Raw genomic sequence first — 57,671 nt, forward strand, 5'->3', positions numbered from 1 at the left:
GGTGGCGAGTCTGTTCCACGGCCTCATGCTTGAACTCGGGACTGTACTTTCTACGCTTACTCATAAACACTCCTTTGGCATAGTGTGCCTCTTTTTAGAAGTGTCCGCAGTAACGGGGTAGAACCCGGGCTTGGGGCTTGGGGCTTGGGGATGAAATGAGAAATCGCCGACGAATACCTAAACAATAGGTGGCGACAAGGCAGCCTCCTAAATACAACCATAAGCCGGAGCGGCACTGGACCATCCAGCCTGCTGGGGAGGCTGGATGGTCCAGAGGTGATTGCAAGAGGGACCAGGGAAGATCTATCCAGAGCGGGGTCTACAGATAGATTGCCGTGGATTAAAAGGTATAAGTCAGTGCGGTAAATCCCTTCAGCACATAGTCGTCATCGACGATGGGACTGTCGGTAATTTCATCGTCGAGGCTTTCATAGGCGAAATCCAGTGCAATCCGCCAGTTCTCCGATAGCTCCCAGAGCCCACCCACGCCGGCCTCGAAGCTGACGCTGCTGCCCACGGAGTAAGCCGGCCTCAGCGGCAGTGCCGCCGCTACCGGTACGCCAAAGTCGTAGTCGGCCAGGCTGCTGCTGGTCCAGTTCACCCCCAGGGATGGGCTCAGGCGCAGGTTGCCAAGCTGAAAGCCACGGGACACCTTGGCGTCGACAATACTCCCGCCGCCATTGCGGTCCAGCACATCGTTTTCGTAGCTTAAGCCCAATTTAATCCCGTGTGGTGCATCGTAGACAACGCCCAGCCCCGCCATCAGGGTGCCGTCGCGGTCGCCGAGGCCAGCCAGCGCAGGGCTGTCGCTCTCCTCGTAGGCGCCAACTCGATAAGAAGCGGTCACCGCCAGACGCAGCTTGTCACTACCGGCGACACCGAAACGCAGGTTGGGACCGACCCACTGCAGCCTTTCGCCAAAGTAGGTGATCGCGGGAATCACCTGCACCACGCTGGAATCCGAATCCACATAGGGGCTGCTGCGGCCGACAGCGCCGAGGCCAAGGCCCCACTGGCCGGACTCACCCAGTACCTGATAGAACTCGATATCGGTTTCGTTGGCTTGCCCCGCCACGGCCATAAAGCTGGCACGCTGGAAGCTGGGAGGCCCCTTGGGGCGGTAGCGGTTGGAGAGCCCCACCGGTTCCCGCGGAATACCGATAAAGTTCTTGTCCAGCGCGCGGTTGTCGTTTTTATCCAGGTAGGCGAGCACAGCCACCTCACCCGCAGGGGCGTCGGTAATCACATAGTCCTGGCCCGGGGCAATGCTGTAGACCACCTCGGTAGCCGGATTGCGAAACCGGCCGAAGGCATCCGGATCATCATAGACCTGCAATATCAGGGTGCCTTCGGCGGGCAGGTTCTGCACCCTGACATTAATTTCAGCGGCGGTCGCTGGCGAAAGCCTGAAAAGCAAGGTCAGTAGCAAGGCGATGCCGAGTATCTTCATGATGCATGGTCCCCATATCCATTTGATGATGACTTTTTCAAGGTTACGATTTAAAGGTTGCTATTTAAGGGTTACTTTTTACGATCTTACTATTGCGAGGTTAGTCTACGTTTATTCCCTCATGGTAGATGACATGGACCAGCGCCCATAACCACTCGGGGCGTATTGATAATCGAGTTCAGCGTGTGCAGGCAGCCGCAAGGCGCCCCTCAAGTCGCGAACAGACAGCCTGAATAGCTGCCCAGCAAGCGCTTCAGAACCGGCCGCAGCCCTCAGTGTCCCCCTCTCGCCGCTTGGCATCCGCTAATAGGCCGCGCCCTAGCGTCTGGAAATATTCACTGAATGCGCTGTTGATACGCTGGCGCTGGCGGCCCGTCGGATAAAGCCCCATTTTAGCCTCCGCGCTGGCCTTGGTTCCTGCGACAAGGAAGTTATTGCCAGTGCCAGCGTCCTGCACGAAAGCCTCGAAAGCGCGGGCACACAGCTCCGCCGGGTCGCTGTAATACACGCAGCCATTGGCCTTGTCGACCCGGCTGGAAACACGAAACAGTTCACTGGGGTTTTCTCCATCCTCATCCAGCATGATGCTGCGAAAACAGGCATAGAGCCGGTCATTGAGTGGGTGTGCCACCGGCGTGGCGTCCCGCAGCCAGGCTTCCGAGGCGAACATCCGCCCCGGGGCATCGGTAAACGCCTTGCCGCCCAGGTAGTGGTCCAGCGCGTGGAACCATTCATGGGCGATGGACCCCGGGCCTGCGTTTTTCGCCAGCGAAAAGCTCCTCGCTGCGGGCTCGTAAAATGCCGAGACACCGGGCCGCCCGCCAATACCGTACTGGAACGACAGGGTTCCGCGCAGGGAAACCAGAAACTCGGGGCCACTCAGAATCGCCATCAGATCCGCCAGGGCGTCATAAAACAGCCCCGCGGCACGGTCGCGCTCTTGCCGGGTCACCCAGCGGCCAATACTGATGGAGCGGAAGCCGAATGTGCGCCGCACATCGGCGAAGCTCACGGGATGCTGGTCGCGGCGGCTGGGGCCACGGCGGTAAAACTGTCGGGATAACACGATAACCTGAGTAGCGTTAAGCCATTAGCTAATTGCGGGACAAATGAGTGCATGCCCCCATGAATAAACGGATGAATGTGTCAGCTGAACCAGTAAATCGCTGGATGGGCGCATAGCTAGGCCAATAGAGATCAATAGAAAGGTTAATAGAGCGATCAATCACTAAACCAACCGATCGCTACATCGATGCTCACCCAGCCTATCGTTACAGGCAGTCATTGTGCAGTAGCGGGAAAAGCGGGGCCAGTGGCGGCAGGCATTGAGTAATCGGCCACCTGCTCACCACCTCTTCTCCCGAGCCTCACCGTTGTTTTCATTCTTCACCCCGGCTCCTCAGGCCTTGCGCCTCCCCGCTCACTTATCCTCCATGGCCTGATGAGATACAGGAGGCTGCTGCCATTCCACGTGCAGGACCCGGTGGGGAATCCGCTGACGGCCAAAGAAGGCCAGCCAGCACTGCTGGTTCGGTTGCAGGCGATCGCCCGGCCCCTTGACCTCCACCAGCTCGTAACCTCCGCCGGCCGGAAAAAGAATCAGATCCGGCAGGCCATTGCGGTGGTGCTCAATGTCACTCAGCAGACGACCGAACAGCTGGCGCCAGTGGTCTGCGGGTATCCGCGTAGTGGCCAGTTCCAGCAAGGGTTCAGACAGAGCCTCCCAGGCCACCAGCGGGTTGGCGATGCCATACTTGTCTCGATAGTTGCGCCGCACCACCTCCCACAGGCTCGCGCTGTCGAGTTGCGCCAGGCGCTGCGCAAACGCCAGGCGCCGCAGTGGGTAGAAATCGGCTGTGTGGAAGTCGCTGGGGGCAAACTGGAAGGGATTGAAGAAAGCACCGGGGATGGGGGCAAATACAATGTCCCAGATATACAGCCCCAGTACCCCGTTAAACAGGGTGTTCTCGACGTAAAAACAGCGGTCGCTGTCCGTCATGGCGGTCGTGGTGTCAGCGGCAAAGGCCCTCTTCGCCATCGGGGCACCGCAACTCTGCTTATCACCCTGTCTTTGCTCGTACCTATCCTCGTACCTATCCTCGTACCTATCCTCGTGCCTCTCCCCCTGCCTATCCTCGAATATCCCCCCTTGGCTGTTGCCCTGCAGGTACGCCGCCGCGAGCAGTTCGACCCGCGCGGGAACATGAGGCAGGGTGATGGTTTCGCTGGGGGGCTGGTAGCGATGCGGGGCCGGCCAGCCCTCGGCACACTTTTCCCGCCTGGCGATGCGGTGGCCAAAACTCTCGGCGAATTCCCGCTCGGCCTCGTTGTGGGGGGCCGCCAGTATCTCGCGGCACAGGGCCAGGCCGGCAGCGATATCACCCCGCTGTACCGCCATTCTGGCACGGCGCTCCCGCGCCGGCGGGCGCTGGCACTTGCGATACAACTGCTCCGCCGCCTCCATGGCTTCGAGCCGCTCCAGCTGCCGGGCCAGAGTCAGGCGCAGGCGTTGCAGGCGCCGCTGCAAAGTGGCATCACCCTCGATCCCGGCAGGCAGGCGCCCGGCGAGGGCGAGAATGGATTCTGTCCCCTCTGCAAAGACACTATCCAGCTGCTGCAGGCACTCGTAGTAACGCAGGTACTGTTCGATCTGCGCTCGGCTCTGGAACGGCAGATTGCGTTGATCCAGGGGGTAGGCTTCATAACGATAGAGCCCAAGATCCCGCAGCACGAAGTCGGTCAGGTCCTGGCGAAGGTTACCGAAAAAACACAGCTTGAATGTTTCGAAGTGTGCCGCCCCCTGCACTGCCAGCAGTGACTCAGAGGCCAGCAGAGTCTCCAGCCAAGGTAAGGGGACCGTTTCCCCAGCGAGCAGCGCCTGCTCAAGCGCCTGCCGCTTTATTGCTCTGGGCAATGGTATGGGACTGCTTGCCAGCAGTTCTGCCTTGCTGAACAGGGGCAGGATTTCCACTGGCGACAGTGCCGGCTGGCGAAGTAACAGCCCAGCCTCGCACAGCTGCTCAACGGCATCGGACAGATCATCAATTTCCCCATAGCGGATCTTGCCCTGGCGAAACAGCGCACCGGCCGAAGATGGCACCCCCTTGCGAGACAGCAGCCGCACGTAGAGTCGCCGGCTGTTGAGCGCCAGCGCGTTAAATCTACGGTAAAAATCCAGCTCCTGCGTGGATAGCAGTGGCTCATAAGAGGCCGCGACGAAATCCACCAGCGTCTGGAAATTACTCAGATAATAATCGGCAGCGAGTTCGACTGGGGTTTCCATTTCTAAGAGTGGCCAGACTGGTTGGGTGGCTGGGCGGCCAGGAAACTGAGTGGCCAGGGTTGCGGAAAAGACTCAGGAAAGGCTCGGGTAAGCCCGCAGTGGTCGCCCCCACAAGAACACTGAACATTTATACAGCACACATCAATTGTGGACAAACCCTCGCGGCGACTGTCAGGACACAGCCGAAACCGCAGCAGCCCGTCAAGCCAGCGGGAATACGGTCCTTGGAAAGACCGGGATGGATACCGGAGGGCGCAGGAAAAGTGCAGAGAGAGCTAAGGTGGGAACTAAAGGGGAAGATGAAGGGAGGCACTGGCCGCAGCATTGCCCGCCCCTAAGCGACGGACCATGTTAACGATCAGCACAATGAATATAAGAGAGGGCGACCAGCAGCCGCCCTCTGCAATCACCAGGGATCGCAACCCAATGTGTTTCTCCGCCGAGGCAGCGAAACGCTTGCCACAGTCAGGTTATCTGCCCGCAGTCTGTACACCCGCCCGTTTCTCCGGGGTGTCAAAGCGGTCCAGATTCATCACCTTGTACCAGGCATCCACAAAGTCATTGACGAACCTGGCTTCGCTGCCCTCGGTGGCGTAGGCCTCGGAGACTGCGCGCAGCTCGGAGTTGGAGCCAAAGATCAGGTCCACGGTGGTGGCGGTCCATTTTGGCTTGCCGGTCTTGCGATCGCGCCCCTCGTAGAGTCCCTCACCCTTGGAGGATTTCTGCCAGTCTGTGGACATATCCAGCAGGTTGACGAAGAAATCGTTGCTGAGGGTGCCGGGTTTGTCGGTAAACACACCGTTCTTACTGCCATCGGTATTGGCCCCCAGTACGCGCATACCACCGACCAGCACTGTCATCTCCGGCACCGTCAGTGTCAGCAGGTCGGCCCTATCCACCAGTGCCTCCGCCGGAGGGTAGATGTTGTCCTTGCTGTAGTAGTTGCGAAAACCATCCGCTTCGGGCTTCAGCCATTCGAAGGACTCCACATCCGTCATTTCCAGGGTGGCGTCCGTGCGCCCCGGGTTGAATGGCACCTTGACGTCGTGCCCGGCTTTCTTGGCCGCTTCCTCTACCGCTGCCGAGCCACCCAGAACAATCACGTCCGCCAGCGAGACTTTCTTGCCGCCAGACAGAGACTTGTTGAAGTCCTGCTGGATGCTCTCCAGTTTGCTGAGTACTTTGGCAAGTTCCGCTGGATTGTTCACCGCCCAGTCTTTCTGCGGTTCGAAACGGATGCGCGCGCCATTTGCGCCGCCGCGCAGGTCGCTGCCGCGGAAGGTGGAAGCGGAGGCCCAGGCCGTGCGCACCAGTTCGGGAATGGTCAGGCCGGAGGAGAGTATCTTGTCTTTCAGTTGCTGTACTTCACCATCACTGATGAGCTTGTAATCCACCGGGGGCAGCGGGTCCTGCCAGATCAAATCCTCCTTGGGCACCTCGGCGCCGAGATAGCGGGACTTGGGCCCCATGTCGCGATGGGTCAGCTTGAACCAGGCCTTGGCGAAAGCCTCCTCCAGCTCTTGCGGGTTGTCCTTGAAACGCTCGGAAATCTTGCGGTAGGCGGGGTCCATTTTTAACGACAGGTCGGTGGTCAGCATCACCGGCGCATGGCGTTTTTTCGGATCGAAGGCATCCGGCACCAGGTTGGCGGCACTGGGGTCGGTGGGAATCCACTGGATGGCACCGGCGGGGCTCTTCACCTGCTTCCACTCGAAGTTATACAGGTTTTGCAGGTAATTATTGCTCCACTGCACGGGGCTTACGGTCCAGGCGCCTTCAAGGCCGCTGGTAAACGTGTCGGGGCCATTGCCTTTACCGCACTTGTTTTTCCAGCCGAAACCCTGCTGCTCGGTGGGCGCCGCCGCAGGCTCCGGACCGATACAGTCCGCCTTGACCGCGCCGTGAAGTTTGCCGAAGGCATGACCACCGGCGATCAGGGCCACAGTCTCTTCATCGTTCATGGCCATGCGACCAAATGAAAGGCGAATCCGCTCTGCGGCGGCTTTGGGGTCGCCACTGCCGTTGGGCCCCTCGGGGTTGACATAAATCAGCCCCATTACCGTGGCACCAAGGGGGTTCTCGAGTCTGTTAGCGCCCTCGAAACGCTCGTTGCCATCCAGCATCTTGGTCTCCGGCCCCCAGTAAACCAGGTCAGGCTCCCAGTCATCCACACGGCCGCCACCAAAGCCGAAGGTCTTGAAGCCCATGGATTCCAGAGCCACGTTGCCAGTGAGCACCATCAGGTCCGCCCACGAGAGGGCATCACCGTATTTCTGTTTTACCGGCCACAGCAGGCGCCGGGCCTTGTCGAGGTTGGCGTTGTCGGGCCAGCTGTTTAACGGGTCGAAGCGCTGCTGTCCGCCACCGGCACCGCCGCGGCCGTCACCAACGCGGTAGGTGCCCGCGCTGTGCCAGGCCATGCGAATCATCAAGGGGCCGTAGTGACCATAATCCGCCGGCCACCAGTCCTGCGAGGTTTTCAGGATCGTCTCGATATCCTGCTTGACCGCTTTCAGGTCCAGCTTGCTGAAGGCCTCGGCGTAATTGAAGTCCTCGCCCAGAGGGCTGGAGTCCTTGTCGTGATCTCGCAGTGGTGCGAGGTCCAATTGGTCTGGCCACCAGAACTGGTTGGACTTGGGCTGCCCCAGCATGCGGGTTTTCTCCGGGCCCTCGGCATTGCCTATTGCATCCAGTGGGGGCGGTTCCGGTGGCGGTGCGGAATTTACCGAAAGCGACACAGAGGCAGCCAGCGCCAGAACGGCGCAGGAAGTGAGGGTTTTCATCGTCATGGAGTACATCTCCCCGGGGTAAAAAAACACAGGCTAAGCAATACGATATATGAGATATGCGGGGGTGATGGTTGAAGTGGAAGAGCTGAGTGCCAGGGACGGCCAGTCTGGCGCCTTTGTGCAGTTTGCCGGTCAGTATGAAGACCCAGGTGACTTCTCGAACGCTCAAATACAAGGGGTAATCCCCCGCCATGCCCGCACGACATTGCTTTCACCAGGCCCGTTCTGGCGGCGCGCATATCCCGATCCTGCTAACATTGAACTCAGATCACCTGCCGACATCGCGGTATACTCTGGGTCAATGCGCTCCATTCTAAAGAAAACAACCGTCGCCCTGTTCCTGCTGGGTGCCTTCACAGCCCTGGCGTTCGTTCTCTTCCCCGGTTTGAAGTACGAGATCTATCGCCGCCTCTCCCCGGCCATACGCTGGGATATTTCCTATGCGGTTACCGACAAGTTCCTGGTGGGCATGATTTATTTTGTCGAGCGGGGAGACCAGCTGCTGCTGGTTCGGCATTCCTACCAGGATAAATGGGCCCTGCCAGGCGGCTGGCTGAACCGCTACGAATCATTCGAGGAGTCCGCGCAGCGGGAACTGCGCGAGGAAATGGGGGTTGAAATTGAGGATTTCGAGCTGCTCGAAGTCACCAAGGTGCCACGATCTGAAATCATCAATATTGCCATTCGCGGCCGTCTCAAGGATGGGAAAATTCGCATCCGCGATGCGGAAATTGCCGAGTTTCGCTTCTTCGACCTCAACGCCCTGCCCGACGATCTGCTTTACCCGCACAAGCCCTATATCCGACGCTACCTGAACCGGAAACCTGAAAGAGACCGCGCTGCGGAGCCGCAATAGCCCATAAAAATACCAGAGGATTTATGCCCAAACAGGCTCTTATCATCGGCGCCACCGGCCTGATCGGCTCCCACCTGTCCAATCTGCTCGCCGAGTCGGATGCTTTCAGCAAGGTGGTGACATTGACCCGCAGGGCGGCACCCCACGCCTCACCGAAAGTTGAAAATATAGTGGTGGACTTCGAGCGTCTGCAGGACCATGCCGCGCAGTTCCAAACGGAGGTGTTTTTTTCCTGCCTCGGCACCACGCGCCGCCAGGCCGGCTCGCTGGCGGCGCAACGCACAGTGGATGTGGACTATCAGCTGCAAGCCGCCAAACTGGCGGCGCAGGGGGGCGCGCAACATTACCTGCTGGTGTCATCGAGTGGCGCCGATGCCAACAGTCGCAGCGCCTACCTGAAAATGAAAGGTGAGCTGGAGCAGCAGGTGCTGCAGCTGCCCTTCCCGCGCATCAGTATCTTCCGCCCCTCGCTGCTGTTGGGTGAGCGCGACCATATGCGCCCCGCTGAAACATTTGCCAGCTGGTTCCTGCCGCTGCTCTGCACCCTGCCCGGGCTGCGCCGCTACCGCCCGATTCAGGGCGCCCAGGTCGCAGAGAAGATGTTACAGGTCAGCACGACTCCCGGGCCGGCAAGACAGGGTTTCACTCTCGACGAGATATTCCCCGACTGAGCGCTGGCCGCGGCGATACTGTTGCCGGCGGGCTTGACGACAACAGCGGTCACCTTTTTTAGCGGCTAAGGTAAGAAGATCGAAGGGTTGCCAGCCCTTCTTCCCGATCACATACCTTTGCAACGAGGCGATGCGATGTTTGTAGAGCCCATCAAGTCACCGGGACTCGCGCAGATCTCTTATCTGATTGGCGACGCCTGTGAGGCGGCGGTTATCGACCCACGCCGCGACTGCGAGATTTATATTGCGCTGGCGCGCCAGCGGGGCTGTCGCATTACCCATATCTTTGAAACCCACCGCAACGAGGATCTGCTCTCCGGGGCGCCGATACTGGCACAACTGACCGGTGCCAGCGTACATCACGGCCCCGATGCGGCGGGAGATGTCCGCTATGCGCAGACTGTGCGCGAGGGCGATGATTTCACCTTTGGCGCCATGCAACTGCGGGTTCTGGAAACACCCGGGCATACCGATGACAGCCTCTCCTTCGCCATTTACGAGCGGGGCCAAAACGAAGCGGGCACAGCCAACCGGGCCATCGGCGTTTTCAGCGGAGATGCCCTGTTTGTCGGCGATGTGGGGCGCACAGACTTTTACCCAGAGCGCAAAGAGGAAGTGGCGGGGCTGCTCTATGACAGTCTGGAGAAAATCCTCGCGCTGGGGGATCAGGTGATTCTCTACCCCGCCCATGGGGCGGGATCTACATGTGGCGGCAATATCGCCGACCGGGATTTTTCCACCCTCGGTTACGAACGGCTGCACAACCCGATGCTGCAAATTCGCGACAGGGAAAAATTCATTGCCAGCAAGTTGGCGGAACATCACGAAAAACCGCCCTATTTCCGCCATATGGAACAGCTGAATCTTGTGGGCTGCCGTGCACCGGCGCAGGAGATGACTCCAGCGCTGATCAGTGCCGCGGATTTCCAGCGCCTGAGTGCAAAGCCACCGGCTGAGAAGCCGCTGGTGGTGGATGTGCGCGGTGTAACCGCCTATCTGGGCGCCCACCTGCCCGGCAGTCTCGCCATCCCCTGCGGCATGATTCCAGCCTTCGCCGGCTGGTTTCTGCAGCCGGACGATGAATTTGTGCTGGTCGCGGACAGCCCAAGCCAGGCGGAGGCCGCCTGCCGTCATCTGGCCCGCATCGGTTTCGACCGGGTACTGGGCTTTTCGGATACCGCCCTGCCGGCCTGGGCCGCGGGGGCGCGGCCGTTCGACAGCATTGCGGCGGTCGATGCGGCTACGGTCAAGTCCCGCGCGGATGGCGGCCACGACAACTGGCGGATACTGGATGTGCGCGGCAGAAAGGAGATAGCGCAGGGCATCATTGCCGGCGCGGAAACGATTTTCCTGGGGAACCTGCCCAAGCAGCTGGAACAATTGTCGAAGGAGCGCCACTACACCGTGATGTGTGCCAGTGGCGCCCGCGCCACGATTGCCGCCTCCATACTGCGCCGCTCCGGGTTCCAGAAAGTGGATGTTTTTCTCGGCTCCATGGGCGCCTGGCGCAACTCCGGCAACGCCGTCACCAGCCCGGGTGATGAGTGACGGTTACACCATGAGATGTCTCTAGGTGCCACTAGGTGCTACTGCGGCACTCGTGCAGTGGTTCCGCCCGCCCTCTTTGCCCCCTCGGCTGGGCCCGCCACTCGGGCTGCCTGGCCTCAGCGGGATTGGATATCAAGGCGCGGCAACCGAGGGTTGCCCCCCTCGCGCCCCCGCACAGTAGAATGACCATTCAATGGCCAACCAGAACCCCCCATGCCCCCGGAATTCACCAGCCTGCAGCAGATGCTGGAACATATCCGCCAGGAATCCGCCGCCCAGAAACGGGTCACCCTGGATCTGGTTATCCGGGCTATCGGCCGGCGCTCATTTGCGCCACTGCTGTTACTGGTGGGGCTGATTCTGTTCTCGCCCCTCAGCGGGATTCCCGGTGTGCCCACCAGTATGGCCACTCTGGTCCTGCTGGTAGCCGTGCAGCTATTGCTGGGACGGAAGTATTTCTGGCTGCCACAGTGGCTGCTCCGGCGCTCAATTTCCGAGAAAAGCCTGCGCCGGGCGCTGCGCTTTCTGCAGCGCCCGGCGCGGGAATGCGACCGCTGGCTGCGACCGCGATTCCGCCTGCTGGTAAAGCGCACAGGCACCGATGTCATCGCCGTTATCTGCGTGGCCATCGCGCTGGCGCTGCCACTGATGGAGATAGTGCCGTTTTCCGCTTCGCTGGCAGGAGTGGCCCTCACCGCCTTTGGCCTCGCCCTGGTAGCCCACGACGGATTGCTGGCTATTGTGGCCTTCGCGCTCACCGGGCTCACCGCCGCGCTGATTCTGTTCAGCCTGTCTTCTTGATCCCTTTGGTATTTTTGGCCCTTTCAATATTTTTGATTCTTTTGATCCTTTGCCGGCTGCCAGTTTGCCGCTAGCTGATTTGGCGCTTGCCGGTATGGCGCTGTATACCGAGAAGATGCGGGTATCTGGCCAGCAGGCCGATTGCCAGCAGATCGTACAGGGCGTGCCAGACCATCACCCCCATGGCGCTGCCGGTGGCCCAGTAACACCAGCCAAGCAGCAAACCCATCATCAGCGTTATGCTGAAGTACAGAAGCGAAGCGCCGTGCAACAGGGCGAAAACCACTGCGGCGGCGAATAAACCCCACCAGGGTCCGGCCACCTCCATCAGCCAGTTCTGCAGAAACACCCGAAAAAACAACTCCTCACAGATGCCCGCGGCCAGAGCCAGCACGGCAATCTGCCCCCAGCTGCAGCCGGCAAAGAGCGGTTGCAGCAGCTCGCACAGCTGTCGCAACGCAGAACCCAGGGCACCGGGCAGCCTGGTCAGGAAAAACGCGAGAGCGTAAGTGGCCAGAGCCGCGAGGGCCCCCATCAGAATCCAGACAACCTCACTCCCCCGCACAGCCGGCAACTCAACGCCTGTCAGCCAAAGGCCTGCCAGCGCCAGCAGCAAAAGCGCGGCCTGTGAAAGCAAGGCGATGCGGAATACCTGTGCCGCAGATAAGTGACGGTTACGCATGTTTACCCCTTGATGATTTTTATACGCAGCTTGGCAGGCACTCGGTGCATTCTGTGCCGGGTACCCCCTAGCGGATGCACTTCGCCGGGAGCGGTCAGTCCGCGCTGGGATCAGTCCGCAGCGGGGACGACCCGCTCCAGCCGCGTCCGGCCGGAGCTAGACACCCGCAGCACCGCCACCCCGCCCTGGCGAAGCGCGCTCTCCAGCTTCAAAGCTTTTTCCCGGGGGGCAAAGAAGGCTTCGATACCGTAACGGACAGGGTAAGCACTGCCCTCCGCTCGCCACCTCAGACCGGAGACCCGCCCCCGCAGGAATACCCCGTCAGCAGGCGGCTCCAGGCTCGCACCCGCGTAGCGGTAAAGCCCCTGCTGATCCGCCTGCAAGCGGATATAAACCACCTCGCCTGTGCGCAGGGGCGCCTCTTTGCCAAACTCATCGGCATCCAGTTCCGAAAAGGCATACTGCAGGCGCGCGTAATTGCCACGAAAAAGCGAGCGCGGGTCGACGGGAACAGTCTCTATGCGAATTTCCCGCCCGGTCCACAGGGGTATCTGGGCGGTGACGTACATACCGATCAGCACCAGAAACTGAAACAGTACCCCCGCCGCCAGAATCAGCAGCCGCCAGCGGTTTGCGAGGCCAGAGGCGTTTGTGAGACTGCAAACTTTTCTGAGATGAGAAAGCTTTGTGAAGTAAGCGAGTCTTGTGAAATAAGAGCGTTTCATCAGCCAAGCTCCCGCTCGCGCACCCGCTTCCAGAACCGGGCTGCCAGCATCAGCAGAATGGCGAAGAGGGTAAAGAGCGCCGCACCGCCCAGATAATCGCCGATAAGATCGACATAGCGCAGAAACGCGGTGGCCAATACGGCGGTTACCCCAAGGAAGAAGTAATGGGAAATACCGTTGGAAATGCCGCGCACAATCAGCCAGATACCCGTACCCAGCAGAGCAAAGTTGGCGAGTAATTGATAGACCACGGCGTGGTCGCGACTGCCATCGATGCACAGGGCAAGCTGCACCATCAGCAATGCCGTAAACAACACTGCCACGGACCACAACCGCCGCGCCCGGTAGGCCAACCAGAGCGCGGCGCTACCTATCGGCAACAGCGCAGCCCACAGGCCCAGCTGATGTGGCCAGTCATAATCGAGCAGCCCGCGCCAGGGGCGGGCAAAACTCATCACCAGCAGCAACAGCAACGAGAAGCGCAGGCTCCAGATCGACAGCAAGGCGGCATAATCCCGCGGCTTGGAGTCCGGCTGGCGGGAAAGCCAGTGGCTGATGGCGAACAGCAGCAGGAACAGACCGGCAGCGACAAACAGGTTTTCAGCGTGCATATCAAACAGCAGCCCCGAAGTGTCACCCCGCCAGAGCCAGGAAAGCCCGTACTCGATCCACAAGCCAGCACTGATCACCGCCACCAGCAACAGCGAGGTGCTCGGCGGCCCGCGCCAGAGCACATAGGCCGAAGAGAGAAGGAACAGCGGAAACAGCACCGGCAGATACCCATTAAAGGTCTCCAGTAGAAGCCAGATCAGGGCCAAGAGGTTGGCCTGCAGGCACAGCCATGGATTACGGGTAATGAGGGCAAATGGCAGGCAACCCAGCGCCCACCAGAAGACGCCGTCGGGCATATATTCACCCAGGTGATAAATCTGGGCGATCAGGATAATCGACGTACCGTAGAAGAAGTTGCCAAGCAGCATCAGGCCGACACCGGCACGCCGCTGACCGTGGACATAGCGAAAAATGGCGATACCCTGGGTAGCCAGGGTCAGCAGCACCAGCCCGCCCATGCGGATACCGCGGGGGATCTCCTCCCAATTGGCCCCCAGCAGGGTGATGAGCGCCAGCCCCAGAAACAGGTAAGCGAGCCCTACCAGAACAGCGTAACCCTGCGCACGGCTGTTGATGGCCTGGTAGTCAGCGCCATAGCGGCGACAGATCGTCTCCGCCTGTGCTTCGCTGACAAGACCTTCCTCCACCCACTCGGCGGCCTCCCGGGCCAGCTCCCCTTTCAGTAAGCGAATCAATCGCATGCCGCCACTCCCCCCTGGATGTTTGGCTAGGTACTCATGAGCCTTATTGGTGTGAGCCTTATTGGCGTGATCTTTATTAGCCGACTGATCGATCAGCGGTTACCGACCAGCAGTAACTCACTACCACTTACTGGCCAACACTCACAGACCAGCTCTCACTTGCCCCTACTCCGCCAGCGCCAACTGGTCCGGTCCACAGTGCTGTGCGGGTAATGCCCAACATGACTATGGCGGGCCCCAGCCAGTCACCGGGCTAGCGGGTGAGATCGCAGCTTGATAACCCAAATCAATCAAAGCCATTGGAATTGATAATTTCAATCAATAGATCTCGATCAATAGTATTCACCTCGTACCAGACAGCAACGCAACCAACTTTGAACAAGGAGCATCTTATGTCTCGTTATATCGGCAGCGAAATCAAACCCTTCCAGGCCAAGGCTTATCAGGCCGGTGACTTCTTCGACGTCAGCGACGCCGACCTCAAGGGCAAGTGGTCCGTAGTGTTCTTCTACCCGGCAGACTTCACGTTCGTCTGCCCCACCGAGCTCGGTGACCTGGCGGACAACTATGCAGAGTTTAAGAAGCTGGGCGTGGAAATCTACTCAGTATCCACCGATACCCACTTCACCCACAAGGCGTGGCACGACACTTCCGAAACCATCGGCAAGATTCAGTTCCCGATGATCGGCGACCCCACCGGCACCATCACCCGCAACTTCGGCGTGATGATCGAAGAAGAAGGCATCGCCGATCGCGGCACCTTCGTGATCGACCCGGAAGGCCGCATTCAGATTGTCGAGATCAACGCCGGCGGAATCGGCCGCGATGCCCAGGACCTGCTGCGCAAAATCAAAGCCGCACAGTACGTGGCCGCACACCCGGGTGAAGTCTGCCCGGCCAAGTGGAAAGAAGGCGAGGAAACCCTGGCGCCGTCCCTGGACCTGGTCGGCAAGATCTAACGCGCTAACCGTCTCCCTACGGAGCATCCTTTTGGCCCACCTGCGGGTGGGCCCTTTTTCAAACCAAACCTTTAACCCGTTTAACCCGCAAAACAGGCAGGACACACCGATGTTGGATGCAAACCTGAAGAAACAGCTGGACACCTATCTGCAGAATATCGTTAATCCGATCGAGATCCGTGTGTCCAGCGACAACAGCCCCAAATCAGGCGAGCTGGAATCTCTGGTAAACGAGATCGCCGGACTTTCGCCGAAAATTGACACCCGCCAGGGCAGCGCCAAGCGTTCGCCGAGCATGGCCATCGCCCCCGCCGGGGAGGAACCCCGGGTCAGCTTTGCCGGCATTCCCCTCGGGCACGAATTCACTTCCCTGGTACTGGCACTGCTGCAGGCCGGCGGCCACCCGTCCAAGGCCGACCCGCAACTGCTGGAGCAGATCCGCCAGCTCGAGGGAGAATTCCACTTTGAAACCTATATTTCACTGTCGTGTCAGAACTGCCCGGACGTGGTACAAGCCCTCAACCTGATGGCGACACTGAACCCGAACATTTCCCACGAGATGATCGACGGTGCCCTGTTTCAGGAAGAGGTGGAACAGCGCAACATCATGGCCGTGCCATCGGTTTACCTGAACGGAGAACACTTCGGCCAGGGGCGAATGAGCCTGCAGGAAATTGTCGACAAGATCGACACCGGTGCCGCTGAGCGCAAGACCGCGGAACTGGATGCCCGCGAGCCCTACGACGTACTGGTCGTGGGCGGTGGCCCCGCCGGTGCAGCCGCTGCCATCTATGCCGCGCGCAAGGGCATTCGCACCGCTCTGGTCGCCGAGCGCTTCGGTGGCCAGGTGATGGACACCGTCGGTATCGAGAACTTTATTTCCGTTTCCTACACGGAAGGCCCCAAGCTGGCCGCAGCCCTTGAACAGCACGTCAAGGAGTACGGCGTGGACATCATTACCGAGCAGCGCGCCGCCGGTATCCAGCGCAAAAAACTGCTGGAATTGGAACTGCAGAGTGGTGCCACACTCGCCAGCCGCTCAGTGGTGCTGGCCACCGGTGCCCGCTGGCGCGAACTGGGCGTGCCCGGTGAGGCGGAATACCGCAATAAGGGTGTGGCCTACTGCCCACACTGTGATGGCCCCTTCTTCAAGGGCAAGCATGTTGCAGTGATCGGCGGCGGCAATTCCGGTATCGAGGCGGCGATCGACCTCGCCGGTATCGTCAAGCACGTGACCGTACTGGAATTCGCCGACACTCTGCGCGCCGACGAGGTACTGGTGCGCAAGGCGCGCTCCATGGAAAACATCGACATCATCACCAGCGCCCAGACCACCGAGATTCTCGGTGACGGTAAGCGGGTCAGTGGCCTGCGCTACACCGACCGCGACAGTGGTGACAGTATCGACCTTGAGCTGGCCGGCGTGTTCGTACAGATTGGACTGGTGCCGAATACCGAGTTCATTAAGGACAGCGGCATCGCCCTGAATCGAATGGGTGAGATCGAGATTGACTCACGCGGCGCCACCTCGCTGCCGGGGGTTTTTGCCGCCGGTGACGCCACCACGGTGCCCTACAAGCAGATCGTAATCTCCATGGGCGCTGGCGCGACAGCGGCACTCGGCGCCTTCGACTACCTGATTCGCCACTCGGAGGACACAGAGCAGGCACAGGCGCAAAACCGGCAAGAAGAAAAGAAAGAGCAGGAAAAGGAGAAGGAGAGTGCTGAAATGGCGCTAAGCGCCTGACCCCGGAACTCCGGGTGCAGCAGCTATCGCACCCGGGCACAATTTCAACCCGTCATACTGATTTGCCGACGGCTTTTTATTCTGCACTTTTTGGCGCCGCATCCTAGCGGCGCTCTCTATTTTCACTGTCCTATTTTCACTGTCCTATTTTCACTGTGACCGCCTGACCTCTATAACACGCGCGACCATCAGGCTGTACTCATAAGTGCTATTTACGCATTGCCGCTATTTCCACTTTTCCGGAGCCGGCATGTCTACGTGTCGCGAGCTTGCAAATAGCGGGATCAGGGACTAGCGGAATGACAGGAAAAGAGTTGTTGACTTATTAACCAGCCTCTATACACTGAACGCAGCTAGAAAATCAGCTCCTGTTGACCCACTCCGGTTTCGAAGCATTATTCATAATCCTCGTTCTGTAGCATCGCAATATCAGCCAGTTTTCCGGCTAGCCCTGATTCTCTGGGCACCGTTTCTTATTTTTCTTCTATAGGACTTACATTATGTCTAACGCAGTTACCGGTACCGTAAAGTGGTTTGATGAATCCAAAGGTTTTGGCTTTATCGAGCAGCAGTCTGGCCCCGACGTATTCGCTCATTACAGCGCCATCTCCGAGCCGGGCTTCAAAACCCTGGTTGAAGGCCAGAAGGTAGAATTCAAGGTTGCTAAAGGCCCTAAAGGTCTGCAGGCCGAGAACATTACCGTCATCTAAATGACGACAGGCCGCACTCCCATGCTGGGTGTGCGGCCGGTATCCGCGTGTTAAAACGCAAAAAAGCAAAGCAGCCGCTTTGCTTTTTTTATGCCTGCCGGTAACTGGAAAACAGAGCGCAAGGAAAACCTCCCGCCTACACGCAAAAGATCGTCAGCGAAAACCTCAACGGAACCGATGCTGCGCGCAAAACCTGTGTCACCAAGAACATGCCCCTCGGCAACGCCGATCTCGGCAACCTCTGATCCAAACAAGACCTGCTCTCACCGCACCACATTCACATCCCGGCAGGACTTCCCTTCTCCGATTTTTGGTTTTGATTCTGGCTTTAATTTCACCCGCCGAAGCGAAGCCGATACCCCACAGCCAAAGCCTTGGTTAATTTCCAAAAGAACAAAAAAAACCGCGCGGTATCCGCCAGTCCGATCGCCCTGCAGTCCTAACGCCGAGCAGTCAGGAAAATAGCAAGTCCCGGGAAGAATCTGCGCCCGCGCTAGTGGCGACCCTGCTCGAAGAGTGCAGCGCCAGGATTATGGACACGCTCGCGGTTTTTCCCAATCTGGCGCCAGAGCCGTCTCAAACTACCGTTCCGCGATTGCCGGATGCCCATACATCCGCCTTAATACAGACTGTGACGAACCAGATGTAATGGTTATAACAATAAAGAAAAACAGCGATCCGCTGCATAGCGGCCGGGAGACTCTCCAATGCGTATGCGCCCACTCCGTTATCTTGTGGCCTATACCCTGCCGGTTCTGGTACTGCTGGGGTTCTGGTTACAGGGCTTCTGGCTGTTCGTACCAGTTCTTTATCTTTACGGCCTGCTGCCATTACTGGAGCTGCTGCTGCCGGCCTCTGTCAATAATCTGACGGCCGAAGAGGAGCAGGAGGTCGCGCAAAATCCCCTGTATGACCGACTGCTCTATCTGGCGCTGCCGGTCCAGTTCGCGGTGCTGCTCTGCTTTTTGCTGGTCGTGCCCGCTTTGCAGGGTATGGCACTGTTGGGAGCCATCGTCTCCATGGGGCTGATGTGCGCCACCTTTGGCATCAACATCGGTCATGAGCTGGGGCACCGGGCAAGCCAACGCGAGCAGTGGATGGCCAAACTGCTGCTGCTGAGTTCCCTGGATATGCATTTCTTTATTGAACACAACCGCGGCCACCACCGGCGTGTTGCGACGGAGGAGGACCCGGCCAGTGCCCGTTTGGGAGAGACCCTTTACCATTTCTGGTGGCGCTCTACCCGCGATGGCTACCGCTCTGCCTGGCAGCTGGAAGCCGAGCGCCTGCACAAACACGGGCAGCGATGGTTGAGCCTGCAGAACCAAATGCTGGCCTTCCAACTGATGCAGATCGGCTTTGTGGCTCTGGTCACGCTCGTGTTCGGATTCAAGGCCGCCCTCTGCTTTGTTGCCGCAGCCATCATGGGGATTCTGCTATTGGAGACGGTTAATTACATCGAGCACTATGGCCTCAGCCGCAGGAAAGAGGAGAGCGGCCGTTACGAGCGGGTCATGCCCGCACACTCATGGAACTCCAACCATCTGATCGGCAGAATGACCCTGTTCGAGCTGTCCCGCCACTCCGATCATCACTTTCGCGCAAGCCGCAAATACCCCCTGCTGCGCCACCATGAACACAGCCCACAGATGCCGACCGGGTATCCGGGTATGATGTTGCTCGCTTCCGTGCCACCTCTGTGGTTCCGGGTAATGCATCCGAGACTGGATGCGCTGGCGGAAAACGCGCAGCCGGCATGAGCTACCATCGCCCATGGGCGGTGCAGCGTATTAACACAAAGTAAAGAAAACAAAGCGAGGGCAAGAGATGGCGACCATCGAACGTGAGGGCGTGGAACTCCATTACACCGTGACCGGAAGTGGAACGCCCATTGTACTGGTGCACAGTTTCCTTGCCTCCAGCGCCCTATGGGAGGCGCAGATTCCGCTTTTGAGCCGCGAGCACAGGGTGATTGCCGTGGATCTCCGCGGGCACGGCGCCTCGGGCCCCATCGACGGGGAGATCAGCATCTACGACCTGGTGGATGATGTGATCGCGATTCTGGATGCGGAGGGGATCAAGAGCGCCATCTGGGCCGGGCTATCCATCGGCGGCATGATCTCACTGCGGGCAGCCATCAAGGCGCCGGAGCGGGTATCCGGGCTGCTACTTCTGGACACCCATGCCGGTGCCGAGCGCCCGTTGAGAAAGCTGCGCCACCACGCCATGGTGCTGGCCGCCAAGCTGTTTGGTATCCGCCCGCTGCTGCCGCAGGTTCTGAAGTTGATGTTTGGCCGCTATACGCTGGAGCACAACCGGGCGCTTGTCAGCCAGTGGCGCAACCGCATCGCCACGGTGCCCTTCGCCACCATTGCCGAGGGGGTCTCGGCGCTGTCGCGGCGGGAACCCCTGCAATCGCAGCTGGCGGGCATCCAGTGCCCGACACTGGTGATTGTCGGTCTGGAAGACCTGGCGCTGCCACCGGACTATTCACGGGAAATTGCCCGGAAAATCCCTTCGGCTACGCTGGTGGAAATCCCCCGCTGCGGGCACCTCTCCGCACTGGAGCAGCCGGAAGCCGTCAACAGGGCCATGCTCAACTTCCTCAAGGAGCAGCAGCCGGCGCCGCAAGATAAAGTCGCGGCGACCTAAGCGGTGTCCGCCACAGCGGCCCGGGCCTCATTAAACGCCTGGTACTGGGTGAGGTAGACACTACCGGACAGCTGCTGCAGGAAACCGCTGCGCTGCAGCGCATCCATGACCGGACCCTTGACCTCGGAGAGATGCAGGGTAATACCCAGCTCCCGCAGGCGCTCGTTCAAGGCCTCCAGTACTTCCAGCGCACTCCAGTCGATTTCATTGATCGCACTGCACATGAGAATCACCTGTCGAACCTGGTCATTGCTGGCCAGGTCGGCATAGATGCGCTCTTCCAGAAACGCCGCATTGGAAAACATCAGGCTCTCATCCACGCGGATGGTGAGCACCTCGGGCACCGTGAGCACTTTGTGTCGCTTGATATTGCGAAAGTGCTCAGTGCCCTCGACCAGCCCCACCTCGGCAATATGCGGCTTCGAGGTGCGAAACAGAAACAGAGAGATGGACGCCCCAACACCACAGGCCACACCGGCTTCAACCCCCATCAGCAGCGTGACCACGATGGTGACCAGTACCGCGAAAAAGTCACTGCGGGAAAAGCGCCAGGTTTTTTTTAGAATGGAAAAATCCACCAGCGTCAGAACCGCGACAATTATCGTCGCCGCCAGCGTGGCCTTGGGCAGGTAGTAGAGAAACGGCGTCAGGAAGATGGAGGCCAGAGCGATACCCGCGGCGGTGAATACGCTCGCCATCTGGGTTTCTGCGCCCGCGTCGAAATTCACCACCGAGCGGGAGAAGCCACCGGTCACCGGGAAAGCACCGGAGAAGGCGGAACCGATATTGGCCACACCGAGTCCGACAAGCTCCTGATTCATATCGATACGCTGGCGCCGCTTGGCCGCCAGCGTCTTGCCCACAGACACCGATTCCACATAACCGATAATCGAGATCATGATGGCTGCGGGAAGCAGTGCCTCGATCAGTGCAAGGTCGATGCGCGGCAGCTGTAGCCCCGGCAGACCTGCCGGCACCTCGCCCACCAGCGCCACACCGCGAGCCTCGAAATCCAGCAGCATTGCCGCGACGATGGTGGCCAGCACCCCCACCACCGGTGCCGCCTTGGTCAGCAGACCAGCGGTGTGGGCAGACAGGTTGAAGCCGCGCAGCAGCCGGGCGGCGCCAGCTCGCGACCAATACAGGAAAGCGATCACTGCGAGGCCGGTCGCCAGTGTATAGCCATTCCACTGGGCCGCGTTCTGCGCCAGCCCGGACAGCAGTGCAGGCAAGTTGTCGCCATTACTGCCCACGCCGAGGATATGTCGCAGCTGGCTGAGGGCGATCAGGATTCCAGAGGCGGTGATGAAACCGGAGATCACCGGATGGGAGAGAAAATTGGCGAGAAAGCCCAGACGCAACAGCCCCATCAGGCTCAGAAACAGGCCGGAGAGCAACGCCAGTAACGCCGCCGCCACCAGGTAATCCGCGCTGCCCTGCAGTGCGACCTCGCTCAGGGCGGCGGCACTCATCAGTGACGCCACAGCCACCGGACCAACGGACAGGGTGCGGCTGGTGCCAAACACGGCATAGGCCAACAGCGGCACAATACTGGCGTAAAGCCCCACCTCAGCCGGCACCCCAGCCAAAAGGCCGTAGGCAAGGGACTGGGGAATCAGCATGATGGTAACGATCAGCGCGGCCATCAGGTCACGACTCAGGGCCGTGCGATTGTATTGCCGCAGCCAGATTGCTATTGGAAAGAATTTAGCCACAGATTGCATCGGCCCGACCCTTTACCCGCGCTCCACAGAGCGCCGCGGAGAAACTATCCGGATGGCCTTCAGCGATTGATCAACCGCTGAAGGCCACCACAACACCACTGACATCGAAGCCGGCTGCGCGTGCTCCGTCGACAACTTCACGACCCTCTGCCCCCTGCAGACAACGCGCACCGGCCCAGAGATTACAGGAGCGGTTGCCGGTACGGCAGAACGCATGGATACTCTTGCCGGAAGCCAGCAACTGGGCAAACTGCTGGCAGTGTTCACGGGTCATCTGGCCACGCGCAAAAGGAATACAGACAAACTCCATCCCCGCACTCTCGGCAGCCGCCTGCATCGCTTCGTAGGTGGGCGAACTGCACTCGCTTTCCGGCCGGTTGCAGACCAGCACCTTCACTCCCGACTCCGCCAGACTGCCAAAAGTATCGGTCTCCAGCTGCTCGGAGACACTGACCTGCTCGTCCAGTTTTTGAATATTCATGCGTTCCTCTTTGTAATTTCCACTCTATAAAAAATACCCAAAACCTCTATTGCGGCGCGGCTGCGGCGCCCAAGGCGCATCAGAGTGCGTTGATGGGCACCTTCAGATAAACGGTGCCGTTATCTTCAGCCGGCGGCATCTGCCCGGCGCGGATATTGACCTGAATCGAGGGCAGAATCAGCCGCGGCATAGGCAGCGTGGCATCACGCTCGGAGCGCATGGCCACAAACTCCTCCTCGCTGATACCGTCACGCAGATGGATATTGCTGCGCTTCTGTTCGGACACGGTCGTTTCACACTGGTGCTCACGCTTGCCGCTGGGCGGATAGTCGTGACACATGAACATACGAGTCTCGTCAGACAGCGACAGCAGGTTTCTGACGGAGCGGTACAGGGTCTTGGCATCGCCCCCGGGGAAGTCACAGCGGGCGCTGCCAACGTCCGGCAAAAACAGGGTATCGCCGACAAACAGCGCATCGCCAATCAGCCAGGCCATATCCGCAGGGGTGTGCCCGGGCGAGTAGATGACGCGCCCCTGCAGTTCGCCGATGGTGAAGGTATCGCCGTCGTGAAACAGGTGATCGAACTGGCTGCCGTCGACGAGAAACTGCTTTTCCAGGTTAAACACATCCCGAAAGATCCCCTGCACCTCGCGAATATGGTCGCCGATGGCGATCCTGCCACCCAGCTGCTCGCGAATATAAGGCGCCGCCGACAGGTGGTCCGCATGGGCGTGGGTCTCCAGCACCCACTCCACGGTCAGCTGCTCGGACCTGACGAAGTCCACGATCCTCTCGGCACCAGCGGTACTGGTGCGACCGGATGCCGCGTCGTAGTCCAGTACTGCGTCCACCACCGCTGCACTGCCCCCGCGGTGGTCATAGACCACGTAGCTCCAGGTTTCGGTATCCGCATCCAGGAATGGCTGAACCAGGGGCTTGCGCTGTTGATTGTCTGACATGGCTCTTACTCCGCTCTCACTTCGATGCTTTGGTCCACTGTTTTAGTCCACCACCCAGCCTCAGCAGGGTTGAGGAACAATATACTTGCCGATAATATGTATTTCAATATAATGTTTCATTGTAAATTGTCTTGATAGCGGACAGCCTCATGCCAGACACTACGGAAATCAGCCTGGATAAAATGCGCGCCTCAGCGGGCAACGCTTCGGCGATGCTGCGCTCTCTGGGCAATCCCGACCGCCTGCTGCTGCTCTGCCAGCTGAGCCAGGAGGAGCTGTGCGTAAGCGACCTGGAGGAACGGCTGGATATTCGCCAGCCAAGCCTTTCCCAGCAGCTGGGCGTGCTGCGCCGCGAAGGGCTGGTTTCCACCCGCAGGGAGGGAAAGCATGTCTACTACCAGATAGCGGATCAGCGTGTGCTGAGACTGTTACAAACCCTGTATGAACTTTACTGTGCGGAGTAAACTGAACCATGACCATTGACTGGACTGCCTTTACCCCCTGGTCGGCGCTGGCCGGGGGAGCCATGATCGGGCTCGCCTCAGCGCTGCTGCTTGTACTGAACGGCCGTATCGCCGGAATTTCCGGAATCCTCGGCGGGCTGATCACACGCACCCCCGGTGAAACCGGCTGGCGGGCGGCGTTTCTTATCGGCCTGCTTCTGGGCCCGACAATCTGGGCACTGTTTCAGGCCCTGCCGCCGATCCGCATCGAAGCTGGTTACCCGCTGCTGATTGCCGCCGGCCTGCTGGTGGGTATTGGCACCCGCTACGGTTCCGGCTGCACCAGTGGTCACGGGGTTTGCGGCCTGTCGCGCCTGTCACCGCGCTCACTGGTGGCCACACTGGTCTTCATGGGCGGGGGCTTCGCTACCGTCTTCGTTGTGCGCCACCTGCTGGGAGTGTAAAGATGAATAAATCGATGATTTCCGCCTTTGCCGCCGGCCTGATCTTCGGCCTCGGCCTGTTGGTGTCCGGGATGGCAAACCCGGAAAAAGTGCTCGGTTTCCTCGACCTGTTCGGCAACTGGGACCCGTCTCTGGCACTGGTTATGGCCGGTGCCATCGGTGTCGGCCTGCCCTTCTTCCACCTGGCCAAGGGCCGTGAAAAAGCCGTATTCGGCAGCCAGATCCAGGTGCCGGTCTGCCGCACCATCGACCGACCGCTGGTACTGGGCAGCCTGCTCTTTGGTATCGGCTGGGGACTCGCGGGTTTCTGCCCGGGCCCGGCTGTGGTGGCCACAGGCGCCGGTGAAATCAAGGCCGTGGTGTTCACCGCCGCCATGCTGGCCGGCATGGGCCTTTTTACCGCGTTCAGCCGTCCTGCCGCCACCCGGGCAGCCACCTGAGCCCCCTTCTCTGATGCGGGGCCGCCACAGTCGGCCCCGCCCCCTTGCGGCAATCCTGTCATTGGCTCCCCGCCGTTTGCCATCCGCTCAGTTTGCCGCACTCTCTTTTGCGCAGGGCGCTCCGCTCCTTACCTCGCTGCCAACCCCAACGCCAACGCCAAGCCCAACACCAAGCCCAACCTTTGTCAGGCATCCCGGCGGCACCTTCGCTCTCCCGGGGCTATCTTCTTGTAGCGACTTGGAGCTAACCCTTTTCAGCTCCGCGGATACAGGCCGCTGTACTGGCCTGCCTACTGAAACATGAGGGGCCCGAGTACCCCGAGAGACGACGGCAAGGATGCGCGTGAGGATACGAGCGAGCCATCTTCTACCGCCATGGTTGAAGCGCTACCAGGCCCAATGGCTGGGAAGAGACGCCGTGGCCGCCATGGTGGCCACCATGATGATGGTGCCGCAGGCGCTGGCCTATGCCGCCCTCGCCGGCGTGCCACCCCATGTGGGCCTGTACGCCAGCCTCTTGCCTCTGGTGGGCTATGCCATGTTTGGCTCCAGCGCGGCGCTGTCGGTAGGGCCAGCGGCGGTGATGTCACTGATGACCGCCTCGGCGCTCTCCTCCATCGCCATTCCGGGAACGGCAGATTACTTTACCGGCGCGGTGATTCTGGCGGCACTGGCCGGGGTATTTTCATTTTTAATGGGGCTGTTGCGGCTTGGTGCCCTTGCCAATCTCCTGAGCCATCCCGTCATCAGCGGCTTTGTTTCCGGCGCCGCCACCCTGATCATTATCGGGCAGCTGGAGCCCATGCTGGGGATACATATCGATGGCGGCACCGCCTTCGAGATCCTGCTGGACTCCCTGGAAGAGTTGCCGGAGTTGCAGCCTCTGGCCATGGGCATCGGCCTCGCCTCGGTGGCGGTCTTGCTGTTCGCGCGACTCGCCCTGACACCTCTGCTGAGAAAAGCCGGGGTGCCTGCCGGCAGCGCTCACCTGCTGGCTCGCCTGACCCCAATGCTGCTGGTGCTGACCTCGATTGCTCTCTCCTATTTTCTTGAGTGGGACCGCAAGGTCGACGTGGTAGGAGCCATTCCCGCCGGCCTGCCGGGATTCGGCCTGCCCACCTTTGAGTGGCAACTCACCTACCCGCTGCTGTTGCCGGCGCTGATGATCGCCCTGCTGGGCTTTGTCGAGAGCCTCTCCATCGCCTACGCCATCGCATTGCGCCGCGGGGAGCGAATAGACCCCAATGCGGAACTGCGCGGCCTCGGCGCCGCCAACCTGATGAGTGCCGTCTCCGGGGGGTTCGCGGTGACCGGCAGCTTTTCCCGCACCGCGGTCAACGAGGAGGCCGGGGCGGTTTCCCCCCTGAGCGGTGTTATCTCGGCAGGCTTGATGGTACTGGTATTACTTTTCCTCACCGGAATTTTTCAGCAGCTGCCACTGGCCGTACTCGCGGCCACCATTATCGTCGCCGCCAGCGGCCTGATCGATGTGCGCGGTTTCATCCACAACTGGCGCTACGACCGCACAGATGGCATCGCCATGGTTGGCACATTTTTCGGTGTTCTGCTTTTTGGCGTGGAGGCGGGCATCGGCATCGGCATCGGCCTCTCGTTCGCCACCCTGATCTGGCGCACCAGCCGCCCCCATATCGCCGTTGTCGGCAGGCTGCCGGGTACCGAGCACTTTCGCAATGTATTGCGGCACACGGTCGAGACCCAGCCGGGCCTGCTGTTCCTGCGCATTGATGAGAGCCTGTTTTTCAGCAATATCAGCGCGGTAGTGGATCGGTTGATGAGCGAACTGAAACGCCACCCGGACACCCGCGACCTGGTACTGATTCTGTCATCGGTGAGCCGCATTGACGGCACTGCCCTGGAGCGCCTGCAGGAGGTCAACAGCGACCTGGAAGCCCGCGGCATACGCCTGCACCTGGCGGAGGTGAAAGGGCCCGTGCTCGACCGCCTGAGCCGCTCGAAGTTTCTGCCCGCCCTCAGCGGGCGCGTTTTTCTGTCCTGCTATATTGCCGAGCTGGCCCTGCGCCACGAAGGGAACAAGGGGGCAGGCCCAGAGACCGCCTGAGGCCCAGTCTTGTGACGCCCCTGTACCCCGCGCAAAGAGACTGGCAAAATATCCAGTATTTGGCGGCAGCTTCAAATCATGGCCGAACCCAATCCTGTATTGACGGACGAGCAGCAGGCGGTTGCGGAGCACCCCGGCGGGCACGCAAAAATTATCGCCGTGGCCGGCTCGGGCAAGACCACCGCGCTGCTGCACTATGTAAAGAACCGGCTCGCCTCTGGTGTAGCGCCACAGCGCATACTGGTTCTGATGTACAACCGCAGCGCGCGCGAGGATTTCGCCCAGCGGCTGGATGCCCTGATACAAGGAGCGGGGCAGGCCCCCAAGGTTCAAACCTTTCACAGTCTTGGTTACCGGCTGTATCAACGCATGATTGCCAGCGGGCATATTGCGCCGGCAAATCTTTCCCCCCTGCCCCAGTCGGTGGCACAGCTGCAGATCTGGCGCGCTATCGAGGAATGCGCAGCAGCGGAAGAGCTCGAGGACATCCGCGCGCGCAAGCAGTCCGAGATTGAGGCGGCAGAGTTCTTTATCGATTACGCCAAGACGATTCTGGATGGCGAACTGAGCGCTTTCCAGGAACTGAAGCTCGGCGATGAATATCAGTATTTCCTCAAGGTGTTTCACTGCTTCGAGGAGTGGCGGCGCAGTCAGCAGGCGGTGACCTATGCCGACCTGATCTATGATCCGGCCATTTTTTTGAGCCTGCACCCGGAAATCGCCGCGCAATATGGCGGTCACTTCGAGGATATCCTCGTAGACGAGTACCAGGACATCAATGCGGTTCAGCACTTTCTGCTGAAAGCGGTCCATGGCAAAAACGGCAATGTCATCGCCATCGGCGACCCGGACCAGACCATCTACGAGTGGCGGGGTTCCAAACCTGCCTATCTGTTGCGTTATTTTGACGACGACTTCCCGCCATCGAATATCTACAAACTGAGCCGCACTTTTCGCTACGGCCACACGCTCTCACTGGCGGCAAACCACTGCATTCAACACAACCGGGAGCGGGCAGATATTCTCTGCATCTCCGCTGAGAACACGCTCGAGACCAGGGTGGACCTTCATGCCTGCGACAATGAAGCCCACTGGCTTGTGGAGCATCTGCGCCGGCGCATGAAACAGGGGGAGTCGCTGCAACAGGTGGCCATCCTGGTGCGCCTGTGGTCAGCGGCAGCCCCGCTCGAACTGGCTCTGCTGGCTGCGAATATTCCCTACCGGTCAGCCAACCGCAACACGGTGCTGTCCCGCCGCGAGCTGCGACCGCTGTTCTGGAGCCTGAATATCGCCTCCGGCCGTTTCCGGGAATTGCCGCAGGATCGTCGCCGGCGCGGTCTCTACGAGTGGCTGACGGCCCCCCATATCCGCATACCGCGCCGAGTTCTGGAACCCCTGTGCGCCGATGTGGCGCGCCGGGACGGCAACTGGGGGCAAAGGCTCTATGAATTGGTGCCCCAGGACATCAGCCAGGCTCAGGCCAGGCGCCTCAAGCAGCGGGCCGCCCTGTTGCAGGAGTTCGAGCGCTGGCGCGGCACCGGCGGAGAATTGCTGCGCCGGCAACTGGGGGAACTGGACTATCTCAGCGGCATCGCCGATGACAGTTTTACCCGGCAACAGGGGGAGGAGCGCCAGCAGGCGGTGCTCGCCTTCTGCCAGTATCTGGACCGCTTGCGGCAACCCCCCGCGGAAGTACTGGCACACCTGCAGGAGCTACAGCGGCAGCACCAGGAGGGCGAACAGGGCGACGCAGACGCGGTACTGATCACCACCATGCATCAGGCCAAGGGATTGGAGTGGGATCAGGTCATCATTCCCGCGCTGAACCGGCACAATATGCCCTACCAGCCCCAGCGCGATTTCTCCACGCCAGCCTCCCTGGAGAGCGAGCGTCGCCTGCTCTACGTGGCCATGACCCGCGCCCGTCGCCACCTGTTGCTGCTGACACCCGCAGCCCCAACAAAGCCTGCCGATGACTCGGAAAGCCAGTGCCCGTCGCCATTTATCGAGGAGATGCAGCTGCCACTGTGTCACCGGCTGGCATCCGCCTTGCTGGAGCGGCCAGCTACCCTGCCAGGCGAGGCGCCGGTCACCCGGCTGGGGTTGCGCTACCTGAAAGCTCTGGGCTTTTGCCCGGAATTGGAAGCACCGGCGCGGGAGGAGGCACCTGCGGCACTGGTGCGCCGCCCGCAAGCGGGCGAAAACATTCGTCACCGCAAGCTGGGTTACGGGCGGGTGCTGCAGTGGGACGGGGAGCGGCTGGAGGTCCAGTTCAGTGACAAGGTCAGCAGACGCTTTGACTGGGAGCGGCTGCAGCCGTTTTTAACCTGATTTGCGACCCTACCCGGCAAGCGCCCGCAAAGCACTTATTCCAGCGAGGCGTTCTCGCTTTCCATGGAGTGGGCGAACTGCTGGCTCACATTGAAGAAAAGCGGGTATTCGAGCCCGGATTCCGGGTCGCGTACCTGCATTTTGTCGTAGACACCCTGCTGATCGTAGACGATGGATTGATCCAGCACCTGCAGCCCCTTTAAGCGCACAAAGGCCCGCAGCTCGGAGGTGGTAATGGTGTGATAGGCGCTTTCCTGTGAGCGCCCGTCACCACTGCGCTCAATGGAGTCCATCAACCCGTCCACCATGTAGCGATGGCGGTCCTCACGCTCGTGCTTGGCACTTCTGCCACTGCAGACGATGCCGATCATATGCGCCTCAAGGCTCATGTAATTATTCACCAGTACATCATCGACAAAGCTCAGGCAGCGCTCATAATCAGCCTGCTCTACAGACTGGTAGGCCTCTGGCAGACCGCTCAGGCGCACGCCGCCATAGGGGTTGTACTCCTCGGACTCACTGTAAGCGCGGCGCAGGTCGTCAAAGTCGAGGGTAAAGGACAGGCGCTGCGCCTCCATCAACAAACGCCGATACTCGGAATCGGGCAGCGCTGGCTGCGGTGCAGCCACTTCCCGCGCTTCCTGCGAGTCCTGCTTATCCTGCACTGGCGGCGCCCCGGCGCAGGCGGCGAGCAGAACCGCCACTCCAGTAAGCGCTGCCAGTCTACTCATTAGGGTCATGGGTGCTTGTCTCCGTTGCCGGTTTTTTTCGCCTACCAAACAGGCCTCTGCGGCCGGGTTCCTGCACCTCCATGTGGGGACGCAGGAATTCACGCAGTTTGTTCTGCTCCCACATCGCATCCTGATAACCAAGTTCGATCAGCTCACCAATAAAAGGTTTCTCAAACAGGAGATAACTGGCAGCCGATGCGCCGCCACCGGCTGTGGTGGCCCCCGTCGAGCGAAACAGCCAGCGCACTGCGGGAGGCAGGTTGCGCACTTTCCGCCCAGCCAGGCGTTCAAGGCTCTGAGAGGGCTCAATGACCGCGGACTCTACCGGGCGCAACGGCGAGAGCCCCATCAGCTCCTTCTCATGGACCGAATCCAGCAAAAGATTGACCCGGTCCAGGTGTTCAAGGTCACCCTCAAGACTGTCGATAAAGGCAGCATTGAACATCTGACCGACGATCTGCGCCATTGATGGCGAGTGTCGCGGCGCCTGGCTGCGTTTCTTGCCCCAGTGCACCGGCGAGCGGTTGTCAGAGACACCCACCACGAACACCCGGTTGGCCCCAAGGTGCAATGCCGGGCTGATGGGGGCCATCTGGCGCACCGCGCCATCGCCGTAATAGTCATCGCCAATCTTGACCGTGGCGAACAGGGCTGGAATCGCCGCTGAGGCCATCAGGTGATCGGAGGTGATTTCCGCGCGGGTGCCGTAACGCCGGAAACGGCGCCACTCGGTCAGCTCCTGCGCGCCCTGAAAAAAGCTGACCGACTCCCCCTTGCTGTAGGACATGGCATTGACACACACAGCGCGCAGGCGTCCCTCATCAATATTGCGCTGGATATTGGCAAACTGGATGACCTCCTCGATCAGCTCCCGCAGCGGGGAATTGTCGAGCAACGCCAGCGGACGTTGGCGACTGACGCCCTGATGGAACAGGGAGCGGCTGATGGAAAAGATATTTCCCAGCAGACTGGTCCAACTGCTGCGGTAAATACTGTCCACGGTCAGGCCCATCCACAGATCGCATAAACGCTCTACGGCCTCGCGAAAGTTACCCGGGTGGGAAGCCAGCAACAGCGCATTGACCGCGCCAGCGGAGGTACCGCAGATGATCTGGAAAGGATTGGGGTTGCTCTCAGGAGTCAGTTCCGCGAGCGCTTTCAGCACCCCGGCCTGATAGGCGGCGCGCGCCCCGCCTCCAGAGAGAACCAGCGCACTGGACTGATGTGTCAGTTTGGGGATTTCTTGCTCTTCGGCCAATGTCTCTCACCAGCAAATAGCGCCAACCTGCAAATACAGCGGAGGAGCCGGACGCCGCTCCACAATCCAACTTTCCCCGCACGGCAACAAGGGGACGGGACCACAAGAATAGCAGTATGGAAGGCGAAAAGTGACTCCGCATCTACTCTGGGTCTAGTGCCCGAACGTGATAACCCGAGGCTGCAACAGCCACCAGGCAGCAAGCCTTTCAGCGCTCCATATCCACCACATAACGGCCGATGCCCTGGCCCCGGTGCAACCGCGCCAGAAACTCTGGAACCTGCTCGAGAGCGATATCCTCGGCGATGCGGTCGAGGTGTTCACCGATATACCAGTCACCGGCGAGCTTCTGCCACACCTCCGCTTTGCGCTCCAGCGGCAGCTCCACACTGTCCACACCCAGCAGGCTGACACCACGGAGAATAAACGGGAAAACATTCGCCTGAAACTGCGCGCCGGCGGCCATGCCACAGGCGGCCACACCGCCGCCGTAAGCCAGCGACTTGATGACGTTGAACAGGGTGTCGCCACCCACAGTATCCACCGCCCAGGCCCACAGAGGCTTGGCCATGGCCTTGTTGGCAAAAGGCGCCAGAGTCTCCCTATCGAGGACCTTCCAGGCACCCAGGGCGGTGAGGAAATCGGCGGATTCCAGTTTGCCGGTGACTGCCGCCACCCGAAACCCCAGCCGCGCGAGCAGGGCCACGGCAATGGAACCCACTCCCCCCGTGGCGCCGGTCACCAGAACCTCTCCATCCCCCGGGCTGGCGCCAGCCTCCAACAGCTTTTCTACGCACAAACCCGCAGTGAGTCCGGCGGTGCCAAGGATCATGGCCTCGCGGGCCGTCAGCCCCTGGGGCAATGGCAGCGCCCATTCGGCGGGTGCCGCGATTCGCTCGGCGAGCCCCCCCGGGGTATTCATGCCCAGATCGTAACCGGTAATCAAAAGGGCATCACCGGGCTGAAATGTGCCACTGCGATCCTCGACCACGGTGCCGACCCCGTCGATACCCGGGGTATGGGGATAGTGGCGGGTGATCGCCCGGTTGCCAAAAGCCGATAGCGCATCCTTGTAATTCAGCGAGGAGTGGGATACCGCCAGCTGCAGGGGATAATCCGGCAACTCATCGACGCTGCGCTGGACTATCCGCTGATCGAACTTTCCGGGCGCCACTTCCTCAACCCACACAGCGCGAAATGTCTTATCCATGAACTCGCTCCGTTTACCTCTGGCTCAGTAAGTTTAAGACGGGAGAAACTCCGGCTTGATGCCGGAAAAACTCACTGCGCCTGGTGACGCCATGCCTCGAGCCGGGAGAAAAGCCGCATCAATACAGATTCCGCACCAGACTGTGCTGCGAGGCCAATTTTGCGGGCGATGTTTTGCCGCTCCTTGTACTCCACCTGATACAGGTCGGCATCGTTAGCGCGGCTTGTGAGGTATTCATCAGAAGTTTTCAGTTCATCCACCAGGCCGAGCTGCAAGGCCCGCTGGCCGAACCAGACTTCACCGGTGGATACTCTGGCGATATCCAGTTGAGGCCGGTACTCGGCTACAAAGTGTTGGAACAGCGCATGAATCTCTTCCAGGTCACTTTGGAACTTCTCTTTGCCCTCTTCCGTGTTGTGACCAAACATGGTCACGGTACGCTTGTACTCCCCGGCGGTGAACAACTCGAAATCCACATCGTGGCGCTTCAGCAAACGGTTGAAATTGGGCAGCTGCGCGAGAACTCCGATAGACCCCATCATGGCGAAGGGGGCCGCGAGAATACGGTCTGCAACACAGGCCATCATGTAACCGCCACTGGCCGCCACCTTGTCAACTGCAATGGTGAGCTGGATGCCGGCGCTTCGCACCCGGGCCAGCTGGCTGGCGGCGAGGCCATAGTTCGCCACCATCCCGCCGGGGCTCTCCAGGCACACCACCACTTCGTCACCGGGCTCGGCGACTTGCAAGATGGCAGTGACTTCTTCGCGCAACTGCGCCAGTGCACTGGCCTTGATGTCGCCATCAAAATTCACCACGAATACCCGCGCGCGTTCTCCATCGGGCTTTTCCGTTACCAGCGCTCGGGAATGGGGATCACCGGCCTCCGCATCCGCCTCCGCCTGCTCTGGAAGCGGCGTCTCGGTGGACTCAAGATTGTCATGCTGGACCTTCTCGGCCGGCTTCTGCTTTTGTTCCGCCTTGTGTTTTTTCTGCAGGGCCTTGTCTTTGGCTTTTTTCTCTTTGGCCATCTGCTTGCGCCGGTGGGCAAGCTCGTGCTTTTCCATCACCGCCTCAAGCAGGACTTCCTTCATCTGCTCGTAGCGATCATTCAGGCTGGTCACCACGATGTGTCCATGGACACGTTCTTTGAGCTGTTCGCGGTTGGCGACAATAAAAGCCACAACCACCAGCAGTGCAACCACAGCCGTAATCACCTTGGCCAAAAACAGGCCATACTCCATGAGAAATTCCACTTAAACTCCCGGTAAGATTCTGAAGGGATAAAACTTCACAGCTCTGTTAGCGCCACTCATCAAGCGCCAATGTCGCTTGCTGATTGAGCGGCCGAGCCAAGAGGCCGTTATGGCCGATGCGAACCTCATACACAGCGCCATCCGCCATAGGGAGAAAAGCCGCGCTGCCGTATACCGCATCCACAAAGGACATGCGCTTGCTGATACCGCGAAGTGACGCCCATACATCGACACCGTAGTTGCTGCCATCGAGCTCATGCACGGTACGCTCCATGGTGCGCTCGTCCTGCAGGGTGAGATAACGGCCGCTGACACGGTCCAGGCGATAGGCAGGCTGAACGCCCCAACGGGCCAAAGGCCCTTTCCACTTCAACAGGCGCGTGTCGAGCTGCCACTGATCGCCACGCAGTTCGAATGTCTGGGCCACGCCATCTTCATCGGCAAACTTGGCCTCGTAATGCTGCTTGTCGAGTTGGCGAAAAGAGAGAGTACCAATACTGTGCTCGTCCGCCAGATTGCGGTAGCTGTATACATCTGCCGCCACCAGCACAATCAGCAGGGCTGCTGCCAATAAAATCAGACCGACACTACCGCGGATAAAGCCCAGCAACCAGCTGCCACCGACGAGCATACGCCCGCCCCAAAAAACCAGCAGCAGCGCCAGCACGGCAATCAGAAAGGTTATGGCGATGTACATGCAGATCTCCGTTTTTTATTACGGTTTTCGGCTTTCACACTGTGCCGCAAAAGTGCGGATCAGCTGACCGGAAAGGGTTTCCGGCGGAGGAATCTCAGGCAACCGGTCAAACCGGAACCAGTCCGCCTGTGAGATTTCCTGCGGATCTGGTGAAATATCACCCCCGGCCCAGTCCGCCAGATACCCCAGCATCAACTGCCCGGGAAATGGCCACGGCTGGCTGCCCACATAGTGAGTGGCGGCAACCCGCACCCCCACCTCTTCGTGTACTTCCCGCGCCAGCGCCTGCTCGGCGCTTTCACCGGCCTCAATAAACCCAGCCAGCGCGGTGAAGTGACCGTGTTTATGGCGCCGGTGCCGGGCGAGCAGGCACTCCTCACCGCGGGTGACCAGCATGATGACACAGGGGGAGATGCGCGGATACACCGTAAACTGGCAGTGCTTGCAGGTTCTGGCCCGCTCGTTGCCATAATCCGCCGTAACACCACCACAGCGCCCACAGAAGCGGTGGTCCAGGTCCCAGTTCACAATCTGCACAGCGCGCCCGGCGAGGGAAAACTCCAGCTCGCTGATCTGCCCAAGGAGTCCTCGCAGCCCCTGCCAGGTGTGGCCGGGGACTTGAATCTGGCGGTTCAGGAGGTGCACCCCGCACGGATCACCATCCAATTCACCGAGATAGTGACTGCCGGTGACCTCCGCGGAAGTAAATGGCAGGTGTGCGTGTAAGGCTCCCCCAGCGTGACAAAGGAACATGCCATCGGCGGTGATCAGATGGTGCCTAAGGGAGGGCACCGGCCGCACGCCCACGGCGGGTACAAAGCGCTCGCTCAAATTCATTCCCCTGTCACCACGGTTTACCGCTTTTCACCGCGCAGCCCTATCAGGCCAGCTCCACCGGATAACCCAGGGCCTCCAGGCTTTCCAGGGCCAGGTCCAGTGACTGAGTATCCGCTTTGCGGTTCAACTTCACCTCGCCGAGGTAGTACTCAATACTGATAATCGCGTCCGCAAACGTATCCAGAGCCTGCTCGATCGCCGGCGCGGTATCCCGCTGGTTCATGACCGAATCAACAAACACGGCCAGGCGCTCGACGATAGCGGCTGCCCGGCTCAGGCTCAGAACCACCAGCCCGCCGCGAACCGAATTCAGGGTAGTGGACACATTGCGGATATGTCCGTGGTCGAAATCCGACTCGGCATAAGAGCCCAGAGCCCGTTTAATCAGGGAGAGTCCCGCCTCAGCCTCCTTCAGCACGGTGAGTTCAGCTTCCGCCAGCTGGCTGCGCTCGAAGACCATATCGGCATGGCCGTGCTCGTCCACATCGATACACGAGGACTGACGCAGCCCCTGAATAACGCTATCCACCACCAGCACCTGACTGGTTAGCTTCTGCAGCGACTCTTCTGCTGCAGCACCAGCGCTGGAGTGATACTCCTCGATAGCAGAGCGGAGGCTCTCCGCCACTCGGCGGAAATTCAGTAGGGCAAGGGCGCTGGCGATACGGCGCAAGGTTGCCAGCAGGCCCTCTTCCTCTTCGGTCTCGGAAGGGTCGATGGTCTCGGCACTGTCGAGCATGCGCCGCACGGTGCTGAGTTCTTCATCGAGAGCGGAGGCAACCGCGCTGATCGCCGTGGCTCCGGGGCCGCCGAGACTGGCGCGCTCCCGCTCGAGTTCCGCCTCGCTGTAGCCGAGAGGCTTGACCGAAAAGGCCTCCAATATGCGAGCCTGCGCCCCGGACGGGCTGGACAACGCCAACCAGTACAGGCACTCCTTTACCAGCATCGGCGGTGCGGGCTTATCCAGAGCGGCATCGCCCTCTTTCTGTAAATTTCGCAGGCTCCGATCCAGCATACTGAAGGCCATCACCCGGGAGCGATTGGTATGCATCTCTTTCGAGGCCATACCGCCGAGGGCCGCACCCGCCAGAGCCCACAATTTCCCCGATGGACGCCCGGCAGAAATACTCGCCACCCGCTGCAAAGCCCTGGACATCATGGTGAATGCCGGCTTGGCCGGTTTGCCCTTCAAAAGGGCCAGCAGGCCCACCTGATACATATGGCGGAAACGCCGCACGAAATGCCCAAGGTCCTCAGACATCACTGACGAAGACACAGCGCCAGGTACGCTGGCATCCACACGGCAGTCGAAGAAATGACTCTCAGGCACCGACGCCATGCTTCGAGCTGAGCGCAGGTTGTTGATATAGGGGATCAGCAGTTCAGGTCTGGAGAAGCCGCGATGCTGGACAAAATCCAGGTATCGGGTAAGGACGTAGAAGCCGATGCTCAGGCTTTCCATCACATCGTCGGTGGGCTCCTGGCGCCCCTCCTGAATATCGGCCAGTGCGCTGATCATCTCCTGACCGAGCAGATCCGCCGCCGGCAACTGCACCATTTGCAAAACCCCGCAAACCTGCTGCAGAAGGCCTATGCACTGTTCGAGACTGCGCAGGTTAGCGCGGTCAACGGCGTACTGGTCAAGATGCGACGCGGCGGTATCCACCGAGGTCGTCAACTCCTCCTTGACCAGATTCACCGACGTAATGTTGATATCGCGTAATTCTGTCACCACCAACACCACCTAACATTATTGTTCTTCATAATTAGTTCGATTATTGATCGCCCAGCCCAAGCTTATCGGCCAATGTATACCAAACTGCTGCAGAATCCACAGTTTCTGCTTGGAATTCCATCGATCAATCGACAATTCCCCATCCCCGGTCTAAAGCACTTGAATTTTCCCACTGAGGGAGTAGCTTTTCGCCTGCTGTGAATTACCCCCACCTGCCGGTCACAGCACCGGCGATCAGCTTAAACCACGGATGATAAGACTCTGCTTACTCCCGGGGCGAAGCCCTATAATGACCTGAAGCGCGCCCCCTAAGCCGGCACCCTGCCCAAGGATGTAAAAATGACGCGAAAGCATGGCCAGACTGCTGCCCCCCTAGGCGGTTTAAGTGGAGCCTTTTTCCAAAACTTTCTCGGTGAAGCCCCCACTTGGTACAAAATTACCATTGCGGCCTTCCTGATCGGCAACCCGATCATACTGCTCCTTACCGACCCCTTCATTACCGGCTGGATTCTCATCGGCCAGTTTATTTTCACTCTGGCAATGGCCCTTAAGTGTTATCCGCTGCAGCCCGGCGGCCTGCTGGCCATCGAGGCACTATTGCTTGGCATGACCAGCACCTCGGCGGTCTTCCACGAAGTCAGCAACAATATTGAAGTCATCCTGCTACTGATTTTCATGGTGGCGGGCATCTACTTCATGAAGGACCTGCTGCTTAACATCTTTACCCGCCTGCTGATCAGAGTGCGCTCAAAGACACTGCTATCGCTCCTGTTCTGCAGCCTGGCGGCACTGCTGTCTGCGTTTCTCGACGCGCTGACAGTCACCGCTGTACTGATTGCCGTAGCAGTCGGCTTCTACTCCGTGTACCACCGCGTGGCCAGCAACCAATCAAACCAGCAGATGGACCACGACCACTCCAACGATGAACAGGTGGTTGAATACCACCGCCAAGACCTGGATGAATTCCGGGCCTTTCTGCGCAGCCTTGTCATGCACGGCGCTGTCGGTACGGCGCTGGGCGGGGTCATGACGCTGGTGGGGGAACCGCAAAACCTCCTGATCGCCGAACGGGCGGGCTGGGGTTTTGCAGAGTTCTTCCAGAGAATGGCGCCTGTCACAGTACCGACATTTATTGCCGGCCTGACCACCTGTGCCCTGCTGGAAAAAACCCGAGTATTCGGCTACGGGGCGCGCCTCCCGGCGGCGGTGCGCGAGGTACTGGAAAATTTTGCAGAAGAAGAAGCCAGCAAGCGCCACGATGGTCACCGGGCGGAACTCTGGACCCAGGGAGTGGTTGCGGTTCTGCTGGTGCTGTCACTGGCCTTTCACGTGGCCGAGGTGGGCCTGGTTGGCCTTATGGTGATTGTACTTCTCACCTCGTTCAACGGTGTGATACAGGAGGCCCGCATAGGCCATGCTTTTGAGGAAGCGTTACCCTTCACCGCGCTGCTGGTTGTCTTCTTCGCTATTGTGGCGGTCATCCATCAACAGCATCTCTTCACGCCGGTCACCCATTTCGTACTGAGTCTGGATGTGGAGCAGCAGCCGGCGATGCTGTTTATCGCCAACGGCCTGCTGTCGATGATCAGTGACAATGTGTTTGTCGCCACGGTTTATATCAACGAAGTCAAGGATGCGCTCAATGCCGGAGAGATCGGCCGCGAGCATTTCGAGAAGCTGGCGATTGCCATCAACGCGGGCACCAACCTGCCCAGTGTTGCGACCCCCAATGGCCAGGCCGCCTTCCTGTTCCTGCTGACCTCCGTGCTGGCGCCGCTGATCCGCCTCTCCTACGGTCGCATGGTGCTGATGGCCCTGCCCTACACCATTGTACTGAGCAGCGTCGCCCTGTTCTGCGTGGTGTATGCAATTGCCTGACAGCTTACAGCCGCAGCAATGCTGCGAAAACACAGCGGGGGCTGGAAAGCCCCCGGGATGACGTAAAAAATAAAATAAGGCCCTAAACCTTAAACAGGCCCTTTCTGCTGGCCTGGAACCACCCACCTAACCGGTGTGCTCTCACCAGAAGTGCTTACCCGCGGACTTTGCCAGCAGGTCCAACATTTCCCGGTGGGCTTCCAGCTCTTCGGCAGTGGCCTGATGTATCGGCAGGGGAGAACGATCGGCGGCCAGACGATAAATGGCACCGGGAGATGAGTCCCTCTCCTGACCCTCGGCGCCTTCTTCCGATCGACTTTCGCCACCCTGCGCCAATGCCAGATCCGTCTGCCCCCCCGTCATCAGCAGGTAGACGTCGGCTAGAATCTCCGCATCCAGCAATGCGCCGTGCAGGTCGCGCTGTGAGTTGTCGACGAAATAGCGCTTGCACAGCGCATCCAGATTGTTTTTTTGGCCCGGATGCTTTTCCCGCGCCATTGTCAGTGTGTCGAGCACACTGCAGTGCGCGGCTACATTCTTCCAGCGCGGGCTGCGCAGCAGCTTGAGTTCCCAGTCGATAAAGCCCACATCGAATGGCGCATTGTGAATAACAAGCTCTGCGCCCTCGCAAAACGACATGAACTCATCGGCAACTTGAGCGAATACCGGCTTGTCCACCAGAAACTCGTTGGTGATGCCGTGCACCTCGATCGCGCCATCGTCCACCTCCCGCTCGGGGTTGATGTACTGGTGGTAATGGCGCCCGGTAAGCTTGCGGTTAACCAGCTCCACACAGCCAATCTCGATGATGCGGTGGCCGGTTTTGGGATCAAGGCCGGTGGTTTCCGTATCCAAAACAACCTGTCGCATACTCAAGCCTCCAGTTGGTCTATTCCGCGATTGGCCAGCTGATCCGCTCGCTCATTGCCGGGGTCACCGGCGTGCCCCTTGACCCAGTGCCAGTGCACTTCGTGATGTCCGATACTCTCATCGAGGGCGCGCCAAAGGTCAGCGTTCTTCACCGGCTTTTTGGCCGAGGTCTTCCAGCCATTGCGCTTCCAGTTATTGATCCAACTGGTGATGCCCTGTCGAAGATACTGGGAATCTGTATGCAGGTCGACGCGGCACTGCTCAGTCAACGCCTCCAGGGCGCGAATTGCGGCCAGAAGCTCCATCCGATTGTTGGTGGTGTGGGCTTCACCACCAAACAATTCCTTTTCTGCATTGCCATGCATAAGGAGAGCGCCCCAGCCACCCGGTCCGGGGTTACCCCGGCAGGCGCCATCGGTATATATGGTTACTTGCTTCAATGGACTGGTTATTTTCGTTGCTTGAATCGGATGCGGAGAGAAAGCTCCGCTCGCTGGCCCTGTCAGGGCTTGTGATGACGCCGACGCGCTGCTACCCGGGGGCTGGAGGGTACAGCTCCGAGGGCCGGCTTGCGATTAGCGCGCCAGTCAATCTTGATGGTGCGCATACGCGCCACTTCTTTGCGCGCGACTATGATGTAAAAGCCTCCCCATGGCAAGCGCCAGCGGGCTCCGCGACGCTCCATCCACATGGTCTTGGCCAACAGCTCACGATGCTGCAGGGGCAGGCGAAAAAATCCACGCTCCAAGGTGCCGGCCTGTAGATCCAGCAGGTTCATCCAGTCTTCCACCCGCGCTGCCCGCAGCTGATTGCCACGCTGGTGGGGGGCGCGATCGAACAGAAAGCGCGAGACCCCAAGCATTGAGAAGGGGTTGAAACCTATCAGCACCAGGTGCCCGCCCGGGATCAGCACCCGCGCGGCCTCCCGCAGCACCTGATGGGGATGCCGGGAGAAGTCGAGCAAGTGGTGCAACACCGCCACATCGATGGATTCACCCGGAAGGGGCAGCTGCTCGAAATCAACCAGCGCAGCCCCCTTTTGGGCAACGCTGGGACTCAGGCGAAAGCAGTGGTTGATGCGGCTGCAGGCAGCAAAGTCCACCTTGTCGGTGACACCGGCCTGCATCAGGTGATACCCGAACAAGCGCTCAATCAATGGCTGCGCGGTTGCCAGCTCCTGTGCCAGGATTTCCCCGCCCAGACTGGACAGGAACCAAGACTGCAGATCCTCACAGGAGACCTGAAGGTTTGGCTGCGCCCTCTTCGAGCTGGACTGTTTGGTCATAAGCACTCCTTTTGTACCTGCACAGGCGCGAGCCAGCCTACTGACAGCTTTTCTCTGACCGCCAGTTTTCGACCCAGCCCCCGGAACGGGTGCGTTCACGGCTGTAACACGTGGGGCAGCGACACTTTAACCGATCAGGGGCCGATACGGACTAAGCAGCCGCCCTATTTTGAATGGCTGCGGACCCTTGTGCTTCAATGCCCTGTGTTAGGGTTTCAACCTCTAGGGTAGCGGGGAACAAAAATGCTCACAATCTCGCCGATACCGGCATTTAGCGATAACTATATCTGGCACTTGGAAAAGAACGGGGAGCACTGGGTAGTTGATCCCGGTGATGCGCGACCTGTCATAGAGGCCCTTAAAAGCGCCCCTCTGGCTGGCATCCTCATTACCCACCACCACCCGGATCACACCGGCGGCATCGCGCAGCTGGTTCATCGTTATCAGTGCCCGGTCTATGGACCCGGCAGTATCGATGAGGTCAGCCACCCCCTGAAAGATGGCGACCAGTTAAGCCTGCTTGGCGGCAAGCTAGAAGTGCTTGCAGTACCGGGGCATACGCTCGATCACCTCGCGCTGCTGCTGCAACTGTCGGACGCAGAAGCCCCTCCACACCTGTTCTGCGGCGACACCCTGTTTGCCGGGGGCTGTGGTCGGCTGTTCGAGGGCACACCTGAGCAGATGTACGGCTCGCTGCGCCGCCTGTCCGACCTGCCGCCAGAAACCCAGGTTTACTGCGCCCATGAGTACACAGCGGCAAATCTGCGCTTTGCAGAGGCCGCCGAGCCGGGCAACGCCGTACTGCACAACCGGATCAGCCAAGTGGATAGCCTGCGCGCTCAAGGCGAGCCGACGCTGCCATCCACCATCGGCGAAGAATTGGCCACTAACCCGTTCCTGCGCTGCCATATACCGGCAGTGGCACGGCGTGCGGTCAGTCATGGCGCTGGAGAAAATGCAGATGAAGTCGGGGTCTTCGCCGCATTAAGGCAATGGAAGGACAATTTTTAAACAATCTGAGGGGGATATACCGTCCGCCACAGATGAGGTTTCGTCCACCAGCCTGGCCAACAAACAACCATTTGGCGTTGACCCGCCCCGAGGTATCTCTTTAGAATCAATCAATTAACGATAAAAGCTCAGGTTTGACTCTAAGCATTACAAACTTGGCGCCGACGCAGCAGTAAAAAACCCAAGCTATAACGCATCGCGGGCACCAGCATGGTTCATAAGAAATTCGCCGTTGCAGTCATGGCAGCGGCAGTGGGGGCCTGCGCGCAAGTGGAGAAACTCCCTATTGCGCAGCAGGACGACACTTACCAAGACGGCAAAATGGCAGCCTCCTCGCCTTCGGGCGCCGCCACTGCCGCTCAGGCCGACCTGGCTCTGCCGCCTGTCGATGTGTGGGAGCGGCTGCGGCGAGGATTCAGTCTCGAGCGCCGGCTCGACGAGCCCAAGGTAAAGGATTACGTGGCCTATTTCTCGCGTAATCAGGGCTATATGTCACGGGTGACCGAGCGATCCCGTCGCTACATCTTCCATGTGATCGAAAAGCTTGAGAAAGCGAACCTGCCACTGGAACTGGCGCTGCTACCCATCGTCGAGAGCGCCTACGACCCCTTCGCCTACTCTCATGCCCGCGCATCCGGCATGTGGCAGTTCATTCCCTCGACCGGCCGCGCATTCGGGCTGAATCAAAACTGGTGGTATGACGGCCGGCGCGATGTGGATGCCTCTACAGATGCTGCCGTTGCCTACTTCACCTATCTCTCAGAGCGCTTCAACGGCGACTGGGAGCTGATATTGGCGGCCTATAATGCCGGTGAGGGTACCGTGCGCCGCGCCGTGCAGCGCAATGAGCGCCGGGGCCGCGGCACCACTTTCTGGGATCTTAAACTGCCCCGGGAAACACAGCGTTACGTGCCCCAGCTACTGGCGCTGGCGGAGGTGGTATCCCGCTCTGATTACTACCGCGTATCCCTGCACGATGTGGCCAACGAACCCTATTACGCAAAAGTGGACGTGGGCAGCCAGATTGATCTGGCCCAGGCCGCCGATCTGGCAAAAATCGAAATTGAAGAGCTCTACCTGCTCAATCCGGGCTTCAACCGCTGGGCCACCGACCCCAACGGCAAGCATGAGCTGTTGATCCCCGCAGACCGCCGGGAAACCTTCCAGCTGGCCCTTAATGATTTACCGGTAGAGCAACGGGTCAACTGGCAGCGCTACAAGATCTCCTCTGGCGACACGCTTTCCACCATCGCCCGCCGCTATCAAACCACTGTGGCGGCGATTCGCGAGGCCAACAAACTGCGCGGCAACACCATCCGCGCAGGCCAGACCCTGCTAATCCCCAGTGCTTCAGGTCCAGCCGGGCAGTATGCCTATGCGCTGGATGAACGGGTCCAACGCCGGCAAGCCTCCGGCCAGGGCACCAAGACGACTTACACGGTTCGCCCGGGGGACACCCTTTGGGGTATCGCCCGCACCATGGATGTCGGTGTTAGGGAGCTGGCAAAATGGAACAGCATGGCCCCCGGCGACACTCTGCGCCCTGGTCGCAAGCTGGTGGCTTACAGCTCCGGGCAGAGCGACAGCCGCACGACACGGAAACTCTCCTACCGGGTGCGCAATGGCGATTCGCTGTACCGGATAGCACAGAAGTTCAGCATTGATGTCAGCGACATCTTGCGCTGGAACAAAATCAGCAAGTCCAGTTATCTCCAGCCCGGCCAGCGCTTGACCCTGTTTGTCGACAGCGCCAACAGCTGAGGATAAATATCCCTCCCCACTGCAACAAAAAAGCCCGCTAACGCGGGCTTTTTTGTTGGCGGGAGCACTTGAATTCTCCGCATGCAATTACCGGTTCACCAATCTTCAAGATGGGCAGGACAGACAGGCATGCGGCAGTCAGTAACAAGCGAAAACAGTAACACAGCACCCCGGCACTCACATTCCAACAAGGCCGGGGCGCGGCACGAATCAACTCACTGACTGATTATTTCCAGATCCGCCTCATTCGTCAGCAGTTGCTGCACGGCAATCAACTCGGAATCACCGATCATCGAAGCGAGCTGCTGCATCAGGGCTTCACGCTGCTCTTTACTCTGGCCGGTCAGCTCGCCCTCACGGACCTCGTTGAGTCGCAGAACTACCTGGTCGCCGGTTTCGGTAGCGAAGATGCTGATCAGGGCATCACGGGAAGCTGGCGCCGGCAATTCGAAGGCCTGCGCGACAATCTCCCCACGCTGCCCGAAGCCACCGCGACGAGTACCTTCACTCTTCTCCAGAGTCAGGCCCTTGTCCTCTGCCAGCGCGGCAAAGTCCTCGCCACCCTGCAGGGCCTTTTCCATGGAACGGGCCTCGCCGGCCAACTGAGTACTGGCCTTATCACGCTTCAGGCGCTCCACGATCTGCTCGCGGACCTCTTCCAGCGGATATGTACCCTCCGGCTTATGCTCTACCACACGCAGTATCACTGAGTGTTCGTTGGTCAGGTTAAGCACGTCAGAGGTATTGCCATCCAGCATGACTTCCGGTGCAAAAGCCGCATCAATCACCTGGCGGTTTGACGCAATACCGGAACCGCCCTGCCGATCAAATGCTTCTGAAGTTTTCACACTGACGCCGAGTTCTTCTGCCGGTCCTGCAAGGCTCTCTGCGTTGTAGGCCAGATCCGCCAAGCGTGACAGTACGCCGACAAACTCGCGCTCAGCCTCTGCCGTCTGCAACTGCTGGCGAATAGCTGCAGAGCGCTCCTCAAAGGTGGGCGCCTCACCGTCGGCAATCTCAGTGAGCTTGATAAAGTGAGTGCCGCTGTCGGTCTCAACCGGTTCAGACACCTGCCCTAATTCCAGTGTGGCCAGTGCCGCTTCAAATGTCTCCGGAAAAACATCTCCAGAGGTGAAACCCAGGTCACCGCCATCATCACGGGAGCCGATATCATCGGAGTAACTCTTTGCCAGCTCTGCGAAGTCTTCACCCGCAGCCAGCTTCGATTGGATTTCCTCAACCTGCTCAGCCGTGGGTTCTTCGAGAAGGATATGAGAGACGCGACGTCTCTTGCTAGCGGCAAAGGCTTTCAGCTCCTGTTCGTACTGCGCGCGCACGTCCTGCTCGGAGACCTCAATATTGGCCGCAAACATTTCCGGCTTCAGCTCGATATATTCAATCGCCACCTGTTCCGGTCGAGCGAAATCATTCTGGTTTTCATCGTAGAACTGCTGAACCTCCTCCTCAGAAACCTCTATACCAGCGGTCAGAGGGGCAACGGGCAACACGACGTAATCAAAATCCCTTTCTTCCATGGAGATGGCAACCACCTCCTCAGCATTCGCCCGGGTTGTGAATGCACTGTCGGTCACAGCATTAGCGTACTGCTGCAGAATCAAGTCGCGCTCCATAATCTGGCGAAAGCCGGCCGGGCTAAAACGGTTTTGGGCCAGCCATGTACGGTAGGTCTGCGGATCAAACTGGCCATTTACCTGAAATGCGGGAATCTGGACTATTTGACGGTCCACTGCCGCGGTACTCATTGCCATACCGCCATCTGCGGCGGCCTGCCGTATCAGCTCACTGTTGACCAATTGCTGCAATACTGGCCCGCGCAACTGTTCATCGCTCAGCAGCTCGGCGGGGACATTTTCCCCATATTGGCCCGTGATCACCGCACGACGATTCTGGATAGCGCGCTGCAGATCCTGATTGGTAATCTTTTCCCCGTTGACCTCGGCAACCGCATCGGCTGCGCCGCCACTGGTACCGCTAAAGAAATCGATACCACCAATCACCATAATGAAACCGAAAAAGGCGGCAACAATAATGGCTGCGGTGCCCTTCAGGTTATCTCGCATGGACTGAAGCATGCTCAGCTCCGAAATTTAACTCTAATCAGAAACAAAAAAGGCGCATCCAATCGATACGCCTCCTTGAAGCTTTAACTTCTAACAGCTAAAGACTTCTTAATTTACCGCGTCTTTCAGGGCTTTGCCGGCCTTGAAGTTCGGAATCTTAGCGGCAGCGATTTCGATGGGATCGCCGGTGCGCGGATTACGGCCAGTGCGGGCAGCACGCTCTTTTACGGCAAAAGTACCGAAGCCTACCAGAGCAACCTGATCGCCTTTTTTCAGGGCCTCAGTGATGCTTTCCACCATAGCGTCCAGTGCGCGACCGGCAGCAGCTTTAGGAATATCTGCAGATTCGGCAATCGCTTCAATCAGTTCGGACTTATTCACGCTTAATCCCTCTGTTCTTTTTTAGGTATGTTTTGGTGCCCATCTTGGACACCTGTGTGTTCGGCCTTGCGTCACCAGTCAGCACTGGCGCCTGTCAATAAACCACGGTTTATACCAACTGCCCGATAGCGGGTCAAGAAACGACGGGGGTTTCAGGGCAGTTGGGCGTTTTTAAGGCAACCTTGGGGTCTAGTCAGATTACTTTTTGATCTGCCAACGGCAAGGGCCGCCCAAAGGCGGCCCCTCGATTTTGCTCAGTGAGTATGCACGGATCGCTGTGAGCGCTCTTCGGCCTGCTTCTGCAGCGCTGAGTACTCTTCATCGGAAAGGGACTGCGGCTTGTGCTCAAGCGCATACTCCAATACCTGGTCAATCCACTTGACGGGCTTGATCACCAAATCCTGCTGGATATTCTCCGGGATATCCCGAAGGTCACGCTCGTTGTCCGCAGGAATCAATACTGTCTTGATGCCCCCCCGGTGCGCAGCCAGCAACTTCTCCTTGAGACCCCCGATACGCAGGACCTCGCCGCGAAGGGTAATCTCGCCTGTCATGGCCACATCCGCCCTGACCGGAATATTGGTCAATACGGAAGCCAGCGCGGTACACATTGCGATACCGGCTGAGGGGCCATCTTTGGGTGTTGCGCCCTCGGGCACGTGAATGTGGATATCACGGGTTTCGTTGAAATCCGGAGCAATACCGAGCACCTGGGAGCGAGCGCGAACAACGGTAAGCGCGGCCTGAATCGACTCCTGCATCACGTCGCCTAGAGAGCCGGTCTTGATGACCCGCCCTTTGCCCGGCACAGCGGACGACTCAATCGTGAGCAGCTCTCCACCCACCTCGGTCCAGGCCAGACCAGTCACCTGACCGATCTTGTTGTCTTCCTCTGCGCGACCGAAATCGTACTTTCGCACACCCAGCAGATCTTCGAGCTGACCGGGCTCAATCACCGCCCTCTTGCTGGTGGCATCACGCACGTGCTCCGTCACCACCTTGCGGCAAATCTTGGCAATCTCGCGGTCGAGACCGCGAACCCCAGCCTCGCGGGTGTAAAAGCGCACAATATCCCGAACCGTTTCGTCTTTCAGAACCAGTTCGCTCTCCTTGAGGCCGTTCGCCTTGCGCTGCTTGGGCACCAGGTAACGCTGTGCAATATTCGTCTTCTCATCCTCGGTGTAGCCGGGGATACGGATGACCTCCATCCGGTCCAGCAGTGGCCCGGGAATATTCATGGAGTTGGAGGTACATACGAACATCACATCAGACAAATCGTAGTCAACCTCAAGATAGTGATCGTTGAAGGTCTTGTTTTGTTCCGGGTCGAGCACTTCCAGCAAGGCCGATGCCGGATCACCGCGATGATCCATACCCATCTTGTCCACCTCATCGAGAAGGAAGAGCGGGTTCTTGACCCCAACCTTGGAAATCTTCTGGATCAACTTGCCCGGCAGAGAGCCGATGTAGGTGCGGCGGTGACCGCGAATTTCCGCTTCATCCCGCACACCACCGAGGGCCATACGTACATATTTGCGGTTGGTCGCCCGGGCAATGGATTGCCCCAGGGAGGTTTTACCCACTCCCGGCGGCCCCACCAGGCACAGGATCGGGCCTTTGACCTTCTTCACGCGCTTCTGTACCGCGAGGTATTCGAGGATACGCTCCTTGACCTCCTCGAGACCGTAGTGGTCTTTCTCGAGGATTTCCTCCGCTTTTTTCAAGTCATGCCGTACGCGACTGGCCTTTTTCCAGGGTACGCTCAACATCCAGTCGATATAGCTGCGCAGCACAGAGGCTTCAGCGGACATCGGTGACATCATCTTCAGCTTGCCCAACTCCGCACGGGTTTTCTTCTCGGCCTCCGCGCTCATTCCGGATTCGGCGATTTTTTTCTCGAGTTCCTCGACCTCGTTGGGCTCCTCCGTGATATCGCCCAGTTCTTTCTGAATGGCTTTCATCTGCTCATTCAGATAGTACTCCCGCTGGCTTTTTTCCATCTGTTTCTTTACGCGGCCGCGGATACGCTTTTCCACCTGGATCAGGTCGATCTCGGAGTCCATCAGGCCAAGCAACTGCTCAAGGCGCTCTTTCACGCTCACAGTTTCCAGCAGCTCCTGCTTCTGCGGCAGCTCCAGCGACATATGCGCGGCAATGGTATCGGCAAGCCGGCCCGGCTCATCGATGCCCGACAGCGAGGTGATCACCTCGTTGGGCACCTTCTTACTGACCGAGACATACTGCTCGAACTGAGACATGGCTGAGCGAACCAGCGCGTCGGACTCCGCCTCGGGCAGCTCGTCGCTTTGCAGATCCTCAACGGTGGCGCGGTAGTGCCCCTCGCCGTCGATAACCTCGAGCACTTTGACCCGACGGCTACCCTCTACGAGGACTTTGACAGTGCCATCTGGCAGCTTCAGCAACTGCAAGACACTGGCCACCGTCCCGACCCGGTAGATATCATCCTTGCCAGGGTCATCTTCAGAAGCCTGCCGCTGGGCCACCAGCAATACCTGCTTGTCATCGCGCATCGCCTCCTCGAGCGCATCGATGGACTTCTCCCTGCCGACAAACAACGGGATAACCATGTGCGGGTAGACGACCACATCGCGCAGCGGCAGCAGCGGATACTCTTGTTTGGTGTCGGATTGCTGGTCCATAGAACTCCTCTCGGCCCGAATCAGTAGGGTACTGTGGCGCGACATAGAAACCGACGGGCCCTCAGACCCACCGCTGTGCATACCACCTCTTATGAAGCAAAGATGGGGGGTGGCAGCTAGAATACAAGTCTAATCTGGGGGCGATTAGCTCCCGACCATGAAATTACCCATACGCCAGCACTGGGCAGCCTGCCTCCCCGCACAAATTAGTACAACATTTTTAGGGGTTTGGATTGAACGTCCAGCATAAAAAAGCCCCTTTCGGGGCTTTTTTCAGATTTCGCACTAATCGCTGGCCGGAAGGGAAACTGCGAGCTACTCCTCCGGTGCCACCTTCTGCTGCGGGGACTCGTTACTGGTGTACACCAGCAGTGGAGCTGATTCCCCCTTGATGACCGCTTCGTCGATCACCACCTTGGCTACGTTATCCATGGAGGGAATATCGTACATGGTTTCCAGCAGAACAGACTCCATAATCGACCGCAGTCCGCGAGCCCCTGTCTTGCGCTCCATCGCCTTGGCCGCCACAGCGTCCAGGGCATCGGGCCTGAAGTCCAGCTCGACGCCTTCCATTTCAAACAGCTTACCGTACTGTTTGGTGAGGGCGTTTTTGGGCTCGGTCAGAATCTGCACCAGTGCTTCGCGGTCCAGCTCCTCCAGAGTTGCGGTCACGGGCAGACGACCGACGAACTCGGGGATCAAGCCGTAGCGAACCAGGTCTTCCGGCTCGAGATCCCGCAGAATCTCCCCGAAGTTGCTGTTACTGTCTTTAGATTTCACCTCGGCGCTGAAGCCGATTCCGCCCTTCTCGGAGCGATCACGGATGACCTTGTCGAGCCCGGCAAAGGCACCGCCGCAGATAAACAGGATGTTGGAGGTGTCCACCTGCAGGAACTCCTGCTGCGGATGCTTGCGGCCGCCCTGCGGCGGTACAGAGGCCACCGTACCTTCAATCAACTTCAACAGCGCCTGCTGCACGCCTTCACCGGATACATCGCGGGTAATGGAAGGGTTGTCAGACTTGCGGGAAATCTTGTCGATTTCGTCGATATAGACAATACCCTGCTGGGCTTTCTCCACATCGTAATCGCACTTCTGCAACAGCTTCTGGATAATGTTTTCGACATCTTCACCGACATAGCCCGCTTCGGTCAGCGTTGTCGCATCGGCAATGGTGAAAGGCACATTGAGCAGACGCGCCAGGGTTTCAGCCAGTAGTGTTTTACCGCTGCCGGTAGGGCCCACCAGCAGGATGTTGGACTTGCTGAGCTCAACCTCATCTTTGCCTTTTGCCCCGGTTTTGGTGCGAAGGCGCTTATAGTGGTTGTATACAGCCACAGCCAGCACGCGCTTGGCTCTCTCCTGGCCGATCACATACTGATCGAGGATTTCGGTGATTTCCTTCGGTGTGGGGAGGCGCCCCTCCTGACCATCGGAAGACTCCTGAACCTCCTCGCGGATGATGTCGGTACAGAGCTCGACACACTCGTCGCAGATAAATACGGACGGGCCGGCAATCAGCTTGCGTACTTCCTGCTGGCTCTTGCCACAGAAGGAACAGTACAGCAGCTTGCCGTTGTCTTCCCCGCTGTTCTGGTCGGTCATCAATCTACTCCGTGGTCTGCGGCCCGCCGTCAACCGGCTGCCCATTGGTCTTATCTAGCAAGATGCTGCCTTTTGGCGGCTTTTTCAAGCCCTTTGTTATCACCATTTACCTGGCAACACAAAGGCGACGCCAACGGCCGGGAAAATCACCCTATCCCGGGAGTTCCGCTGGCATGGTTATCTCGTTATTTGGAGGGGTCGAGCACCTGACGGCGGGACAACACCTCGTCCACCAACCCGTATTCCTTTGCCTCATCAGCATTCAAGAAATGATCGCGCTCGGTATCCCGCTCAATATCGCTGACATCTCGGCCCGTATGATGCGCCATCAACTCGTTGAGACGCTTGCGGATCTTGAGAATCTCCTGAGCCTGGATGTGGATATCACTGGCCTGCCCCTGCGCACCACCGCTGGGCTGGTGAATCATGACGCGGGAGTTCGGTGTTGCATAACGCTTGCCCGGAGCGCCAGCCGACAACAGGAAGGCGCCCATACTCGCTGCCTGGCCGATACACATGGTGCTGACACTGGGCTTGATAAACTGCATGGTGTCGTAAATAGACATCCCCGCGGTTACCGAGCCACCCGGAGAATTAATATAAAGATGAATGTCCTTGTCGGGATTCTCTGCCTCCAGGAACAGTAGCTGGGCTACGACCAGATTGGCCATATGGTCCTCTACCGGCCCAACCAGAAAAATCACGCGTTCTTTGAGCAGGCGCGAGTAGATATCAAAGGAACGCTCACCGCGAGCAGTCTGTTCTACAACCATCGGCACCAGGCCGGTAGCTTGCGGATCGATCGAGTGCAGGGGATTATCAAAACGTGCCATAAATACCGAAGATTCCTTTTGTGGCGTATCAGGCGAAGCGCCCGGATCGAGCTGATCTGGACTGAAATTTGGGACTTTCTGAGCTTAACCGGTCGAAGGCGAGAAAGCCAGCCGGCACGGGGAGGGAGGGAAAGGGATCGGCGACTGCTGATCGCAGTCGCCGAGTTTTAGCGCATCAGCCTCGCTGCGGCTTGATCACGTCGTCGTAGGAGCTTTCCACTTCCTTGACGGTGGCGCTGTCGAGCACGAAATCGACTACCTGATCTTCCAGAACGACTGACTCAACGCCAGACAGCAGTTCACGGTTGTTGTAGTAGTACTCGACCACCTCTTCCGGCTGCTGATAGGTGGACGCCAGCTCTTCAACCTTGGCCTTTACGCGATCTGCGTCCACATCGAGCTTGTTCTGCTTGACGATCTCGCCGACGACCAGACCGAGGACCACACGGCGCTTGGCCTGATCTTCGAACATGGCATCCGGGAGCATCTTCTCGGCATCTTCAGCACTGATCTGGCCACCGAACTGCTGAACCATCTGACCGCGCAGGGTGCGAACCTCGCCAGCAACCAGCGCTGCGGGAATTTCCACTTCATGCTTTTCAAACAGCTGGTCCATGACCTGAGTCTTGACCTTGTTCAGAGCCGCGTTTTTCAGCTCGCGCTGCATGTTGTTGCGAACTTCCTCGCGGAACTTCTCTTCGCCGCCTTCCTCAACACCATAAGCCTGGAAGAATTCTTCATCCAGAGCCGGCAGCTCAGGCTTCTCGGAGGACTTGACTTTGATGGTGAAAGTCGCCTCCTTGCCCTTCAGGTTTTCAGCCTGGTAATCCTCTGGGAAGGTGACCTGAATATCCTGCTCATCGCCCGGCTTCATACCGAGAATGCCATCTTCAAAGCCCGGAATCATTTGCCCGGAGCCCAGCTCCAGCTTCTGGTCTTCGGCTTTGCCACCGTCAAACTCTTCACCGTCGACGCGACCGACAAAATCGATGGTCACACGGTCACCCTTTTGCGCCTTGCGCTTAGTCTCTTTCCAGGTGGACTGCTGCTTGCGAAGAACGTCAATCATGTTGTCGACGTCTTTGTCGGTTACTTCAGCCACCGGCCGTTCTACTTCAATAGCGGCCAGGTCGGTCAGCTCGACTTCTGGGTAAACTTCGAAAGTAGCCACGTACTCGAGGTTTTTACCGGGAGTGTTTTCTTTGGTCTCGATGCTCGGCTGGCCAGCAGGCTTCACCTGCTCTTGCTGCACCGCCTCGTAGAAGGTGCGACCCATTACCTCACCGAGCACTTCCTGGCGAACACCGGCGCCGAAACGCTGACGAACCACCTTCATCGGTACCTTACCCTTGCGGAAACCGTTAAGGCGTACGTTCTTGGCCGCCTGCTGGAGACGCTTCTCAACCTCGCTATCGACGACTTCCGCCGGCAAGTTAACAGTAAGGCGACGCTCCAGGCCGGAAGTTGTTTCGATGGAAACCTGCATGTTAATCCTCGTGAGACTCTCTTATTCAAGTCAGGCGCAATCTACCGCGCCGCTCTGACTGCGCCGGAGCGCCAACGCATGTATTCAGCCGCCAGTTCTGCCATAGCGCCGCGCCGGATCGGGGCCGCGCAACACTCAAACCGGCTGTCGCCAAATACAAACAGCCCGCACCTCGCCGATAATGGCGGGTAACACGGGCTGTCCAATTCCTAGTCATTGGTGGGGACGGGGAGACTTGAACTCCCACACCTTGCGGCACCAGAACCTAAATCTGGCGTGTCTACCAATTCCACCACGTCCCCAAACCTGCACCCCGACGCTAACCTATTGATATCTATGCAATTTAAAGCATAAATACCAGGTCCAGGCGACGAGGGCTGCAGATTGTGCCACAGCCGCCGGGGGGCTTCAACAAATTGCCAAGCAACCTGCTGCGGGCGCACCCGAACCCCAAACAACAGAGAGGGCGCCCTGAGGCGCCCTCTCCGAAACAATGGGGCTGCGCCGGGGCATCAGGGCAATCCACCCTCACAGCCCCGGCACCGAGCGAGCCGGTCAGACACGCTCGACAATGGTGGTGATGCCCTGACCAAGGCCAATACACATGGTGGACACACCCAGAGTACCACCCTCGTTCTGCATCACTGTCAACAGGGTGCCGGTAATCCGCGTGCCGGAACAACCAAACGGGTGGCCAAGTGCGATTGCCCCACCATAGAGGTTGACCTTCTTGTCCATGTCATCCAACAGGTCAAGATCCTTGAGCACCGGCAGCGCCTGTGCGGCAAAGGCCTCGTTCAGTTCGACCTTGTCGATATCCGCAATGGTCAGACCGGCATTCTGCAGCGCCTTCTTCGTGGAAGGAACCGGGCCGTATCCCATGATGGAAGGGTCCACACCTGCAAGGGTCATTTCACGAACCTTGGCGATAGGCTCCAGACCCAGAGCCTTGGCGCGCTCGGCTGACATCACCAGCATTACGGAAGCGCCATCGGTAATCTGCGAAGAGGTACCCGCAGTGACCTGACCATGCTTGGGATCAAAAGCCGGCTTCAACTGCGCCAGTGCTTCCACAGTGGTCTCTGGACGGATGGTCTGATCCGTTTCGACCAGAATCGGCACACCGTTTTCGTCATGACCTTCGATGGCGATGATTTCCCGGTTGAACTTGCCCTCTTTGGTAGCCGCGGCGGCCAGCCTGTGTGACCGGGCGCCAAACTCATCCATCTGCTGACGCTGAATACCGTGCATCATCGCCAGGTATTCCGCTGTCATGCCCATGGAACCCGCCGCCTTAGCCATGTAGCGGCCCAGCATCGGGTTGGGGCTCACATGCTCCATCATGTTGAGGTGGCCCATGTGCTCGACGCCTCCCACAACGTACACGTCACCCACACCGGCGCGAATATTGGCAGCGGCGGTGTGCAGCGAAGACATGGAAGAGCCACACAGACGGTTAACGGTCTGCGCGGGAATGGTATGGGGCAGCCCCGCGCGCAGCAGGATAAAGCGAGCCACATTGAAGCCCTGCTCATCACGCTGCATCACACAGCCCCAGATCAGGTCATCAATTTCCGCCGGATCCAGCTTTTCGTTGCGCTGCAAAAACTTCTTCAGCAGTTCTGCGGACATATCGTCTGCGCGAACATGGCGATAAACACCGTTTTTGGAGCGCCCCATTGCCGTGCGGGCGTAGTCGACAATGACGGCGTCTCTGGGATTCAAACTCATCGAAATTCTCCTTGGTAGTCGCCACCAGCCCACTGGTTAAGGGCTGGCCCGGCAGGGGATCTGCCAGCGCGGCCGCAGCCGCGGGTGCGGGTCGGACAATGCCCTCCCCACGTATTGCCGCCCCAACCACTCTGCGTCGGTAAACGGGGCGACGACTCGGTTATCGGTTAATAGTAGGTTTTACCCTCGGCAGCCATCTTGCGCATCTGCTCGGTGGGCTTATACAGCTCACCCAGCTCAGCGTACTTGTCTGCCATCTTCACGAACTCATCCATGCCCACCTTGTCCAGCCAGGCAAAAATGCCACCGCGGAATGGAGGGAAGCCGATACCGTAAATAAGCGCCATATCCGCCTCAGCCGGGGACTCAACGATCCCCTCTTCCAGGCAGCGGGCCAGTTCGGTCGCCATCGGCACCATCATGCGCTCGACGATTTCATCCTTATCAAACTCGCGGCGCTCCGCCACGTGGGGCTTGAGCAGCTCGTAAGCCTCCTCGGTGGCCACCTTCTTCGGCTTGCCTTTCTTGTCTTCTTCATAGTTGTAGAAGCCCTTGCCATTCTTCTGGCCAAAGCGTCCGGCTTCATACATGACATCGGTTGCGGCCTTGAAGGTCTTGCCCATACGGTCCGGGAAGCCCTCCGCCATCACCTGCTCCGCGTGCACACCGGTGTCGATACCCACTACATCCATCAGGTAGGCAGGACCCATCGGCCAACCCCAGCGCTCCATGACCTTGTCGACTTCCTGGAAGTCGGCGCCGTCGCGCAGCAACATGGAAAAACCAGCGAAATATGGGAACAGCACACGGTTCACAAGGAACCCAGGGCAGTCGCGCACAACAACCGGTTTCTTGCCCATCTTGTTCGCGTAGGCGACCACACGGGCAACCGCGTTGTCGGAGGTCTTCTCGCCGCGAATAACCTCAACCAGAGGCATCTTGTGCACCGGGTTGAAGAAGTGCATGCCGAGGAAGTTTTGCGGACGCTTCAGTGTCTCAGCCAGAGAGTCAATAGAGATGGTAGAGGTGTTAGAGGCGATGATCGTGTCGTCGCTCACCTTGCCTTCCACCTCGGTCAGCACAGCGCTCTTGACCTTTTTGTTCTCGACCACCGCCTCAACAACAACGTCGATCTGATCGAAGCCGTCATAGCTCAGTGTCGGCTCAATACGGTTCAGGGTTTCGCCCATTTTCTCAGGCGTCATACGACCGCGTTCAACCAGTTTCGCCAGCAGCTTGTTGGCCTCTTTCAAGCCCAGGTCAATACCCTTCTGATCGATGTCCTTCATCTTGATGGGCGTGCCCTTGTAGGCGGACTGGTAGGCGATACCGCCCCCCATGATGCCGGCGCCGAGTACTGCCGCTCGTTCAATCTTTTTGTCGGCTTTCTTTTCCCAGCTCTTGGCCACTTTGCCAATCTTCTGGTCATTGAGGAACAGACCCACAAGAGACTTGGCAGTATCCGTCTGCGCGCAGTCGATAAACTGCTGCTGCTCGATCTTCAGTGCCTCATCGCGATTGACCTTATAGCCCTGCTCCATTGAGGTGACCGCGGCTACCGGGGACGGGTAATGCTTGCCCGCCTGCGCGCCAACAAACGCCTTGGTGGTAAAGAAAGCCATCAGCGCTTCGGTGTCGTTGAGAGGAATCGGGGTTTTCTTGATTTCCCGACGCGCCTTGTAATCCAGCTCACCATCGATGGCTCGCTGCAACAAGGTCAGCGTTGCCTCTTTGAGCTGCTCGTTGGGCACAACCGCATCCACGGCGTGGTTAGCGAGTGCGCTGTCCGCTCTCTGCTCCTTGCCCGCAGCGATCCACTCAGCCGCCACGTCAACGCCAACAACGCGCGGCAGACGCACGGTGCCACCCCAGCCCGGAATCAGGCCGAGCTTCACTTCCGGCAGGCCCACTTTGGCCGCCTCGCCCATTACGCGATAGTCACATCCGAGGCAGACCTCGAAGCCACCGCCAAGGGCGTAACCATTGATGGCGACGGCAGTCGGAACCGGCAGGTCCTCAAGGCGGTTGATGTTCACATTATTCTTGTTCATCAGCTCGGCCACGCCGTCGCGGCCGGCGGAGAAGGCGTCGCCGAACTCGGTGATATCGGCACCGACGATAAAGACACCCTTGCTACTGGTCAGCAGCACGCCCTTGAGACCCTCTGCGGCTTCGATCGCATCCAGCGCCTCGGAAAATTCGGAAACGGTGAGCCGGTTAAACTTGTTGACGGACTCATCCTTTAGGTCGAAGTTGAGCTCGGCGATGCCGTTTTCCAGCATCTGCACCGTTAGCGCTTTGCCACTAAATAACATTGAATGACCTCTTTTTCTCCGGGCGGAATGCCCGGGGTCGGAGTTTTAATGACCACTGCCCTCGCCTGATCCCGGCGGGGACGGAGATACTGCATCGGCAGATCCCATCTGGTGGTGCTGCTTTTGGCCGGATTCACCGGCCTCATTCGCTCCCGGCGAATAAAACACTGCGAGCCGCGGGGGTACCCTATCCAGAGCCAGAATGAATGACAGAATCACCCCAGCGGGTCAGCGATCGCCTAGTATAGCCAGATTCAAACGTCTGTTTGAATACCATTTCTTACAAATCGGGTGGCAGCGCCGCAGCCGCGCACAACTATTGATCGATTCGGCCTTGGCGGAGCCCCGTGAAGGCAACAGTCTATACGCTGATTAGGCCCTCTTTCATATGCTCGGCGCCAAGATTGCCTTCCTGAAGGCTGAATGTGCGGTCAGGTTTAAGTTCAGGGGACACCGGGGCAGCTGGCGCTCACAAGCACACACTCCACCTCACAGGGATTGCGGAAACGATGGGGGCGGTGACGGGCAAAAAGATAGCCATCTCCCGGGCCAAGAAGCGCGACTTCACTGCCAACAGTGACCTCCAGATGGCCGGAGATGATGATCCCTCCCTCCTCTCCAGCAGCCGCCCGCAGATCAGGCTCACTACACGAACCCGGGGCAATGACTGTATAGCGCATGGTCAAACCCCCAGGCTCCTCAGCACCCGCAAAAGCACCCAGCAATCGGGATACTGCACCGGCGGCGTCCACAGCAGGCATTTCAGCCGTGCGAAAGAAAACCGGCCGATCGGCAACGAACTTCAGGGTAAAGAATTCCGCCAGGGACAGCGGGATACCATCGAGGACCTTCTTCAGTGAATCGATGGAGGGGCTGACGCGCCCCTGCTCAATAAGGGAAATCGTGGCATGAGTGACCCCGCTGCGTTCGGCCAGGTGAC

Annotated in this window: 47 protein-coding genes and 1 tRNA gene (1 of these 48 running past the window's edge); 17 read left to right on the forward strand and 31 right to left on the reverse strand. The window is 59.1% G+C overall.

Annotation, left to right across the window (positions count from 1 at the left end; genetic code table 11):
- Positions 1-340: 340 nt before the first annotated feature.
- The 4 genes from ABEA58_RS10575 to katG all read right to left on the reverse strand — a co-directional run bounded on the left by ABEA58_RS10575 (position 341) and on the right by katG (position 7,384).
- On the reverse strand, positions 341-1,450 hold the full coding sequence (locus ABEA58_RS10575; RefSeq protein ID WP_345551315.1) for a MipA/OmpV family protein: 1,110 nt from the start codon (positions 1,448-1,450) through the stop codon (positions 341-343).
- Positions 1,451-1,703: 253 nt separating this feature from the next.
- Positions 1,704-2,516, reverse strand: coding sequence for a CLCA_X family protein (locus ABEA58_RS10580; RefSeq protein WP_345551317.1), 813 nt, complete (start codon positions 2,514-2,516; stop codon positions 1,704-1,706).
- Between the two features lie 354 nt (positions 2,517-2,870).
- Entirely contained in the window at positions 2,871-4,733 is a 1,863-nt protein-coding gene (locus ABEA58_RS10585; protein ID WP_345551319.1) for a VRR-NUC domain-containing protein, read from the reverse strand.
- A gap of 470 nt (positions 4,734-5,203) precedes the next feature.
- A complete protein-coding gene (katG, locus tag ABEA58_RS10590) occupies positions 5,204-7,384 on the reverse strand; it encodes a catalase/peroxidase HPI (RefSeq protein ID WP_345551456.1) in 2,181 nt (726 codons plus the stop codon).
- Between the two features lie 214 nt (positions 7,385-7,598).
- Between katG and ABEA58_RS10595 the strand changes: the two genes are divergently transcribed.
- The 4 genes from ABEA58_RS10595 to ABEA58_RS10610 all read left to right on the forward strand — a co-directional run bounded on the left by ABEA58_RS10595 (position 7,599) and on the right by ABEA58_RS10610 (position 11,398).
- A complete protein-coding gene (locus ABEA58_RS10595) occupies positions 7,599-8,378 on the forward strand; it encodes an NUDIX hydrolase (protein ID WP_345551321.1) in 780 nt (259 codons plus the stop codon).
- Between the two features lie 23 nt (positions 8,379-8,401).
- On the forward strand, positions 8,402-9,049 hold the full coding sequence (locus tag ABEA58_RS10600) for an NAD-dependent epimerase/dehydratase family protein (protein ID WP_345551323.1): 648 nt from the start codon (positions 8,402-8,404) through the stop codon (positions 9,047-9,049).
- Positions 9,050-9,184: 135 nt separating this feature from the next.
- Entirely contained in the window at positions 9,185-10,597 is a 1,413-nt protein-coding gene (locus ABEA58_RS10605) for an MBL fold metallo-hydrolase (protein WP_345551325.1), read from the forward strand.
- 213 nt (positions 10,598-10,810) lie between these two features.
- The gene (locus ABEA58_RS10610) at positions 10,811-11,398 is read left to right on the forward strand and encodes an exopolysaccharide biosynthesis protein (RefSeq protein WP_345551327.1); all 588 of its coding nucleotides are present in this window, start codon (positions 10,811-10,813) and stop codon (positions 11,396-11,398) included.
- A gap of 70 nt (positions 11,399-11,468) precedes the next feature.
- Here the strand turns inward: ABEA58_RS10610 and ABEA58_RS10615 are convergent, their stop codons facing one another.
- From ABEA58_RS10615 to ABEA58_RS10625, 3 genes are all read right to left on the reverse strand, one after another.
- Positions 11,469-12,080 carry a CPBP family intramembrane glutamic endopeptidase gene (locus ABEA58_RS10615; RefSeq protein WP_345551329.1) on the reverse strand — a complete coding sequence of 204 codons (612 nt, stop codon included), beginning with the start codon at positions 12,078-12,080 and terminating at the stop codon, positions 11,469-11,471.
- Positions 12,081-12,190: 110 nt separating this feature from the next.
- Positions 12,191-12,805, reverse strand: a complete 615-nt coding sequence (locus ABEA58_RS10620) for a GDYXXLXY domain-containing protein (RefSeq protein ID WP_345551331.1) — start codon at positions 12,803-12,805, stop codon at positions 12,191-12,193.
- Positions 12,805-14,118, reverse strand: coding sequence for a DUF2157 domain-containing protein (locus tag ABEA58_RS10625; protein WP_345551333.1), 1,314 nt, complete (start codon positions 14,116-14,118; stop codon positions 12,805-12,807). Before ABEA58_RS10625 ends, ABEA58_RS10620 begins: the two co-directional genes overlap by 1 nt.
- A gap of 392 nt (positions 14,119-14,510) precedes the next feature.
- On the opposite strand from ABEA58_RS10625, the gene ahpC reads away from it, so the two are divergent.
- From ahpC to ABEA58_RS10640, 3 genes are all read left to right on the forward strand, one after another.
- Entirely contained in the window at positions 14,511-15,077 is a 567-nt protein-coding gene (gene ahpC, locus ABEA58_RS10630; RefSeq protein ID WP_345551335.1) for an alkyl hydroperoxide reductase subunit C, read from the forward strand.
- 109 nt (positions 15,078-15,186) lie between these two features.
- Positions 15,187-16,824, forward strand: coding sequence for an alkyl hydroperoxide reductase subunit F (gene ahpF / locus ABEA58_RS10635; protein WP_345551337.1), 1,638 nt, complete (start codon positions 15,187-15,189; stop codon positions 16,822-16,824).
- A gap of 500 nt (positions 16,825-17,324) precedes the next feature.
- Positions 17,325-17,534 carry a cold-shock protein gene (locus ABEA58_RS10640; protein WP_345551339.1) on the forward strand — a complete coding sequence of 70 codons (210 nt, stop codon included), beginning with the start codon at positions 17,325-17,327 and terminating at the stop codon, positions 17,532-17,534.
- A gap of 50 nt (positions 17,535-17,584) precedes the next feature.
- On the opposite strand, the gene ABEA58_RS10645 is transcribed toward ABEA58_RS10640, so the two are convergent.
- Positions 17,585-17,788, reverse strand: coding sequence for a hypothetical protein (locus ABEA58_RS10645; protein WP_345551341.1), 204 nt, complete (start codon positions 17,786-17,788; stop codon positions 17,585-17,587).
- A 453-nt stretch (positions 17,789-18,241) separates the two neighbouring features.
- On the opposite strand from ABEA58_RS10645, the gene ABEA58_RS10650 reads away from it, so the two are divergent.
- Positions 18,242-19,294 (forward strand): alkane 1-monooxygenase, encoded by a 1,053-nt coding sequence (locus ABEA58_RS10650; protein WP_345551342.1) that lies wholly within the window; start codon positions 18,242-18,244, stop codon positions 19,292-19,294.
- A 67-nt stretch (positions 19,295-19,361) separates the two neighbouring features.
- Positions 19,362-20,186, forward strand: a complete 825-nt coding sequence (locus ABEA58_RS10655; protein ID WP_345551344.1) for an alpha/beta fold hydrolase — start codon at positions 19,362-19,364, stop codon at positions 20,184-20,186.
- Here the strand turns inward: ABEA58_RS10655 and ABEA58_RS10660 are convergent.
- The 3 genes from ABEA58_RS10660 to ABEA58_RS10670 form a co-directional block, all read right to left on the reverse strand.
- Positions 20,183-21,910, reverse strand: coding sequence for a SulP family inorganic anion transporter (locus ABEA58_RS10660; protein WP_345551346.1), 1,728 nt, complete (start codon positions 21,908-21,910; stop codon positions 20,183-20,185). The genes ABEA58_RS10655 and ABEA58_RS10660 overlap by 4 nt on opposite strands.
- 70 nt (positions 21,911-21,980) lie before the next feature.
- Entirely contained in the window at positions 21,981-22,391 is a 411-nt protein-coding gene (locus tag ABEA58_RS10665) for a protein tyrosine phosphatase family protein (protein WP_345551348.1), read from the reverse strand.
- 79 nt (positions 22,392-22,470) lie between these two features.
- Complete coding sequence (locus tag ABEA58_RS10670) at positions 22,471-23,352, reverse strand: MBL fold metallo-hydrolase (protein WP_345551350.1); 882 nt, start codon at positions 23,350-23,352, stop codon at positions 22,471-22,473.
- A gap of 149 nt (positions 23,353-23,501) precedes the next feature.
- On the opposite strand from ABEA58_RS10670, the gene ABEA58_RS10675 reads away from it, so the two are divergent.
- The 5 genes from ABEA58_RS10675 to ABEA58_RS10695 all read left to right on the forward strand — a co-directional run bounded on the left by ABEA58_RS10675 (position 23,502) and on the right by ABEA58_RS10695 (position 29,110).
- Positions 23,502-23,816, forward strand: a complete 315-nt coding sequence (locus ABEA58_RS10675; RefSeq protein ID WP_345551352.1) for an ArsR/SmtB family transcription factor — start codon at positions 23,502-23,504, stop codon at positions 23,814-23,816.
- 8 nt (positions 23,817-23,824) lie between these two features.
- Entirely contained in the window at positions 23,825-24,259 is a 435-nt protein-coding gene (locus ABEA58_RS10680) for a YeeE/YedE family protein (protein ID WP_345551353.1), read from the forward strand.
- A 2-nt stretch (positions 24,260-24,261) separates the two neighbouring features.
- Entirely contained in the window at positions 24,262-24,699 is a 438-nt protein-coding gene (locus tag ABEA58_RS10685) for a DUF6691 family protein (protein ID WP_345551355.1), read from the forward strand.
- 343 nt (positions 24,700-25,042) lie between these two features.
- Complete coding sequence (locus tag ABEA58_RS10690) at positions 25,043-26,779, forward strand: SulP family inorganic anion transporter (RefSeq protein WP_345551357.1); 1,737 nt, start codon at positions 25,043-25,045, stop codon at positions 26,777-26,779.
- A 78-nt stretch (positions 26,780-26,857) separates the two neighbouring features.
- Positions 26,858-29,110 carry an ATP-dependent helicase gene (locus ABEA58_RS10695; protein ID WP_345551359.1) on the forward strand — a complete coding sequence of 751 codons (2,253 nt, stop codon included), beginning with the start codon at positions 26,858-26,860 and terminating at the stop codon, positions 29,108-29,110.
- Positions 29,111-29,145: 35 nt separating this feature from the next.
- Here the strand turns inward: ABEA58_RS10695 and ABEA58_RS10700 are convergent, their stop codons facing one another.
- From ABEA58_RS10700 to ABEA58_RS10730, 7 genes are all read right to left on the reverse strand, one after another.
- Complete coding sequence (locus ABEA58_RS10700; protein ID WP_345551361.1) at positions 29,146-29,841, reverse strand: DUF4919 domain-containing protein; 696 nt, start codon at positions 29,839-29,841, stop codon at positions 29,146-29,148.
- Positions 29,834-31,099 (reverse strand): patatin-like phospholipase family protein, encoded by a 1,266-nt coding sequence (locus ABEA58_RS10705; protein WP_345551363.1) that lies wholly within the window; start codon positions 31,097-31,099, stop codon positions 29,834-29,836. The genes ABEA58_RS10700 and ABEA58_RS10705 overlap by 8 nt, the downstream gene beginning before the upstream one ends.
- A gap of 208 nt (positions 31,100-31,307) precedes the next feature.
- Positions 31,308-32,309 (reverse strand): YhdH/YhfP family quinone oxidoreductase, encoded by a 1,002-nt coding sequence (locus ABEA58_RS10710; protein WP_345551365.1) that lies wholly within the window; start codon positions 32,307-32,309, stop codon positions 31,308-31,310.
- Positions 32,310-32,380: 71 nt separating this feature from the next.
- Positions 32,381-33,565 carry a protease SohB gene (sohB, locus tag ABEA58_RS10715; protein ID WP_345551367.1) on the reverse strand — a complete coding sequence of 395 codons (1,185 nt, stop codon included), beginning with the start codon at positions 33,563-33,565 and terminating at the stop codon, positions 32,381-32,383.
- 46 nt (positions 33,566-33,611) lie between these two features.
- Positions 33,612-34,262, reverse strand: coding sequence for a cation/multidrug efflux pump (locus ABEA58_RS10720; protein WP_345551369.1), 651 nt, complete (start codon positions 34,260-34,262; stop codon positions 33,612-33,614).
- 18 nt (positions 34,263-34,280) lie between these two features.
- Complete coding sequence (gene nudC / locus ABEA58_RS10725; RefSeq protein WP_345551371.1) at positions 34,281-35,099, reverse strand: NAD(+) diphosphatase; 819 nt, start codon at positions 35,097-35,099, stop codon at positions 34,281-34,283.
- 43 nt (positions 35,100-35,142) lie between these two features.
- Positions 35,143-36,831, reverse strand: coding sequence for a FimL-related protein (locus ABEA58_RS10730; RefSeq protein WP_345551373.1), 1,689 nt, complete (start codon positions 36,829-36,831; stop codon positions 35,143-35,145).
- Positions 36,832-37,173: 342 nt separating this feature from the next.
- Between ABEA58_RS10730 and nhaB the strand changes: the two genes are divergently transcribed.
- Positions 37,174-38,712 carry a sodium/proton antiporter NhaB gene (nhaB, locus tag ABEA58_RS10735; RefSeq protein ID WP_345551375.1) on the forward strand — a complete coding sequence of 513 codons (1,539 nt, stop codon included), beginning with the start codon at positions 37,174-37,176 and terminating at the stop codon, positions 38,710-38,712.
- Positions 38,713-38,853: 141 nt separating this feature from the next.
- On the opposite strand, the gene dnaQ is transcribed toward nhaB, so the two are convergent.
- From dnaQ to ABEA58_RS10750, 3 genes are all read right to left on the reverse strand, one after another.
- Positions 38,854-39,582, reverse strand: a complete 729-nt coding sequence (gene dnaQ, locus ABEA58_RS10740) for a DNA polymerase III subunit epsilon (RefSeq protein WP_345551377.1) — start codon at positions 39,580-39,582, stop codon at positions 38,854-38,856.
- A gap of 2 nt (positions 39,583-39,584) precedes the next feature.
- Positions 39,585-40,022 carry a ribonuclease HI gene (rnhA, locus tag ABEA58_RS10745; protein WP_345551379.1) on the reverse strand — a complete coding sequence of 146 codons (438 nt, stop codon included), beginning with the start codon at positions 40,020-40,022 and terminating at the stop codon, positions 39,585-39,587.
- 62 nt (positions 40,023-40,084) lie between these two features.
- A complete protein-coding gene (locus tag ABEA58_RS10750; RefSeq protein WP_345551381.1) occupies positions 40,085-40,867 on the reverse strand; it encodes a methyltransferase domain-containing protein in 783 nt (260 codons plus the stop codon).
- Between the two features lie 243 nt (positions 40,868-41,110).
- Between ABEA58_RS10750 and gloB the strand changes: the two genes are divergently transcribed.
- Together gloB and ABEA58_RS10760 are read left to right on the forward strand one after the other, a co-directional pair.
- Complete coding sequence (gene gloB, locus ABEA58_RS10755) at positions 41,111-41,878, forward strand: hydroxyacylglutathione hydrolase (protein WP_345551383.1); 768 nt, start codon at positions 41,111-41,113, stop codon at positions 41,876-41,878.
- Between the two features lie 210 nt (positions 41,879-42,088).
- Complete coding sequence (locus ABEA58_RS10760; protein ID WP_345551385.1) at positions 42,089-43,639, forward strand: LysM peptidoglycan-binding domain-containing protein; 1,551 nt, start codon at positions 42,089-42,091, stop codon at positions 43,637-43,639.
- 215 nt (positions 43,640-43,854) lie between these two features.
- Here the strand turns inward: ABEA58_RS10760 and ABEA58_RS10765 are convergent, their stop codons facing one another.
- The 10 genes from ABEA58_RS10765 to ABEA58_RS10810 all read right to left on the reverse strand — a co-directional run.
- Entirely contained in the window at positions 43,855-45,732 is a 1,878-nt protein-coding gene (locus ABEA58_RS10765) for a SurA N-terminal domain-containing protein (protein WP_345551387.1), read from the reverse strand.
- A 96-nt stretch (positions 45,733-45,828) separates the two neighbouring features.
- On the reverse strand, positions 45,829-46,101 hold the full coding sequence (locus ABEA58_RS10770; protein ID WP_345551388.1) for an HU family DNA-binding protein: 273 nt from the start codon (positions 46,099-46,101) through the stop codon (positions 45,829-45,831).
- 254 nt (positions 46,102-46,355) lie between these two features.
- The gene (gene lon / locus ABEA58_RS10775) at positions 46,356-48,761 is read right to left on the reverse strand and encodes an endopeptidase La (RefSeq protein WP_345551389.1); all 2,406 of its coding nucleotides are present in this window, start codon (positions 48,759-48,761) and stop codon (positions 46,356-46,358) included.
- A 315-nt stretch (positions 48,762-49,076) separates the two neighbouring features.
- Positions 49,077-50,366: an ATP-dependent Clp protease ATP-binding subunit ClpX gene (gene clpX, locus ABEA58_RS10780; RefSeq protein WP_345551390.1), complete on the reverse strand. Its 1,290-nt coding sequence runs from the start codon at positions 50,364-50,366 to the stop codon at positions 49,077-49,079.
- Positions 50,367-50,551: 185 nt separating this feature from the next.
- Positions 50,552-51,199: an ATP-dependent Clp endopeptidase proteolytic subunit ClpP gene (gene clpP, locus ABEA58_RS10785; protein WP_345551392.1), complete on the reverse strand. Its 648-nt coding sequence runs from the start codon at positions 51,197-51,199 to the stop codon at positions 50,552-50,554.
- 175 nt (positions 51,200-51,374) lie between these two features.
- Positions 51,375-52,685, reverse strand: coding sequence for a trigger factor (gene tig / locus ABEA58_RS10790; protein WP_345551394.1), 1,311 nt, complete (start codon positions 52,683-52,685; stop codon positions 51,375-51,377).
- A 217-nt stretch (positions 52,686-52,902) separates the two neighbouring features.
- Positions 52,903-52,987 (reverse strand) — tRNA-Leu (locus ABEA58_RS10795).
- Between the two features lie 253 nt (positions 52,988-53,240).
- On the reverse strand, positions 53,241-54,416 hold the full coding sequence (gene fadA, locus ABEA58_RS10800; protein ID WP_345551396.1) for an acetyl-CoA C-acyltransferase FadA: 1,176 nt from the start codon (positions 54,414-54,416) through the stop codon (positions 53,241-53,243).
- Between the two features lie 167 nt (positions 54,417-54,583).
- Positions 54,584-56,731: a fatty acid oxidation complex subunit alpha FadB gene (gene fadB, locus ABEA58_RS10805; protein ID WP_345551398.1), complete on the reverse strand. Its 2,148-nt coding sequence runs from the start codon at positions 56,729-56,731 to the stop codon at positions 54,584-54,586.
- A 443-nt stretch (positions 56,732-57,174) separates the two neighbouring features.
- Positions 57,175-57,671, reverse strand: the 3' portion of a protein-coding gene (locus tag ABEA58_RS10810; protein WP_345551400.1) for a helix-turn-helix domain-containing protein. It continues 193 nt past the right edge of the window; only the last 497 of its 690 coding nucleotides appear in the window; its start codon lies off the right edge, out of view; it ends in the stop codon at positions 57,175-57,177.

The organism is Microbulbifer aestuariivivens (assembly GCF_039545115.1).
Taxonomy (GTDB): Bacteria; Pseudomonadota; Gammaproteobacteria; order Pseudomonadales; family Cellvibrionaceae; genus Microbulbifer; species Microbulbifer aestuariivivens.

Coding starts and splice junctions, on each gene's coding strand:
- ABEA58_RS10575 (WP_345551315.1), bottom strand. CDS start 1,450: ATGAAGATACTCGGCATCGCCTTGCTACTGACCTTGCTTTTCAGGCTT.
- ABEA58_RS10585 (WP_345551319.1), bottom strand. CDS start 4,733: ATGGAAACCCCAGTCGAACTCGCTGCCGATTATTATCTGAGTAATTTC.
- katG (WP_345551456.1), bottom strand. CDS start 7,384: ATGCTGGGGCAGCCCAAGTCCAACCAGTTCTGGTGGCCAGACCAATTG.
- ABEA58_RS10600 (WP_345551323.1), top strand. CDS start 8,402: ATGCCCAAACAGGCTCTTATCATCGGCGCCACCGGCCTGATCGGCTCC.
- ABEA58_RS10605 (WP_345551325.1), top strand. CDS start 9,185: ATGTTTGTAGAGCCCATCAAGTCACCGGGACTCGCGCAGATCTCTTAT.
- ABEA58_RS10610 (WP_345551327.1), top strand. CDS start 10,811: ATGCCCCCGGAATTCACCAGCCTGCAGCAGATGCTGGAACATATCCGC.
- ABEA58_RS10615 (WP_345551329.1), bottom strand. CDS start 12,080: ATGCGTAACCGTCACTTATCTGCGGCACAGGTATTCCGCATCGCCTTG.
- ABEA58_RS10620 (WP_345551331.1), bottom strand. CDS start 12,805: ATGAAACGCTCTTATTTCACAAGACTCGCTTACTTCACAAAGCTTTCT.
- ABEA58_RS10625 (WP_345551333.1), bottom strand. CDS start 14,118: ATGCGATTGATTCGCTTACTGAAAGGGGAGCTGGCCCGGGAGGCCGCC.
- ahpC (WP_345551335.1), top strand. CDS start 14,511: ATGTCTCGTTATATCGGCAGCGAAATCAAACCCTTCCAGGCCAAGGCT.
- ahpF (WP_345551337.1), top strand. CDS start 15,187: ATGTTGGATGCAAACCTGAAGAAACAGCTGGACACCTATCTGCAGAAT.
- ABEA58_RS10640 (WP_345551339.1), top strand. CDS start 17,325: ATGTCTAACGCAGTTACCGGTACCGTAAAGTGGTTTGATGAATCCAAA.
- ABEA58_RS10650 (WP_345551342.1), top strand. CDS start 18,242: ATGCGTATGCGCCCACTCCGTTATCTTGTGGCCTATACCCTGCCGGTT.
- ABEA58_RS10655 (WP_345551344.1), top strand. CDS start 19,362: ATGGCGACCATCGAACGTGAGGGCGTGGAACTCCATTACACCGTGACC.
- ABEA58_RS10660 (WP_345551346.1), bottom strand. CDS start 21,910: ATGCAATCTGTGGCTAAATTCTTTCCAATAGCAATCTGGCTGCGGCAA.
- ABEA58_RS10665 (WP_345551348.1), bottom strand. CDS start 22,391: ATGAATATTCAAAAACTGGACGAGCAGGTCAGTGTCTCCGAGCAGCTG.
- ABEA58_RS10670 (WP_345551350.1), bottom strand. CDS start 23,352: ATGTCAGACAATCAACAGCGCAAGCCCCTGGTTCAGCCATTCCTGGAT.
- ABEA58_RS10675 (WP_345551352.1), top strand. CDS start 23,502: ATGCCAGACACTACGGAAATCAGCCTGGATAAAATGCGCGCCTCAGCG.
- ABEA58_RS10680 (WP_345551353.1), top strand. CDS start 23,825: ATGACCATTGACTGGACTGCCTTTACCCCCTGGTCGGCGCTGGCCGGG.
- ABEA58_RS10685 (WP_345551355.1), top strand. CDS start 24,262: ATGAATAAATCGATGATTTCCGCCTTTGCCGCCGGCCTGATCTTCGGC.
- ABEA58_RS10695 (WP_345551359.1), top strand. CDS start 26,858: ATGGCCGAACCCAATCCTGTATTGACGGACGAGCAGCAGGCGGTTGCG.
- ABEA58_RS10700 (WP_345551361.1), bottom strand. CDS start 29,841: ATGAGTAGACTGGCAGCGCTTACTGGAGTGGCGGTTCTGCTCGCCGCC.
- ABEA58_RS10710 (WP_345551365.1), bottom strand. CDS start 32,309: ATGGATAAGACATTTCGCGCTGTGTGGGTTGAGGAAGTGGCGCCCGGA.
- ABEA58_RS10720 (WP_345551369.1), bottom strand. CDS start 34,262: ATGTACATCGCCATAACCTTTCTGATTGCCGTGCTGGCGCTGCTGCTG.
- nudC (WP_345551371.1), bottom strand. CDS start 35,099: ATGAATTTGAGCGAGCGCTTTGTACCCGCCGTGGGCGTGCGGCCGGTG.
- nhaB (WP_345551375.1), top strand. CDS start 37,174: ATGACGCGAAAGCATGGCCAGACTGCTGCCCCCCTAGGCGGTTTAAGT.
- dnaQ (WP_345551377.1), bottom strand. CDS start 39,582: ATGCGACAGGTTGTTTTGGATACGGAAACCACCGGCCTTGATCCCAAA.
- ABEA58_RS10750 (WP_345551381.1), bottom strand. CDS start 40,867: ATGACCAAACAGTCCAGCTCGAAGAGGGCGCAGCCAAACCTTCAGGTC.
- gloB (WP_345551383.1), top strand. CDS start 41,111: ATGCTCACAATCTCGCCGATACCGGCATTTAGCGATAACTATATCTGG.
- ABEA58_RS10760 (WP_345551385.1), top strand. CDS start 42,089: ATGGTTCATAAGAAATTCGCCGTTGCAGTCATGGCAGCGGCAGTGGGG.
- ABEA58_RS10765 (WP_345551387.1), bottom strand. CDS start 45,732: ATGCTTCAGTCCATGCGAGATAACCTGAAGGGCACCGCAGCCATTATT.
- lon (WP_345551389.1), bottom strand. CDS start 48,761: ATGGACCAGCAATCCGACACCAAACAAGAGTATCCGCTGCTGCCGCTG.
- clpX (WP_345551390.1), bottom strand. CDS start 50,366: ATGACCGACCAGAACAGCGGGGAAGACAACGGCAAGCTGCTGTACTGT.
- clpP (WP_345551392.1), bottom strand. CDS start 51,199: ATGGCACGTTTTGATAATCCCCTGCACTCGATCGATCCGCAAGCTACC.
- tig (WP_345551394.1), bottom strand. CDS start 52,685: ATGCAGGTTTCCATCGAAACAACTTCCGGCCTGGAGCGTCGCCTTACT.
- fadA (WP_345551396.1), bottom strand. CDS start 54,416: ATGAGTTTGAATCCCAGAGACGCCGTCATTGTCGACTACGCCCGCACG.
- fadB (WP_345551398.1), bottom strand. CDS start 56,731: ATGTTATTTAGTGGCAAAGCGCTAACGGTGCAGATGCTGGAAAACGGC.